Annotated in this window: 39 protein-coding genes and 1 riboswitch (1 of these 40 running past the window's edge); of the genes, 20 read left to right on the forward strand and 19 right to left on the reverse strand. The window is 67.6% G+C overall.

Annotated elements, in window-relative coordinates; all coding sequences use genetic code 11:
• Window positions 1-243: 243 nt before the first annotated feature.
• The 5 genes from NR101_RS13630 to thiC all read right to left on the reverse strand — a co-directional run bounded on the left by NR101_RS13630 (window position 244) and on the right by thiC (window position 9,389).
• Window positions 244-3,096: a TonB-dependent receptor gene (locus NR101_RS13630; RefSeq protein ID WP_256776478.1), complete on the reverse strand. Its 2,853-nt coding sequence runs from the start codon at window positions 3,094-3,096 to the stop codon at window positions 244-246.
• Window positions 3,097-3,164: 68 nt separating this feature from the next.
• The gene (locus NR101_RS13635) at window positions 3,165-4,046 is read right to left on the reverse strand and encodes a helix-turn-helix transcriptional regulator (RefSeq protein WP_256776479.1); all 882 of its coding nucleotides are present in this window, start codon (window positions 4,044-4,046) and stop codon (window positions 3,165-3,167) included.
• A 121-nt stretch (window positions 4,047-4,167) separates the two neighbouring features.
• A complete protein-coding gene (locus tag NR101_RS13640) occupies window positions 4,168-6,480 on the reverse strand; it encodes a winged helix-turn-helix domain-containing protein (RefSeq protein WP_256776480.1) in 2,313 nt (770 codons plus the stop codon).
• Between the two features lie 251 nt (window positions 6,481-6,731).
• Window positions 6,732-7,409, reverse strand: a complete 678-nt coding sequence (locus NR101_RS13645) for an ion channel (RefSeq protein WP_256776482.1) — start codon at window positions 7,407-7,409, stop codon at window positions 6,732-6,734.
• Between the two features lie 102 nt (window positions 7,410-7,511).
• The gene (gene thiC / locus NR101_RS13650; protein WP_256776483.1) at window positions 7,512-9,389 is read right to left on the reverse strand and encodes a phosphomethylpyrimidine synthase ThiC; all 1,878 of its coding nucleotides are present in this window, start codon (window positions 9,387-9,389) and stop codon (window positions 7,512-7,514) included.
• 113 nt (window positions 9,390-9,502) lie between these two features.
• A riboswitch (TPP riboswitch) is annotated at window positions 9,503-9,604 on the reverse strand.
• Between the two features lie 219 nt (window positions 9,605-9,823).
• Here thiC and NR101_RS13655 point away from each other — a divergent pair.
• On the forward strand, window positions 9,824-11,392 hold the full coding sequence (locus tag NR101_RS13655; RefSeq protein WP_256776484.1) for a BCCT family transporter: 1,569 nt from the start codon (window positions 9,824-9,826) through the stop codon (window positions 11,390-11,392).
• A gap of 248 nt (window positions 11,393-11,640) precedes the next feature.
• Here the strand turns inward: NR101_RS13655 and ggt are convergent, their stop codons facing one another.
• On the reverse strand, window positions 11,641-13,359 hold the full coding sequence (gene ggt, locus NR101_RS13660; RefSeq protein ID WP_256776487.1) for a gamma-glutamyltransferase: 1,719 nt from the start codon (window positions 13,357-13,359) through the stop codon (window positions 11,641-11,643).
• 644 nt (window positions 13,360-14,003) lie between these two features.
• Between ggt and ilvC the strand changes: the two genes are divergently transcribed.
• The 8 genes from ilvC to leuB all read left to right on the forward strand — a co-directional run bounded on the left by ilvC (window position 14,004) and on the right by leuB (window position 22,866).
• The gene (ilvC, locus tag NR101_RS13665) at window positions 14,004-14,978 is read left to right on the forward strand and encodes a ketol-acid reductoisomerase (RefSeq protein WP_256776488.1); all 975 of its coding nucleotides are present in this window, start codon (window positions 14,004-14,006) and stop codon (window positions 14,976-14,978) included.
• A 40-nt stretch (window positions 14,979-15,018) separates the two neighbouring features.
• Complete coding sequence (gene ilvG / locus NR101_RS13670) at window positions 15,019-16,752, forward strand: acetolactate synthase 2 catalytic subunit (protein WP_256776489.1); 1,734 nt, start codon at window positions 15,019-15,021, stop codon at window positions 16,750-16,752.
• Complete coding sequence (locus NR101_RS13675; RefSeq protein WP_256776490.1) at window positions 16,736-16,990, forward strand: ACT domain-containing protein; 255 nt, start codon at window positions 16,736-16,738, stop codon at window positions 16,988-16,990. The genes ilvG and NR101_RS13675 overlap by 17 nt, the downstream gene beginning before the upstream one ends.
• 132 nt (window positions 16,991-17,122) lie before the next feature.
• Window positions 17,123-18,220, forward strand: coding sequence for a threonine dehydratase (locus NR101_RS13680; RefSeq protein WP_256776491.1), 1,098 nt, complete (start codon window positions 17,123-17,125; stop codon window positions 18,218-18,220).
• Between the two features lie 2 nt (window positions 18,221-18,222).
• Window positions 18,223-19,770: a 2-isopropylmalate synthase gene (locus NR101_RS13685; RefSeq protein WP_256776492.1), complete on the forward strand. Its 1,548-nt coding sequence runs from the start codon at window positions 18,223-18,225 to the stop codon at window positions 19,768-19,770.
• A 42-nt stretch (window positions 19,771-19,812) separates the two neighbouring features.
• Window positions 19,813-21,234, forward strand: coding sequence for a 3-isopropylmalate dehydratase large subunit (gene leuC, locus NR101_RS13690; RefSeq protein WP_256776493.1), 1,422 nt, complete (start codon window positions 19,813-19,815; stop codon window positions 21,232-21,234).
• Complete coding sequence (gene leuD / locus NR101_RS13695) at window positions 21,234-21,812, forward strand: 3-isopropylmalate dehydratase small subunit (RefSeq protein WP_256776494.1); 579 nt, start codon at window positions 21,234-21,236, stop codon at window positions 21,810-21,812. The genes leuC and leuD overlap by 1 nt, the downstream gene beginning before the upstream one ends.
• Window positions 21,802-22,866, forward strand: coding sequence for a 3-isopropylmalate dehydrogenase (gene leuB / locus NR101_RS13700; protein ID WP_256776495.1), 1,065 nt, complete (start codon window positions 21,802-21,804; stop codon window positions 22,864-22,866). The genes leuD and leuB overlap by 11 nt, the downstream gene beginning before the upstream one ends.
• Before the next feature lie 207 nt (window positions 22,867-23,073).
• Here the strand turns inward: leuB and NR101_RS13705 are convergent, their stop codons facing one another.
• The gene (locus NR101_RS13705) at window positions 23,074-26,244 is read right to left on the reverse strand and encodes an efflux RND transporter permease subunit (RefSeq protein ID WP_256776496.1); all 3,171 of its coding nucleotides are present in this window, start codon (window positions 26,242-26,244) and stop codon (window positions 23,074-23,076) included.
• A 3-nt stretch (window positions 26,245-26,247) separates the two neighbouring features.
• Window positions 26,248-27,390: an efflux RND transporter periplasmic adaptor subunit gene (locus tag NR101_RS13710; protein WP_256776497.1), complete on the reverse strand. Its 1,143-nt coding sequence runs from the start codon at window positions 27,388-27,390 to the stop codon at window positions 26,248-26,250.
• 122 nt (window positions 27,391-27,512) lie between these two features.
• On the opposite strand from NR101_RS13710, the gene NR101_RS13715 reads away from it, so the two are divergent.
• From NR101_RS13715 to mgtE, 5 genes are all read left to right on the forward strand, one after another.
• The gene (locus NR101_RS13715) at window positions 27,513-28,184 is read left to right on the forward strand and encodes a TetR/AcrR family transcriptional regulator (protein WP_256776498.1); all 672 of its coding nucleotides are present in this window, start codon (window positions 27,513-27,515) and stop codon (window positions 28,182-28,184) included.
• 137 nt (window positions 28,185-28,321) lie between these two features.
• Window positions 28,322-28,969, forward strand: coding sequence for a protein-L-isoaspartate O-methyltransferase (locus NR101_RS13720; protein WP_256776499.1), 648 nt, complete (start codon window positions 28,322-28,324; stop codon window positions 28,967-28,969).
• A gap of 16 nt (window positions 28,970-28,985) precedes the next feature.
• Complete coding sequence (locus NR101_RS13725) at window positions 28,986-30,347, forward strand: TolC family outer membrane protein (protein WP_256776500.1); 1,362 nt, start codon at window positions 28,986-28,988, stop codon at window positions 30,345-30,347.
• Window positions 30,348-31,001: 654 nt separating this feature from the next.
• Window positions 31,002-31,670 carry a hypothetical protein gene (locus NR101_RS13730; RefSeq protein ID WP_256776501.1) on the forward strand — a complete coding sequence of 223 codons (669 nt, stop codon included), beginning with the start codon at window positions 31,002-31,004 and terminating at the stop codon, window positions 31,668-31,670.
• 153 nt (window positions 31,671-31,823) lie between these two features.
• Window positions 31,824-33,209, forward strand: coding sequence for a magnesium transporter (gene mgtE / locus NR101_RS13735; protein ID WP_256776502.1), 1,386 nt, complete (start codon window positions 31,824-31,826; stop codon window positions 33,207-33,209).
• A gap of 16 nt (window positions 33,210-33,225) precedes the next feature.
• Here the strand turns inward: mgtE and waaA are convergent, their stop codons facing one another.
• A complete protein-coding gene (gene waaA, locus NR101_RS13740; RefSeq protein ID WP_256776503.1) occupies window positions 33,226-34,524 on the reverse strand; it encodes a lipid IV(A) 3-deoxy-D-manno-octulosonic acid transferase in 1,299 nt (432 codons plus the stop codon).
• A gap of 86 nt (window positions 34,525-34,610) precedes the next feature.
• Between waaA and NR101_RS13745 the strand changes: the two genes are divergently transcribed.
• Window positions 34,611-35,531, forward strand: a complete 921-nt coding sequence (locus tag NR101_RS13745; protein WP_256776504.1) for an LpxL/LpxP family Kdo(2)-lipid IV(A) lauroyl/palmitoleoyl acyltransferase — start codon at window positions 34,611-34,613, stop codon at window positions 35,529-35,531.
• Between the two features lie 117 nt (window positions 35,532-35,648).
• On the opposite strand, the gene NR101_RS13750 is transcribed toward NR101_RS13745, so the two are convergent.
• The 4 genes from NR101_RS13750 to NR101_RS13765 are packed head-to-tail and all read right to left on the reverse strand — an operon-like array spanning window position 35,649 to window position 38,925.
• Window positions 35,649-36,245, reverse strand: coding sequence for a transposase (locus NR101_RS13750; protein WP_306175540.1), 597 nt, complete (start codon window positions 36,243-36,245; stop codon window positions 35,649-35,651).
• A gap of 51 nt (window positions 36,246-36,296) precedes the next feature.
• The gene (locus NR101_RS13755) at window positions 36,297-37,637 is read right to left on the reverse strand and encodes an O-antigen ligase (protein WP_256776506.1); all 1,341 of its coding nucleotides are present in this window, start codon (window positions 37,635-37,637) and stop codon (window positions 36,297-36,299) included.
• A complete protein-coding gene (locus NR101_RS13760) occupies window positions 37,600-38,712 on the reverse strand; it encodes a glycosyltransferase (RefSeq protein ID WP_256776507.1) in 1,113 nt (370 codons plus the stop codon). The genes NR101_RS13755 and NR101_RS13760 overlap by 38 nt, the downstream gene beginning before the upstream one ends.
• 15 nt (window positions 38,713-38,727) lie before the next feature.
• A complete protein-coding gene (locus tag NR101_RS13765; protein WP_256776508.1) occupies window positions 38,728-38,925 on the reverse strand; it encodes a zinc-finger domain-containing protein in 198 nt (65 codons plus the stop codon).
• Window positions 38,926-39,310: 385 nt separating this feature from the next.
• Here NR101_RS13765 and NR101_RS13770 point away from each other — a divergent pair, with 385 nt between their 5' ends.
• Together NR101_RS13770 and NR101_RS13775 are read left to right on the forward strand one after the other, a co-directional pair.
• Window positions 39,311-42,661: a GH92 family glycosyl hydrolase gene (locus NR101_RS13770; protein WP_256776510.1), complete on the forward strand. Its 3,351-nt coding sequence runs from the start codon at window positions 39,311-39,313 to the stop codon at window positions 42,659-42,661.
• Window positions 42,662-42,744: 83 nt separating this feature from the next.
• Complete coding sequence (locus NR101_RS13775) at window positions 42,745-43,398, forward strand: basic secretory family protein (protein ID WP_256776528.1); 654 nt, start codon at window positions 42,745-42,747, stop codon at window positions 43,396-43,398.
• Between the two features lie 643 nt (window positions 43,399-44,041).
• On the opposite strand, the gene NR101_RS13780 is transcribed toward NR101_RS13775, so the two are convergent.
• A complete protein-coding gene (locus NR101_RS13780; RefSeq protein WP_256776511.1) occupies window positions 44,042-46,336 on the reverse strand; it encodes an NADP-dependent malic enzyme in 2,295 nt (764 codons plus the stop codon).
• 247 nt (window positions 46,337-46,583) lie between these two features.
• A complete protein-coding gene (locus tag NR101_RS13785) occupies window positions 46,584-47,933 on the reverse strand; it encodes a dicarboxylate/amino acid:cation symporter (RefSeq protein ID WP_256776512.1) in 1,350 nt (449 codons plus the stop codon).
• 318 nt (window positions 47,934-48,251) lie between these two features.
• Between NR101_RS13785 and NR101_RS13790 the strand changes: the two genes are divergently transcribed.
• Both NR101_RS13790 and NR101_RS13795 read left to right on the forward strand, forming a co-directional pair.
• Window positions 48,252-49,418 (forward strand): porin, encoded by a 1,167-nt coding sequence (locus NR101_RS13790; RefSeq protein WP_256776513.1) that lies wholly within the window; start codon window positions 48,252-48,254, stop codon window positions 49,416-49,418.
• A 59-nt stretch (window positions 49,419-49,477) separates the two neighbouring features.
• On the forward strand, window positions 49,478-52,123 hold the full coding sequence (locus NR101_RS13795; RefSeq protein ID WP_256776514.1) for a PAS-domain containing protein: 2,646 nt from the start codon (window positions 49,478-49,480) through the stop codon (window positions 52,121-52,123).
• A gap of 256 nt (window positions 52,124-52,379) precedes the next feature.
• Here NR101_RS13795 and NR101_RS13800 read toward each other — a convergent pair whose 3' ends face one another.
• From NR101_RS13800 to NR101_RS13815, 4 genes are all read right to left on the reverse strand, one after another.
• Window positions 52,380-53,036 (reverse strand): response regulator transcription factor, encoded by a 657-nt coding sequence (locus tag NR101_RS13800; protein WP_256776515.1) that lies wholly within the window; start codon window positions 53,034-53,036, stop codon window positions 52,380-52,382.
• Window positions 53,037-53,551: 515 nt separating this feature from the next.
• Window positions 53,552-54,610 (reverse strand): ABC transporter substrate-binding protein, encoded by a 1,059-nt coding sequence (locus NR101_RS13805; RefSeq protein WP_256776516.1) that lies wholly within the window; start codon window positions 54,608-54,610, stop codon window positions 53,552-53,554.
• Window positions 54,607-56,010 (reverse strand): sensor histidine kinase, encoded by a 1,404-nt coding sequence (locus NR101_RS13810; RefSeq protein ID WP_137190309.1) that lies wholly within the window; start codon window positions 56,008-56,010, stop codon window positions 54,607-54,609. Before NR101_RS13810 ends, NR101_RS13805 begins: the two co-directional genes overlap by 4 nt.
• Entirely contained in the window at window positions 55,979-56,680 is a 702-nt protein-coding gene (locus NR101_RS13815) for a response regulator transcription factor (RefSeq protein WP_256776517.1), read from the reverse strand. The genes NR101_RS13810 and NR101_RS13815 overlap by 32 nt, the downstream gene beginning before the upstream one ends.
• 236 nt (window positions 56,681-56,916) lie before the next feature.
• Between NR101_RS13815 and NR101_RS13820 the strand changes: the two genes are divergently transcribed.
• Window positions 56,917-57,671, forward strand: the 5' portion of a protein-coding gene (locus NR101_RS13820) for a porin (protein ID WP_256776529.1). Its footprint extends 379 nt past the window's final position; 755 of the gene's 1,134 nt are visible here — the first part of the coding sequence; its start codon is at window positions 56,917-56,919; its stop codon lies off the right edge, out of view.

Below are 57,671 nucleotides of genomic sequence, written 5' to 3' on the forward strand. Positions count from 1 at the left end.
GGGACATTTGCGCCAGGGGCCTACCGGCCGCTACGGGGCCCTCACGCGCGCAACAGACCTGATCGGAGACGCCGGCCGATCCAACCGGCAACCGGACTGCCCGGCCGCACGCGTATCGCCATGCGCCCCCCACTAGGCCCGTGGAACTCGACGAGATGGTCCCTTCGATGGGAAAAGGACAAAAGAAAAGGGCGGACCTTGCGGTCCGCCCTCCCTTTTTTACTGCTACAGAGCTTCGATGGATCAGAAGCGCTGGGTGTACTTCATGTACAGGAAGCGACCGATATCGAAACCGCCGTAGTAGGCGAAGCTCGAGTTCGGCGCCGAGTACATCAGCGGACCCTTGTGGTCGAACACGTTGTTCGCGCCCAGGGCGATGGTGGCATCCCACGGCGCCTTCCAGCTGACCTGCAGGTCGTGGAAGGTGTTGGAGCCGGTCTTGCGCAGCGGCTCGGATTCGCCATTGGCCATGTGGTTGGGCGCATTGCACCAGAACTCGCCGGTGTCGATGCAGTCTTCCTTCATGCCCGAGTAGTAGCGCGCGGTGTAGTTGACACCGAAGTCGCCCATCGCCCAGTTGATGCCCACGTTGGAACGCACGCGGAACAGGCCGGCTTCGCCGACGCGACCGATCATGATGTTCTGACCGGCGGCATTCTGGCCCTGCTCGTCGTACTTGGACAGGTAGCTGGTCTGCCAATCGATCGAGAACTGACCGATGGCCAGTTCCGGCAGGCGGTACTTGATGCCCAGGTCGTAACCTTCGGTTTCCATCTTGCCGAGGTTGGCGGTGCCGTAGGTGATCGCGCTGACGTGACCGTCATCGGCACGGACCACGCCTTCGCAGCGTGCCGAGTTGCCCAGCACGTAGCAGTCGCGCAGGATGCGGTCGACGCTGTCAGCGATGATCATGTCGCTGATTTCGTACTTGTACCAATCCAGCGAGATGTCCAGGCCCTGCACCCAGCGCGGGCTCCAGACCAGACCGGCGGTCGTGCTCTTGGAGGTTTCCGGCTTCAGGTTCGGGTTTGCACCGGAGACGAACTGGTCACCGGACTGGCACGGCAGGGTGGAGCAGGCCTTGTTGCCCTGGCCCAGCTGCACGTAGTCGGCCGGAACACCTGCGGCCGAGCACGGGCCGTTGCCGGCGACGCTGCCCGGAGCGGTGGTGCCGCACGGATCGATGTACGACTCGAAGCTCGAGCTCAGGCCACCGTACAGATCGGCGATGGTCGGAGCGCGGAAGCCTTCAGCATAGGTGGCGCGGACCAGCAGCTCGTCCATCGGACGCCAGGTCAGGCCGAACTTGCTGTTGGTGGTGCCGCCGAAGTTGCTGTAGTCCGAGTAGCGGCTGGCCATGTTCAGGGTCAGCTCCTTGGCGAACGCCATGTCCGCCAGGATCGGCACGTTCAGTTCGAGGTAGACCTCGTTCAGATCGTACTCACCACGGGTCGGCTTCTGGCCCAGGCCGGTGGACTGGCCCGACTGTGCGAAGGCGTCCGGCGTGTAACTGCCTTCTTCCTTGCGGTGTTCCACGCCCATGGCAAAGCCCAGGTCACCGGCCGGCAGGGTCACGATGGAGCCCGACAGGTTGGCGGTGAAGCTGGTGGTCTTGGTGATGCCGCGGGTGGTGAAGGTCGGGAACAGGAAGTCCTGCAGCTCCTGGTCGGCCAGCGAACCCTGACCTGCGACGCCGTACGGCAGCAGCGGGTTCCACGGACGGCAGTCACCCAGGATCGGGTTGGCTGCGGTGCCGCAACGGGCAGCGCCGGCGCCGTCGATGAACGACGGGCCCAGCGCCTGACGGGCAGCGATCAGGCTCATGTCACCGCGGTTGGTCTTGATCGACTCGTTGCGGTTCCACAGCGCGCCCACGTCCCAATCGAAGCTCTTGTCAGCCACTTCGAAGAAGCCGCTGATGGTCGGTGCGAAGCGCAGGGTCTTCAGCTGGCTGTCGGTGGTGCGCGGCACCTCCCACAGGCGACGACGGAAGTCGACGTTCTGGCCAACCGGGTTGAAGGCGCTGGCCGCCGACAGCGGGGTGCTGAACGAGCTGGACTGGTACGGGTAGCCGGCGATCTGCTGGAACGTGTTGCGTTCGTTGTAGAGCAGATCGGTGTTCAGGCTGATCGAATCAGTGAAGTCGTACGTGCCGTTGATGTAGACCGACTTGCGCTCGACACCGGTCAGCAGGGTCATCTGCTGGTTGGAGTTGGCGTACTCGTCGGCGGTCAGCTCGTGGTAGTCGTTCGGGTTCTTCGGGTTGCCGCCCTGGTTCAGGGTCTGCCACACCGCGGTCTTGGAGGTGCGCGAGCAATCAAACAGCAGCGGGTTGCACCAGCTGCCGTTCTGGCTGATCGGGCTCCAGTCTTCGCTGGTGGAGTTCGGACCCAGCGAGCCGTCACGGCTGTACCAGCGGTCCTTGGCCCACACCGGATCCTGCTTGGAGTATTCGGCAGACAGGGTCACGCTGCCGCGCTCGCCCTTGGCACCCAGGGTCATCGAGTACTGCTGGCTTTCACCGTCGCCGTTGCCGTACTGGCCAACGTAGACGCTGGCTTCGCCGCCTTCCACGTTCTTGCGGGTGATCACGTTGACCACGCCGGCGATGGCGTCGGAACCGTAGATGGCCGACGCACCGTCCTTCAGGATCTCGATGCGCTCAACCGCGGACATCGGGATCTGGCTCAGATCCTGCAGGCCGGCGGTGGAGGCGCCCAGGCGCTTGCCGTTCATCAGCACCAGGGTGCGCTCTGCGCCCAGGTTGCGGATGTCGACGTAGTAGCCGCCCACGTTCTCGCCCGAAGCCAGCGACTCCGAACGCGAGATGGCCGGGGAGCCGGCCGAGGTCAGGTTGTTCAGCACGTCCGCGACGCTCGAGAAGCCCTGCTTTTCCAGGGATTCGCGGGTCATCGTCAGGATCGGCTGCTGCGTCTCCATGTTGGCGCCGCGGATGCGCGAGCCGGTAACCGAGATGCGGTCGAGGTCAGTGGTGCCGGAGGCAGCTTCCTGCGCCGAGGCAAAGCTCGGCGCCAGCGCCAGCGCAATGCCGGCGGGCAGAAGGCCCAGCCGCACTGCGGGAGTACGAAAATTCATTTATCTCTCCGAGGTACGTTAGTAGCGTGTTAAAACGCCTCGGAAAGTTACGATTGCGTTGCAGTTAATTATTTGCGCGAAGCAACCGGAGGCTTTGCCGACTTTGGCGGGAGCATTCCGACGGTCTCGCGGAAGCCTGACGCAGACTGCCCATAACGTGCCCGGAAGGCCCGTGCGAAGCTGCAACAGTTGTCAAATCCGCTTGCTGCGGCCACTTCGCCGATCATCATGTCGGTATCACGCAGCAGGTCGGCCGCGCGCTCCAGGCGCAGGCGCGCCGACAGCGATTGCGGGCTTTCCTCGTAGAGGCTCTGGAACGTCTTGGACAGGTACCAGCTGGAGAAGTTGGTCAGCTCGGCGAGTTCACCAATGCGCACCACGCGGTGGCTGTTGCCTTCCAGGTACAGGCGCGCGCGCTGCATGCGCCCGAACACCTGGCGCTTGCGCAGGCGCGAGCGGCCGGGGCAACGCTGCACTCCGGTGGCCAGCGCGCGCTGCAGTGAGGCCAGGTGCAGCAGCACCGGGCGCAACGCCTGCGCCGGCTGGCCACTGGCCAGGGCATCGCGCCACAGCCGCAGGGCCACGCGGACTTCACCGCGGCTCATGCTGCCGCGACCGGCATACAGGCTGCAGTCTTCCAGTTCGCCGAGCGCACGCAGCGCATCCGGGGTCAGGCTCAGCCCGATGCACAGGCCATCGCGGCCGGCCTGGATCATCGGGCGCGATTCCTTCTCGAAGGCGATCCACTCGCGCTGGCGCAGACGGAAACGGCCTTCCTTGGATTCCACCCACGCGCTGCCACGCAGCTGCATCCATACGGTGAAGGTGGCGCCGGCGGTCTGCAGGCTGCCGAGCCGAGCCACGCCCAGGCAGGTGGGCAGCGGGCCGTCGTCGACGATCTTGTCCAGGGAAAGCGATTGACCGCGATCGGCGAGGGAAAGCTGACGCATGACTACACCGTGTTTGCCGTAACTGGGCAACCGTTTTGCCAAATCAGGTCGACCCGGTCAGGAAAGTCCCACGAGATTCATCCGAATTCGACACGAGGCCGATACGAAGGAATCACGAAGGTCATTTCCCTTTTGTAAACAAGGCGTTGGAGATCGTGGAGAAGACAGGTGCCGGAGCCTCGGGCAGTTCCATCACGCCGATATCGGCGCCGTCGGCCACCGCAAGCGCCACATAGAGCGCGCTGCCATCGGCCTGCGCACTGAAGCCGTTGCCGGCACTGAGGCGATCGGCATCCAGGCAGTGCTCGACGCTGGGCGCGCCGACGTCGATGCGCGAAAACAGGGTGGCGCAATCGGCGCGATTGGACAGGTAGTCGACGCTGCCGTTGCGGGCGACGGCCCAGGTCCGATAGCGCCAGCGCGTCGGCCGGTCGTCGCTGAGCTGCTGGATGCTGTCGGCACTGAGCCGCGCATCGGCCGACCACAAGCCGCCGGCCGACAACCGCGTGAACAACACGCGCTGGGTGGCCGGGTCGAAGCGGGCCTGCGAGACCCCGTCGATGCTGCCGAGCACCGTCCACGGCGAGGCGCGCCGATCGAACAACAACAGTCGCATGCGTTCGTGCGGGTCGCGATCGACTACCAGCAGGTGGTCGGCATCGCCCGCATACAAAGCCTGCAGTGGCTGGGCGACGGGTACCGGCAGCGCCACCACCTGCTCGTCGCGCGGGGAAACCTCGTAGATCACCGGATTGGCCTGCGCATCGCGCCCGGACACCAGCAGATGCGTGCTGTCCGGTGACCAGTCCGCGGCCTGGCGCGTCTCCGGACGCAACCCATCGACCGGGCGCAGCGATTCGGGCCGGGTCAAGTCGGCCCACCACAATCCGTAGTTCCCGGAGCGGTCGGAGGTGAACACCAGTTGCCGGCCATCCGGGGCCAGCATCGGCTGACCGTCACGGCCGTTGGAGGCGAACAGGCGCTCGGGCTGGCCGGGCCGGCCCTCCTTGAGCGGCACGCGGAACAGACCGAACTGCGCCTTGCGGTGCACGAAGGCCAGCATTTCGCTGCTGCGCGACACCGCCGGCGACTGCGCATCGTCGATGCCCACATCGCGCAGCGTGCGGGTCGGGATATCCAGCTCGTACAGCCGCGATTCGCTGTCCACGCGGCGCCCGAACACGATGTGCCGGCTGTCGCTGCGCCAGGCCCACCCGCGGATCTCGGCCGAATCGTCGGTCAACTGCTCCGGCACGCCGCCGGCCGCCGGCAGCCGCCACAGATCACCGATCTGCGGATTGCGCACGAACACGATCCAGCGCCCGTCCGGCGAGTAGCGCGGGGCGTAGTCGAAACTGTCTTCGGCCACCTCGTAGTCCAGTGGCGTCCAGCGCCCGCTGGCGATGTCCAGGATGCGGATGCCACGGTGCGCGTAGCGCCCGGCCAGCGAGCCGAACAGCAGGCCGCGCCCGTCCGGGGTCCAGTCGAAGCTGAGCAGCTCGGTGCCATCGCAGCGGGTGACGTGGCGCACCGCGCCGCCGGTGGCACTGGCGATCAGCACTTCGCAGCCGGCATCGGGACCAAAGCGGGCGAAGGCGATGTCGCGACCGTTCGGCGACCAGTTGGGGAAGCGGTCGGAGTACCCCTGCGGCGTCTCGGCCAGCAACCGCGCCGGGGCGTTGCCGGAGGTCTGCACTTTGATGCTGCTGCCCTGGCGGGCACTGCTGTCGGCCTCATAGGCCACCTGCGAACCGTCCGGGGACAACGTGGGATAGGTTTCAAAGCCCGCCGTGGCGGTAATCAGCCGGTACGGTCGCTGCGGGCTGCCGATCACGCGGCTGCCGTCTTCCAGCACGCCGCTGGACGCGGCCGATGGTGCAGGACGTTGCAGCAGCAATGCGGTCAGCACCAGCAGCGCGATCATCATGCCAACGCCGAGCGCGAGCAGGACGTAGCGGCGCATCCGCCGCCACCGGCTGCGGACGGATCCCGTGGCGGGCGCGGCCACGTCGGCAGGCACACCCATCGCTGCGGTGTCTTCGCGTTCGGTGGACGTCACCGCCTCGGCAGCCGGCGCCTTATCGACCGCACTCACCGGCACGAGCAGGCGATAGCCGGTCTTGGCAATGGTTTCGATGTAAGGCGTGCCCGTGACATCGTCGTTGCTGAACGCCTTGCGCAGCTGTGTCACTGCCTGGGTCAGCACGTCATTGGTGGGCAGCGTGTCCGGCCATACCTCGGCGAACAGTTCATCACGGGTGACCACCGCACCCGGTGCACGCATCAGCGCCTTCAACACACCCAATGCCTTCGGCGTCAGCCGGCGCGGACGACGCGCACCGGGCACCGTGACCTCGCGGGAGGACAACGTGACGGTGCACTCGCCGATCCTGATCACATCGGCTGAAGTTGGCTCACTAAAGGGGCTGATCATTCCGGTGGTACGAGTGAATGCAGGACAACAGGAACGCAGCATCCATCGCAACCGAACACCGATCGAACGAACCGCCAGATTCCGCACATGCCATCAGCGCAAACCGCAAAAAAACTGAAGCGCGCGAATACTAGCCTATGGCGGTTAACTGCGCCTGTGCGCGTGGACAACATCAGGCCCTCTCTCGCCGACGAATTCACATAAATCGCTTCAGTATTCGCGCCTCCGGGCGCGAATTTTTTATCTGCGATTCAGTTTCGTCCACGGCGCAGCATGGTCAGTCCGACCAGCCTGGACACCACCAAAGCTACGTACATCACGCCTGCAAACTGCTCCAGCATGACCAATGCGCGTGCCTGCGGATGCACCGGCACCACATCACTCAACCCCACCCCGGACAGCAAGCTGAAGCTGAGATAAAGCAGCTCCATCCAGGTGCGCAGTTCGCTCTCGCTGGTGGCCATGAAACTGCCCGGATACCACTGCTGGCAGACCGAGAATGCGAACGCGAAGGCCCATGCCAGCAAGGTGAATGTCGCACCGGCGGCGAACAGCTCGTCGCGGGTGACTTTGTGATCCTGCAGCATGTAGGCGGTCAGGCTGCCAGCCGTGTAGAAATACAGGAGGCATTCGAGCAGCTGCGCGGTGATGGTCAAGGCGGGCTTGCCCAGCAGCGCACCGGCGATGGAGAAGACCACCGCCGGGATCGCCAGCACCAGCGCCAGCCACATCCCCAGCGGGCTGCGCCGCACCACCCACAACGACAGGCCAAGCACGGCGATGCCGAACGCGCCGAACAGCGCGCGGCTGGCACCGGCCTCGTCCATGGCCGGGTACAGCAGCACGCCCAGCAGTTGCACGGCCAGCAGCCATGCAGAAGGATGCCTGCGCGCGATGGCCAGCCATTTGGTGGTGCGTGCTATCGCCATCGTCTTCCCTCGCCCTGGCCGTGTGGCGCCGAGCTTAACGCGGAAGCCGCGCAGGCGAGATGAGCAGGCCGGGGCGCTGGCTCAGCGCCCCGGGCCGCCGCGTCATTGCGGCCGATAGACCTCCGCACCGAGGTCGCGGAACTGCACCGACTTGTCGGCCATGCCCTCCTGCAGCGCCTCCTGTTCGGACAGTCCGTGTTCGGCGGCATAGTCGCGCACGTCCTGGGTGATCTTCATCGAGCAGAAGTGCGGCCCACACATCGAGCAGAAGTGGGCCAGCTTGTGCGCGTCCTTGGGCAGCGTCTGGTCATGGAACTCCTTGGCCTTCTCCGGATCCAGGCCGAGGTGGAACTGGTCTTCCCAGCGGAACTCGAAGCGCGCCTTGCTCAGCGCGTTGTCGCGCACCTGTGCACCGGGGTGGCCTTTGGCCAGGTCCGCGGCGTGCGCGGCGATGCGGTAGGCCATGATCCCGTCACGCACGTCCTGGCGGTTGGGCAACCCCAGGTGTTCCTTCGGGGTGACATAGCAGAGCATCGCCGTGCCGTACCAGCCGATCATCGCCGCACCGATCGCGCTGGTGATGTGGTCGTAACCCGGGGCGATGTCGGTGGTCAGCGGGCCCAGCGTGTAGAACGGCGCCTCACCGCACTCGCGCAGCTGCTTGTCCATGTTCTCCTTGATCAGCTGCATCGGCACATGGCCGGGGCCTTCGATCATGGTCTGCACATCGTGCTTCCAGGCGATCTTCGTCAATTCGCCCAGCGTTTCCAGTTCACCGAACTGCGCGGCGTCGTTGGCATCGGCGATGCAGCCCGGGCGCAGGCCGTCGCCGAGCGAGAAGGTCACATCGTAGGCCTTCATGATCTCGCAGATGTCGTCGAAGTGCGTGTAGAGGAAGTTCTCCCTGTGGTGGGCCAGGCACCACTTGGCCAGGATGCTGCCGCCACGCGACACGATGCCGGTGACGCGTTTGGCGGTGAGCGGTACGTAGCGCAGCAGCACGCCGGCGTGGATGGTGAAGTAATCCACCCCTTGCTCGGCCTGTTCGATCAGGGTGTCGCGGAATATTTCCCAGGTGAGTTCCTCGGCGCGGCCATCGACCTTCTCCAGCGCCTGGTAGATCGGCACGGTGCCGATGGCGACCGGGGAGTTGCGCAGGATCCACTCGCGGGTTTCGTGGATGTGCTTGCCGGTGGACAGGTCCATCACCGTGTCACCGCCCCAGCGGATCGCCCACACCAGCTTCTCGACTTCTTCGGCAATGCCCGACGACACCGCGCTGTTGCCGATGTTGGCGTTGATCTTGGTCAGGAAGTTGCGACCGATGATCATCGGCTCGCTTTCAGGATGGTTGATGTTGTTGGGCAGCACGGCACGCCCACGGGCGATCTCGTCGCGGACGAACGCGGGGGTGATGATCGTCGGGATCGACGCGCCGAAAGATTCGCCCGGGTGCTGCTTGAGCAGTGCGGCGTCGCGGAGCGCCTCCAGGCGCTGGTTCTCGCGGAGGGCGACGAATTCCATTTCCGGGGTGATGATGCCGCGCCGAGCGTAGTGCATCTGGGTGACGTTGCCGCCGGCAACCGCGCGACGGGGCTGCAGCCGCGAAGGGAAGCGCACCGCGTCCAGCCGCACGTCGGCTTCGCGCGAACGCCCGAAGGCGGAGCTCAGGCCGGGCAGCGCTTCGGTATCGCCGCGCTCGGCGATCCAGGCCGCGCGCAGCGCCGGCAGGCCGACAGACAGATCGATGCGTGCCTGTGGGTCGGTATAGGGGCCGGAAGTGTCATACACGGTGACGGGTGCATTTTCCTCACCGCCGAACAGGGTCGGGGTGCGGGTCAGCACTATCTCGCGCATCGGCACCTGCAGGTCGCTGCGCGAGCCCTGCACGTGGATTTTGCGCGAACCGGGGATCGGACGGGTGACCGATTCGGAGAGTTGCCGGGCCTGCTGCTGCAGGGAGGAAAGCGCTGCGTTCATGACTTCGTCCTGGATCGAGTTCCGCACTGGAATAGGCGGAACGGACGAAGCGGCGGCGCACGGCAGATCGATCGCGGGCGGTCTTCGGGCGGGGCAGCCCTACGGCGCAATGCGGTTGCAGTTGCGAAGCATCCCTACGCCGGTATCAACCGGATCAGGTTCGAAGGGACTGTCTCAACCGTGGCCGTTCGGCCGCGGTACCCCCGCTTCGGGGCGAATTAGACCACAACGCGACGCAATCGGCGCAGCCGTCGGCGACACCCGGCGGGCATCGGCTTGAACGTGAACAAGGCAATGACGATCCATGGCCTAGAATGCTGCAGCGCGGTGTGACACAAACGCACGCCGCGGCGGCGCTCCGCATTGACCGGCAGCGACCGCCCTGAGTCGCCCCGGTGGCTCGCCCTGCCCCTTTCGTACGGAGAAACTCCTGCATGGTGTTTCGCATTTCCATCGCATTGATTGCCCTGCTGGTGCTGGCCGCCGGCCTTGCGCCGGGCCCCTTCAACGACATCGTCCAGAGCGGGTTGACGACCATCGTCCGCAGCACCGGCTGGCTGTACCTGCTGGTGGTGTTCATGACGCTGTCGTTCCTGCTGTATCTGGCGTTCGGTCGGCTCGGTTCGCTGCGCATCGGGGGTGAAGACGCCGAGCCGGATTTCTCCAACGCCAGCTGGATGTCGATGCTGTTCGCCGCGGGCATGGGCATCGGCCTGGTGTTCTGGGGCGCCGCCGAGCCGATCTCGCATTTCGTCAAGCCGCCCGAAGGCTTGGCGCCGCAGAGCATGGACGCCGCGCGCGCGTCGATGCGCTATGCGTTCTTCCATTGGGGCCTGCATCCGTGGGCGATCTATGCGCTGATCGGCCTGGCGATGGCGTGGTTCCAGTTCAACCGCAACGGCCGTGGACTGATCAGCGATCTGCTGCAGCCGATCATCGGTGCGCATCATCGTGGCTGGATGGGCACGGTGGTGAACGTCGCGGCGGTGGTGGCCACCGCGATCGGGGTGGCCACCACGTTGGGCTTCGGCACGATCCAGATCGCGGCGGGCCTGCACCGGGTATTCGGCATCCAGGATTCGATTCCGGTGCAGTTGACCATCATCGCGGTGGCGTTCGTGCTGTACATGGCCTCCACCACCAGCGGGGTGAATCGCGGCATCAAGTGGTTGTCCAACTTCAACCTGGGTCTGGCCGCTGTGCTGTTGGCGCTGGTGCTGGTACTGGGGCCGACCGGTTTCATCTTCGATACGTTCACCACCACGATCGGGTCGTACCTCAACTCGCTGGTGACGATGAGCCTGCGCATGTCGCCGTTCTCGGGCAGCACCTGGGTGGCGGACTGGACGATCTTCTACTGGGCGTGGTGGATTGCCTGGGCCCCGTTCGTGGGCTCGTTCATCGCGCGCGTCTCGCGTGGGCGCAGCATCCGCGAGTTCGTGCTGGGCGTGGTGATCGCGCCGAGCGTGTTGGGCTTCCTGTGGTTCTCGGTGTTTGGCGGGACGGCGTTGTGGTCGCAGATCTTCGGCCATGTGGATCTGGCGCAGGCGCTGGGCAATGGCTATGAGACGGTGCTGTTCACGATGTTCGACAGCCTGCCGATGCCGCTGGTGTTGTCGGTGATCGCGCTGGTGCTGCTGATGATCTTCTTCGTGACCTCGGCCGATTCGGCGGTACTGGTACTGGCCACGATGTCCACCGAGGAAGCCGGCGATCCGCCGCTGGCGCGGCGCATGGTGTGGGGCGTGGCGATCGCGCTGATCGCCGGGGTGCTGTTGCTGGCCGGCGGCCTGAACGCGCTGCAGGGCATGATCACGATCGCGGCATTGCCGTTTGCGTTGCTGATGTTGGCGGTGATGTGGTCGCTGTACCGGGTGCTGGACATGGAGTACGCGCTGCAGCGGCGCCGCGCGCAGCGGGCGCGACGGATGATGGATGCGTGGATCGAGCGTGAGATCGCCGCGCAGGAAGAAACGCGTGATGAGGCCGCGCGGGCGCCTTAGCCTTGTGTTGCGCGTGGGTCGGTGGTTTGGGAGAGCAGCCGAGCGTGGCTCGGCTCTACCTTGGGTGGGTCGCGAGTGTTGAAGGCGTCGTTTGCATCGGTAGTGCCGAGCCATGCTCGGCAGCAACATTCCTCAGCCATCAGCGCCCATGACAATCATCGCCGAAGCGCAGCCACGCATGGCGCGGCTCCACTTCGCAGATGATCAGCTGCGCGTTACCGGGCAGCCGAGCAACGGTCGGCTCTACCTCAATACCCCGCGGCCTGCCCGTCCTTGCGGCTTTCCGATGCGCCGTAATACACGCCGGTGTCCGGATCGCGCAGGATCGCCTGATAGCCACCGTAGGGGCCGTCGGCAAACACTACCCGGTGGCCCTTGCGCATCAGCGCGCGCACCGTCTCGTACGCGAAGCCGGTTTCCAGGTTCACCTCGCCCCCATCGCTCATCGCCGTAGCCTGGCCGGTCGGCTCGGTCGAGCCTTCGTGCTGGATGCGCGGTGCGTCGCCGGCCTCCTGCAGGTTCATCCCGAAGTCGACCATGTTCATCACGATCTGCGCGTGACCCTGCGGCTGCATTGCCCCGCCCATGACCCCGAAGCTCATCCACGGCTTGCCGTCCTTGGTGACAAAGCCCGGGATGATGGTCTGGAACGGACGCTTGCCCGGCGCATAGCCGTTGGGATGGTCCTTGCGCAGTACGAACATCTCGCCGCGATCCTGCAGGATGAAGCCCAATCCCGGGGGCGCCATGCCGCTGCCCATGCCGCGGTAGTTGGACTGGATCAGCGACACCATCATCCCGTCCGCATCGGCGACGGTCATGTAAATCGTGTCGCCTTCTTCCAGCTGCTTCGGCGTGCCCGGCTGCACCTCGTTCAAGGCCTTGTCCATCGAGATCAGCGTGCGACGCTCGGCGGCATATGCCTTGGACACCAGCTTCGCCACCGGCGCCGGCTGGAATGCCGGGTCGGTGTAGAACCGCGCGCGATCGGCGAAGGCCAGCTTTTTGGCCTCCACGAACAGATGGACATGCTCGGGTGAGCCGAAGGCGATTTTCGAGAAGTCGTAGCCTTCCAGCACGTTGAGGATCTGCAGCGCGGCGATGCCCTGGCTGTTGGGCGGCAGTTCCCACACGTCGTAGCCCCGGTAGTTGCTGCTCACCGGCTCGACCCACTCGCCGTGGTGGCTGGCCATGTCCTCATAGCTCAGGTAGCCGCCATTGGCCTTGAAGTAGCTGCCGATGGTCTGCGCGATATCGCCCTTGTAGAACGCATCGCGGCCACCGCGCGCGATCTGCTCCAGGGTGTTGGCCAGGTTCGGGTTCTTCCAGAGCTCGCCCTTGCGCGGGGCATGTCCATTGACGGTGAACTGCTCGGTGAAGCCGGGGTACCGGGACAGCTTGGGCACCGAGCGGTCCCAGTAATAGGCGATCACTTCGGCCACCGGGTGGCCCTCACGCGCGTAGCGGATCGCCGGGGCCAGGTTGTCGGCCATCGGTTTGCGGCCGAACCGCTCGTGCAGCGCGAACCAGCCATCCACCGCGCCCGGTACCGACACCGGCAGCGGGCCGGTGGCCGGGATCTCCTTCAGCCCGCGTCGCTGGAACTCGGCCAGGGTCAGCGACTTCGGCGAGCGGCCCGAGCCGTTGTAGCCGTAGAGCTTCTGGGTCTTTGGGTCCCACACGATCGCGAACAGATCGCCGCCGACGCCATTGCCGGTCGGCTCCATCAGGCCGAGCGCGGCATTGGCCGCGATCGCCGCATCCACCGCCGAGCCGCCGCCCTTCATCACATCCAGCGCGATCTGGGTGGCCAACGGCTGCGAGGTGGCGGCCATCGCGTGCGGGGCGATCACCTCCGAGCGGGTGGCGAAGGTGTGGCCGGTGATCCGGTCGGCGGCCATCGAGACAACCGGGAGAGCACACAGGACGGCAGCGGCCAGCAGGCCGCGGGCAAGACGTGAGGACACGGGGTGGTTCCTGAAGGTGGTAGCCCTGCGATAGTGGCGGCGAAATGCCCGCGACGACATCCCACAATGGTCATGGGCAGCCGCCGATCGACGCCGGATTCCGCGCAGAACCCAGCTGCAAAATAGTGAATTCGGGTTCACCGGATCGATTTCAGCGGAAACCATCCTTGCGTGGCGGGCCTCTACGCTGGATGCAGGCGAAACCGTTGGAAATCTGCGCGCAAAGGTTGACAGCCTCAAAACCGCTGTGGTTTTCTCGATCTCATGTTGCAGCGCACAGCCATCCGCGAATCCATCGAACACGCCGACACCGGCGGGGCGTCGATCCGTTCGCTTCTTGTCCTCGTACTTATTACCCAACCAACAGGTGCGGGACGGACCGGCGTGTAAGCAAGACTGCCAGGTATCCATCGAAACCCGCACCCACCCAGGTGCGGGTTTTTTCGTTTCAGAGCCCCTCGATTCCGCCTCCCCCCTTTCCGAGTTGCCTTCTGCCATGACGCGCCAGCCCGCCCCCGCCGCCACACCCACCGCCCCCACGGCGGCGTTCGGCCGTGGCGCTGCGCGCGCCACCCCTTCCCCTGACTGGCCGACGCGTCGCTGAGACCGTCGGCCTTTTTTCTTTTCGCCAAAGGACTTCCCCCATGAGCACCAACGACCTGCCCCAGATCAAGATCGCTGTTGTCGGCTACGGCAGCCAGGGCCGCGCGCACGCGCTGAATCTGCGTGAATCCGGTTTCGATGTCGTCGTCGGGCTGCGCCCGGGCGGTCCCACCGAGGTGAAGGCACAGGCCGACGGCTTCACCGTCAAGGCACCGGCCGAGGCGGTCAAGGACGCCGACCTGGTCGCCGTGCTGACCCCGGACATGGTGCAGAAGAAGCTCTACGAAGACGTGCTTGCCCCCAACATGAAACAGGGCGCGGTGCTGTTGTTCGCGCACGGGTTGAACGTGCACTTCGACATGATCACCCCGCGCGACGACCTGGACGTGGTGCTGGTCGCGCCGAAGGGTCCGGGTGCGCTGGTGCGCCGTGAGTACGAGATCGGCCGGGGCGTGCCGTGCATCTGGGCGGTCTACCAGGACAGGAGCGGCAAGGCGGCCGAGTACGCGCTGGCCTACGCCGCCGGCCTGGGCGGCGCACGCGCCAACCTGATCCAGACCACCTTCAAGGAAGAGACCGAAACCGATCTGTTCGGCGAGCAGGCGGTGCTGTGCGGTGGTGCGTCGGCGCTGGTGCAGGCCGGTTTCGAAACGCTGGTGGAAGCCGGGTACCAGCCGGAAATCGCCTACTACGAAGTGCTGCACGAACTGAAGCTGATCGTGGACCTGTTCTACGAAGGCGGCATCACCCGCATGCTGGAATTCATCTCCGAAACCGCGCAGTACGGCGACTACGTCAGCGGCCCGCGGGTGATCGATGCCGGCACCAAGGCGCGCATGAAAGACGTGCTGACCGACATCCAGAACGGCACCTTCACCAAGAACTGGGTGGCCGAGTACGAAGCGGGCCTGCCGAACTACAACAAGTTCAAGCAGGCCGACCTGGAGCATCCGATCGAAAAGGTAGGCAAGGAACTGCGCGCCAAGATGGTCTGGTTGCAAAGTCAAGCCGCGTAACCCGCGCGGCTTCCCCACCCGCTTTCGTAAAGGTCACCGCATGAACACCTCCGCACACAGCACCGCGCCCTGCAACGGCGCCCGCTGGTTGACGCAGGCCCTGGAAGCCGAGGGCGTGCATACGCTGTTCGGCTACCCCGGCGGCACCATCATGCCGTTCTACGACGCCCTGGTGGATTCGGGGCTGAAACACATCCTGGTGCGCCACGAACAGGGCGCGGCGCTGGCCGCCAATGGCTATGCCCGCGCCAGCGGCCAGGTTGGCGTCTGTGTCGCCACCTCCGGCCCGGGGGCATCCAACCTGGTTACCGGCATCGCCGATGCGATGCTCGATTCGGTGCCGATGGTCTGCATCACCGGCCAGGTCGCCACCCCACTGCTGGGCACCGACGCGTTCCAGGAACTGGACGTGTTCGGGCTGACCATGCCGATCGTCAAGCACAGCTGGCTGGTGCGCAGCGTCGATGACCTGCCGCGCGTGGTCCGCGAGGCCTTTCGCATTGCGCGCGAAGGTCGTCCCGGGCCGGTGCTGATCGACCTGCCCAAGGACGTGCAGATCGCCGATGCCTCGCACCTGCCCGTGCATGTGCCGGCAGCGGTAAATCCCCCGTCCGCGCCGCAGGACGACGCGATCGCACAGGCCATTGCGGCGATTGCCAACGCTGAAAAGCCGGTGATCTACGCCGGTGGTGGTGTTGCCCTGGGCGATGCGGTCGACGATTTCCGCGCCTTCGTCGAGGCCAGTGCCATCCCCACCGTGCTGACCCTGCGCGGCCTGGGCGCGCTGCCGCCGCAGCATGCGCACTACCTGGGCATGCTGGGCATGCACGGCACCCGCGCGGCCAACATGGCGGTGCAGGAGAGCGACCTGCTGGTGGTGATCGGCGCGCGTTTCGACGACCGCGCCACCGGCAAGTTGAACGAGTTCGCCCCGTTCGCGCGGGTCATCCACATCGATGCCGATGCGTATGAGATCTCCAAGCTGCGCAGTGCCGACATCGCCGTGCCCGGCAACGTCGGCAGCGCCCTGCGCGCCCTGACCGCCGCGGCGTCCATCCCGGCCAGCCAGGACGCGTGGCGCAAGCGCTGCGCCGGCCATCGCGAACGTTTCGCCGCGCGCTACGACGCGCCCGGCACGCACATCTACGCCCCGGCGCTGCTGAAGCGCCTGAGCGAGCTGGCCCCGCGCGATGCGATCATCGCCTGTGACGTGGGCCAGCATCAGATGTGGGTGGCCCAGCACTGCCGCTTCAACCACCCGCGCAACCACCTGACCAGCGGCGCACTGGGCACCATGGGCTTCGGCCTGCCGGCGGCGATGGGCGCGCAGTTCGCCTGCCCCGACCGCACCGTGGTGCTGGTCTCCGGCGATGGCAGTTTCATGATGAACGTGCAGGAGCTGGCAACCATCGCGCGGTGCCGCCTGCCGGTGAAGATCGTGCTGCTGGACAACAGTTCGCTGGGCATGGTGCGCCAGTGGCAGGAGCTGTTCTTCGCCGAGCGTTACAGCGAGATCGACCTGTCCGACAACCCGGATTTCGCCGCACTGGCGCAGGTGTTCGGCATTCCCGCTACCCGCATCGAGGCGCGTGATGACGTTGAAGGCGGCCTGGCCGCGCTGCTGGCCCAGCCGGGTCCGGCGCTGCTGCACGTGGCCATCGATGCACGGGCCAACGTGTGGCCGCTGGTGCCCCCCAACAATGCCAACAGCACCATGCTGGACGCCAACCCTGCCCATCAGCCCCAGGAGTTCCCCAATGCAATACCGGCTTGACCTGGTGCTGGTCCCCGCCGAGGGCGCGCTGCTGCGCGTGATCGGCATGGCCGAACGCCGCGGCTTCACGCCGCGCGCGATCGCCGGCGCGCCCAATGCCGCCGACAACGGCCGCTGGCACCTGCAGATGGTGGTGGACAGCACCCGTCCGCCGGAAACGCTGTGCCGGCAGATCGAGAAAATCTACGACTGTGTGTCGGTGCGCATCAGCGCGCTGGAACCTGGAGTATCGGCATGAACGCCCGCACCGTTGCATCGGTGCCGGTACGGAGGTGCCTTCTTGGGCGTGCAGGGCGCACGAGGTGGCACCATCAAGGGACGCCGCCGCAGCGCGCACCGCACTGCGACGATCACCCTGGCCGGGTGCGCGATGCCGGCTAGCCGTACCCCGCAGGAACCGGAGGTAGGCGACGTAAGCGTCGCCGACGTGCTGGCCGCGCAGGCGCGGCTGCGTCGCTTCCTGCCGCCCACGCCCCTGCATTACGCCGAGCGGTTCGGGGTGTGGCTGAAACTGGAAAACCTGCAGCGCACCGGTTCCTACAAGGTGCGCGGCGCACTGAACGCGCTGCTGGCCGGGCGCGAACGCGGCGATGACCGGCCGGTGATCTGTGCCTCGGCCGGCAACCACGCCCAGGGCGTGGCATGGGCCGCCTACCGGTTGAACATCCCGGCGATCACGGTGATGCCGCATGGCGCACCCGCCACCAAGATCGCCGGCGTCGCCCACTGGGGCGCCACCGTGCGCCAGCACGGCAGCAGCTACGACGAGGCCTACGCGTTCGCCCGCGCCCTGGCCGACCAGCACGGCTATCGCTTCCTGTCGGCATTCGACGATCCGGACGTGATCGCCGGGCAAGGTACCCTGGGCATCGAACTGGCCCCGCACGCACCGGACGTGGTGATCGTGCCGATCGGCGGCGGCGGCCTGGCATCGGGCGTCGCGCTGGCGCTGAAATCGCAGGGCGTGCGTATCGTCGGCGCACAGGTCGAAGGTGTCGATTCGATGGCACGCGCGATCCGCGGCGACCTGCGCGAGATTACGCCGGTGGCCACCCTGGCCGACGGCGTGAAGGTCAAGATTCCCGGCTTCCTGACCCGCAAGCTGTGCAGCGCACTGCTGGACGATGTGGTGATCGTGCGCGAAGCCGAGCTGCGCGAGACCCTGGTGCGACTGGCACTGGAAGAACACGTCATCGCCGAAGGCGCCGGCGCATTGGCCCTGGCCGCCGGTCGTCGCGTCGCCGGCAAGCGCAAGTGCGCGGTGGTGTCCGGCGGCAACATCGACGCGATGGTGCTGGCCCAGCTGCTGGCCGACATCCGCCCGCGCCCCCCGCGCAAACCCCGCCGCCGCGCCAGCGAGCGCATGCGACCACCGCTACCGACCGTGCTCGCGACCCTCCCGAATACCGCTCCGAATCCTACCTCCGCCATCCCATCCGACATTGCCGTCGAGGAGACCTCCTGGTGACCATGCCCAACTCCCCCCGAATCAGAATTTTCGACACCACCCTGCGCGACGGCGAGCAATCGCCCGGCTGCAGCATGACCCCGCCGCAGAAGCTGGTGATGGCCCGTGCGCTGGCCGAGCTGGGCGTGGACATCATCGAGACCGGCTTCCCGGCCAGCTCGCAGTCCGACCGCGAAGCGATGACGCTGATCGGCCGCGAGCTGCGCCAGACCACCCTGGCGGTGCTGTCGCGCTGCCTGGCCACCGATATCGAGACTTCGGCCAAGGCGCTGGAGGCGGCCGCCAACCCGCGCCTGCACCTGTTCCTGTCCACCAGTCCGCTGCATCGCGAACACAAACTGCGGATGAGCCGCGAGCAGGTGCTGGAATCGGTGCACAAGCACGTGAGCCTGGCACGTGGCTACGTGGATGACGTGGAATTCTCCGCCGAAGACGCCACGCGTACCGAAGAAGACTTCCTGATCGAGGTCGCCCGCGTGGCCGTGGCCGCCGGTGCCACCACCATCAACCTGCCCGATACCGTGGGCTTCACCACGCCCGAGGAAATCCGCGGCATGTTCCAGCGCGTGATCGCCGGGGTTCCCGACAGCGACCGCATCATCTTCAGCGCGCACTGCCACAACGACCTGGGCCTGGCCGTGGCCAACTCGCTGGCGGCCATCGAAGGCGGTGCGCGGCAGGTGGAGTGCACCATCAACGGCATCGGCGAGCGTGCCGGCAACTGCTCGCTGGAAGAGATCGCGATGGTGCTGAAGGTCCGCAATGCCTTCTACGAGGAAGACACCCGCATCAACACCCCGCGCATCGTCGCCACCTCGCAGCTGCTGCAGCGCCTGGTCGGCATGCCGGTCCAGCGCAACAAGGCGATCGTCGGCGCCAACGCGTTCGCGCATGAGTCGGGCATCCACCAGCACGGCATGCTGCGCCACCGCGGCACCTACGAAATCATGCGCCCCGAAGACGTGGGCTGGGAGTCCTCGCAGATGGTGCTGGGCCGCCACAGCGGCCGCGCGGCAGTCGAACAGCGCCTGCGTGCGCTGGGCTTCTGCCTGTACGAAGAAGAACTGAAGCATGTCTTTGAACAGTTCAAGGCGCTGTGCGAACAGCAGCGCGTGGTCACCGACGCCGACCTGCAGACCCTGATGCAGGGCAGCGCCACCCAGAACGGCTACCGCCTGGCCTCGATGACGATCAGCGACGTCGGCAGCCGCGCCAACGCGCTGGTGGAACTGTCCGATCCGGACGGCAACCGCGTGGCCGAAACCGCGCAGGGCGATGGCCCGGTGGATGCGCTGTTCGGCGCATTGTCGGCCGCCACCGGCGTACAGCTGATGCTGGACAGCTACCACGTGCACAGCGTGGGCATCGGCGCCGATGCGCGCGGCGAGGCCAACCTGAGCGTGCGCCACGACGGCGTGGAGTACGAAGGCACCGGTACCAGCCGCGACATCATCGAAGCCTCCGCGCTGGCCTGGCTGGACGTGGCCAACCGACTGCTGCGCCAGCGCAACGCGACGGCCGAGCAGCCCGCTGCGACCGCCGCAGCCTGAGCCCCCCCCATGACGCATCCCGAACCGCAGCAAGGCCAGTCCATGACCCCAGCTCCCCGCACGCTGTACGACAAACTGTGGGATGCCCACGTCGTCGTGCCCGAATCGGACAGCGCGCCCGCCGTGCTGTACATCGACCTGCACCTGATCCACGAAGTGACCTCGCCGCAGGCCTTCACCGAACTGCGCGAGCGCGGCCTGTCGCCGCGACGCCCGGACCGGACCAAGGCCACCATGGACCACTCCACCCCGACCCTGCCGGCCGGCGCCGACGGTAAGCTGCCGTACGCCAGCGCGGCCTCCGAAGCGCAGGTGGACATGCTCGCGCGCAACTGCGCCGCGTACGGCGTGGAACTGTTCGACCTGCAGTCGGCCAGCCGCGGCATCGTGCACGTGATCGCTCCCGAGCAGGGCTTCACCCAGCCGGGCATGACCATCGTCTGCGGCGACAGCCACACCTCCACGCATGGGGCGTTTGGCGCCCTGGCCTTCGGCATCGGCACCAGTGAAGTCGGCCACGTGTTGGCCACCCAGTGCCTGTTGCAGCGCAAGGCCAAGACGATGGCGATCACCGTCGACGGCGCCCTGCCGCTGGGCGTGGGCGCCAAGGACGTGGTGCTGCACATCATCGGCGTGATCGGCGTCAACGGCGGCACCGGCCACGTGCTGGAGTTCCGCGGCAGCGCGATCGAGGCGATGGACATGGAGCAGCGCATGACCTTGTGCAACATGTCCATCGAGGCCGGTGCGCGCGCCGGCATGGTCGCCCCCGACCAGACCACCTACGACTGGGTGGCCAACACCCCGCGCGGGCCGAAGGGCGCCGACTTCGACGCCGCTGTCGCCGCGTGGTCGCAGCTGCGCAGCGATGCCGGTGCGCGTTTCGACGTGGAAGTACACATCGAGGCGGCCGACATCCGCCCCACGCTCACCTGGGGCACCCACCCCGGCACGGCCATCGCCGTGGACCAGCCGATCCCGGCCGCCAACGATGCTGCCGCGCAGAAAGGCCTGGATTACATGCACTTCCACGCCGGGCAGACCCTGGCCGGCACGCCGGTGGACGTGGTGTTCGTCGGCTCGTGCACCAACGGCCGCCTGAGCGACATGCGTGAAGTGGCGCAGGTGCTGCAGGGCCGGCGCGTCGCCGACGGCGTGCGCATGCTGGTGGTGCCGGGCTCGGAGATCGTCAAGCGGCAGGCCGAGGCCGAAGGCATCCACGCCATCGTGCGTGCGGCGGGCGCGGAGTGGCGCGAGCCGGGCTGCTCGATGTGCATCGCCATGAACGGTGACCTGGTCGCCCCCGGGCAACTGGCGGTGAGCACCAGCAACCGCAACTTCGAAGGCCGCCAGGGCCCCGGCTCGCGCACGCTGCTGGCCTCGCCGATGACGGCGGCGTGGGCGGCGGTGAACGGCCGCGTGGCCGATCCACGTGAACTGTATGCCGCCCGGGAGGTGGCCTGATGAGCGGCTTCCGCACCCTGAGCTCCACCAGCGTTGTGCTGGCCGAGACCAACATCGACACCGACCAGATCATTCCGGCGCGGTTCCTGTCCACCACCGAACGCGCCGGGCTCGGCAAGCACGCCTTCAACGACTGGCGCTGGCAGGCCGACGGCACGCCCAATCCGGGCTTTGCCTTCAACCAGCCGCACAACGCCGGGCGCAGCATCCTGCTGGCGGGCCGCAACTTCGGCTGCGGTTCCTCGCGCGAACACGCGCCGTGGGCGCTGACCGACCTGGGCCTGCGCGCCATCGTCAGCAGCGAGATCGCCGATATCTTCCGCGGCAATTCACTGAAGAACGGCCTGCTGCCGATCGTGCTGGACGAAGCCGACGTGCATACCCTCATGCAGCGGCCGGACGACGTACTGACCATCGACGTGGCCGCGCGTGAACTGCGCACGCCCGACGGGCGCGTCTACGCCTTCCCGCTGGACGGCTTCTCGCAGACCTGCCTGCTGGAAGGCGTGGACCAATTGGGGTATCTGTTGGGCCGTACCCCTGACATCGAACGTTACGAGAGTGAACATGCACGCTGAAATTGTGGTCTTGCCCGGTGACGGGATTGGTCCGGAAGTCGCCGCAGCGGCCGTGACGGTGCTGGACGTGGTGGCCGAGCGCTTTGGCCACACCTTCGGTTTCCAGGAGCACGACATCGGGGGCATCGCCATCGACCGCCACGGCGAACCGTTGCCGGCCAGCACCCTGGACGCCTGCCGCAAGGCCGACGCGATCCTGCTCGGCGCGGTGGGCGGGCCGAAGTGGTCCGACCCCAACGCCAAGGTGCGCCCCGAACAGGGCCTGCTGGCGATCCGCAAGGCGCTCGGCCTGTACGCCAACCTGCGCCCGGTGCGTACCCACCCGGCCGCGCTGGGCGCCTCGCCGATCAAGGCCGAGCTGCTGGAAGGCGTGGACTTCGTGGTGGTGCGCGAACTGACCGGCGGCATCTACTTCGGCGAAAAGACCCGCACCGCCGACACCGCCAGCGATCTGTGCAGCTACAGCGTGGGCGAGATCGAGCGCGTGCTGCGCACCGCCTTCCGCCTGGCGCAGACCCGGCGCGGCAAGGTCACCTCGGTGGACAAGGCCAACGTGCTGGAGACCTCGCGCCTGTGGCGTGACGTGGCCGCGCGGATCGGCCGCGAGGAGTTCCCGGAGATCGCGCTGGAACACCAGCTGGTCGATTCGATGGCGATGCATCTGCTGGCCAAGCCGCGCGAGTATGACGTGATCGTCACCGAGAACATGTTCGGCGACATCCTCACCGACGAGGCCTCGATGCTGGCAGGCTCCTTGGGCCTGTTGCCGTCGGCGTCGCTGGGCGAACCCGGCGCGGTGGGCATCTACGAGCCCATCCACGGCTCGGCCCCGGACATCGCCGGCAAGGGCATCGCCAATCCCTACGCCACGATCTTCAGCGCGGCAATGCTGCTGCGGCATTCGCTGGGGTTGGAGGAAGAAGCGGCTGCGGTGGAAGCGGCCGTGCATGCGGCGCTGGATGCCGGTGTGTTCACTGCAGACCTGGCGGCCAAGGGTGCGGCGGTAAGCACCACGCAGGCCACCGACGCGATGCTGGCGCGCCTGCGCGGCTGAAGAGCAGCCACGCATGTAGAGCCGACCGTTGGTCGGCTGCGCTCCGTTCCTGGATCGGGTGCAGCCGACCAACGGTCGGCTCTACGGGATTCATCGGGGCAGCCGACCAACGGTCGGCTCTACGGGACGCATCGGGCAGCCGACCAACGGTCGGCTCTACGGGATGCATCGGGGTAGCCGACGAACGGTCGGCTACCCCGCCATTGATCACCCCTCGGCGGTCTTCCCCTCATCCGGCTTCACCCGGAACCACGCCGCGTACAGCGCCGGCAGGAACACCAGGGTCAGCACGGTGCCGACGATCAAGCCGCCCATGATCGAGATCGCCATCGAACCGTAGAACGCACTGCGCGACAGCGGGATCATCGCCAGCACCGCCGCCAGCGCGGTCAGCACGATCGGACGGAAGCGGCGTACGGTCGCATCGATGATGGCGTGCCAGCGATCATGCCCGGCGTCGATGTCCTGCTGGATCTGGTCGATCAGGATCACCGAGTTACGCATGATCATGCCGGCCAGCGCGATGGTGCCCAACAGCGCCACGAAGCCGAACGGCGCGCGGAACAGCAGCAGGAACAGGGTCGCACCGATGATGCCCAGCGGTGCGGTGACCAGCACCATCGCCGCACGCGAGAAGCTGCGCAGCTGCAGCATCAGCAGCGTGGCCACCACGATCAGGAACAGCGGCATGCCGGCCTTGATCGAGTTCTGACCGCGCGCCGAATCCTCGACGGTGCCGCCGGTCTCCAACAGGTAGCCCGACGGCAGTTGCGCGCGGATGCCATCCAGGGTGGGCAGGATCTGCTGCACCACGTCCAGCGGCTGCATGCCATCGCCGATGTCGGCGCGCACGGTCACCGTGGGCAGGCGGTTGCGGTGCCAGATGATGCCGTCTTCGAAGGCGTACTCCAGCCGCGCTACCTGCGACAGCGTCACCGACGTACCGCTGGCGGTGGGAATGGCCAGGCTGCCAAGCAGCCCAAGTTGCGCGCGCTCGTTGTCCGGCCCGCGCAGCAGCATCTCGATCTGGCGGTTGCCTTCGCGATAGGTGCTCACGCTCATGCCCGACAGCGAGCTGCTCAGGAACTGGCTGACCTGTGCGCTGCTCACGCCCAGCGCGCGTGCGCGGTCCTGGTCGATCACCAGCCGCACCACCTTGCTCGGCTCGCTCCAGTCCAGGTTGACGTTGATGACGTGCGGGTTCTCGCGGACCTTGGCCTCGACCTGGCGCGCGATGGCCTGCACCTGCGCCACGTGCTCGCCGGAGATGCGCATCTGCACCGGGTAGCCCACCGGCGGCCCGTTCTCCAGCCGGGTCACGCGCATCTGCACGTCCGGGAACTGCTTGATCACGTCCTTGATCAACCAGTCGCGCGTGGCTTCACGTGCCTTGGCATCGGCGGTGAGCACCACGAACTGCGAGAAGTTGGTGGCCGGCAGCTGCTGGTCCAACGGCAGGTAGAAGCGCGGCGAGCCGGTGCCGACGTAGGCCACGTAATTGCTGATGCCCTCGCGGCCCTTCAGCAGCGTCTCCAGCTTGCTGGCCTGGGCCTGGGTGGCCGCCAGCGACGCGCCTTCGGCCAGTTCGATGTCCACCATCAGTTCGGGCCGGGTCGAATCGGGGAAGAACTGCTGCGGCACGAAGCGGAAGATCACCAGCGAGAACACGAACAGCGCCGCGGTCGCGCCGATCACCCACCAGCGATGGCGCAGGCAGGTATCCAGGAAGCCACGGAAACGGGTGTAGAACGGGCGCTGGTAGGGATCGTGGTCGTGCGCATGTTCCTTCGGCGCGATCCAGCGCGCGAACGCCGGATGACGGTCGGCCCACTGCAGGCGCGTGGCGCGCCAGCGCCCGGCCAGGCTGGTCGGCTTGGGCAGCTGCGGGTTGAACAGATCCGGCAGCATCTTGTCGCCCAGGTACGGGATGAACAGCACTGCGGCGATCCAGGACACCACCAGCGCGATGGTCACCACCTGGAACAGCGAGCGGGTGTACTCACCGGTACTGGAGGCGGCCGTGGCGATGGGCAGGAAGCCGGCGGCGGTGATCAGCGTCCCGGTCAGCATCGGGAAGGCAGTGGATTCCCAGGCGAAACTGGCCGCGCGCAGGCGGTCGTAACCCTGTTCCATCTTGGTGGCCATCATCTCCACCGCGATGATTGCATCGTCCACCAGCAGGCCCAGCGCCAGTACCAGCGCGCCGAGCGAAATCTTGTGCAGGCCGATGCCGAAGTAATGCATGACGAAGAACGTCATCGCCAGCACCAGCGGAATGGTCACGCCCACCACCAGTCCGGTGCGCAGGCCCAACGAGAAGAAGCTGACCAGCAGCACGATCACCACCGCCTCGGTCAGCACCTGCACGAACTCACCCACCGACTCCTCCACCGCGTGCGGCTGGTCGGACACCTTGCGCAGCTGCATGCCGGCCGGCAGAGTCTTCTGCAGGCGTTCGAACTCGGCATCCAGGGTGGCGCCGAGCTTGAGGATGTCACCGCCATCCTTCATCGCCACGGCCAGGCCAATGGCGTCCTCGCCCATGAACCGCATCTTCGGCGAGGCCGGGTCGGCGAAACCGCGCTTGACCTCGGCGATGTCGCCCAGGTGCACGGTGCGCTCGCCGGCCTGGATCGGGAACTTGCGGATGTCCTCGACCGAATCGAACTGGCCGGTGACGCGCAGCTGCACGCGGTCGCTCGGGGTTTCGAAGAAGCTGGTGGCGGTCACCGCGTTCTGGTCGGCGAGTGCCTGCTGCACCTGCTGCAGCGACACGCCCAGCGTGGCCAGCTTGGTGTTGGACAGCTCGATCCAGACCTTTTCGTCCTGCAGCCCGACCAGATCGATCTTGCCCACGTCGGGCACGCGCTGCAGTTCCAGCTGGATGCGGTCGGCGTAGTCACGCATCACCGCGTAATCGAAGCCCTTGCCGGTCAACGCGTAGATATTGCCGAAGGTGTCGCCGAACTCATCGTTGTAGAACGGCCCGACGATCTCACGCGGCAGCGTGGCGCGGATGTCGCCCACGCGCTTGCGTACCTGGTACCACAGGTCCGGGATCTGCTTGGAGCGCAGGCTGTCGCGCGCCATGAAGATCACCTGCGATTCGCCCGGGCGCGAGTAGGAGCGGATGAACTCGTACTCGCCGGTGTTCATCAGCGCTTTTTCGATCGGCTCGGTGACCTGGCGCGAGACCTGCTCGGCAGTGGCACCGGGCCACATCGTGCGCACCACCATCGCCTTGAAGGTGAACGGCGGATCCTCGGACTGGCCCAGGTGCTTGTAGGACCACGCGCCGATGACCGCGAAGGCAAGCATCGCAAACAGCACCAGCGGCCGGTTGCCCAGCGCCCATTCGGAGAGATTGAAGCGGCGCACGGATCAGTGCCCCTTGCCGACGGCGGCCGGCGCAGTCGCCGGCGTTACGGCGGGAGCGAGCACCGGACGGTTCTGCCGATCCACCGGCGTCACCACCTGGCCGTCGCGCAGCAGATGCCCGCCGGCGGCGACCACCCAGTCGCCAGCGGTCACCCCGGACAACACCGGCACGGCCTCGGCGCCGTAGGCACCGACCGTCACCGGGGTGGCCTTGAGCGCACCGTTGGCCGGGTTCACCACCCACACGCTGGCCTTGCCATCGGCGCCACGCAACACCGCCGCCAGCGGCAGCTGCAAAGTGCCGCTGCGCCCGGCCGCGGCGAACACGCGCGCACTCTGGCCCAGTTCCACCTCGCCCACCGCTTCGGGCGCCAAGCTGACGCGGGTGGCATAGGTACGCGCCTGCGCATCGGCGGCGGGGGCGATCTCGCGGATCGTGCCCGGCAGCAGCTGGCCCGGCCGGTTCCACAGCTCGATCTGCACCGGCTGGCCCACCTGGTAATCGCGGATGTTGCTTTCCGGCAGCGCGATCAGCACCTCGCGGCCACCATCGGCGGCCAGGGTGAACACGGTCTGCCCGGCGCTGACCACCTGCCCGGCCTCGGCCTGGCGGCTGGCGATCACGCCATCGGCCGGCGCGCGCAGCTGCGCATACTCGGCCTGGTTGCGGGCCACGGCCAGGTTGGCGCGGGCGGCGTTGGCCTGGCCCTGGGCGGCCTTGAACGCAGCGGTCTGCTGGTCCAGCGCCGAGCGACTCACCAGTTGGCCTTCGGCGAGCGTGGCGTAGCGCTTCTGGTCGTCACGGGCACGCACCAGATCGGCTTCGGCCGCGGCCAGCTGCGCCTGCGAGGCGGCGGCCTGGGAGGCGTAGTCGGCGGCGTCCAGTTCGGCCAGCAGCTGGCCCTTGGTCACGCGCTGGCCGGCATCGACGTGGCGCTTGACCATATTGCCGCCCACGCGGAACGACAGCGGGCTTTCCTGGCGGGCGTGCACCTCACCCGGATAGGCGGCCGCTTCCTGCCCGGTCACAGTGCCCGGATGCACCACCAGCACCGGGATCGCCGCCGCCGGCTCGGCGTCCTGCTTGCCACACGCCGCCAGCATCACCAGCAGCGCAGCGCCGCCCACCCATCGCATGTTTTTCATGAGGTACAGGACCTGAAAAGAAATCCGGAAGAACGCACGGGCAACATACTGTTGCAGCACGGCCAATAGTGAACCAGCCGGTATAGTATAAATATCGAACCGATTGGTCTAGTATTGTTTGGATGACTGATTCGACCTCTTCCGTTGCGCCCGCCAAGCCGGCCGCCAAGGCTTCCGGGCCGGGCCGTCCGAAGGACCTGGGCAAGCGCGCCGCGATCCTGGAGGCGGCCAAGTCGCTGTTCGTGGAGCAGGGCTACAACGGCGTCAGCATGGACAGCATCGCCGCACAGGCGGGTGTGTCGAAGCTGACCGTTTACAGCCATTTTGGCGACAAAGAGACCCTTTTCACCGAAGCTGTGAAGTCCACCTGTGTCGCCATGCTGCCCGATGCGCTGTTCGTCACCGACGCCGAAGGGCCGTTGCGCGACCAGCTGCAGGGCATCAGCCACGCGTTCTTCAGCATGATCACCTCGGCCGAGGCGGTCGCCGTGCAGCGGGTGATGATGGCCCCGGAAACCGACGACCGCCTGCGCGAGATGTTCTGGGTAGCCGGTCCGCAGCGCACCACCGATGCCCTGGCCGAGTTCCTGCGTGCCCGGGTGGCCCGTGGCGAGCTGGAGATCGAGGACTGCCAGACCGCCGCGCTGCAGCTGATGACGCTGCTCAAAGGCGAGCTGCATACGCATATGATGTGCGGGCTGCGACCGACCCCGGCCGACTGCGATGCGAACGCCCACGTGAGCGCCAGCGTCGACTTCTTCCTGAGGGCGTACGCGCCGCGCCCACCGGCGTGACATCAAGATGAATGGACCGGAGGTCGCGGTGACTTCCGGCACTGCGACCCCGGCGCGACGGCAGCGATGCTCTCAGCGCGCCGCCGGCTCCCGGCACCGGTAAAATGGCCGGCCCACTGCGCTGGAACTAGAACCTCATGACGATCGATTACTCCCACGCCCGCGAACTGATGGTCGAACAACAGATCCGTCCCTGGGACGTGCTGGAGATCCGCGTGCTCGATGTACTGGCACGCCTGCCGCGCGAGGCGTTCGTCGCTGAATCGCACAAGGCCCTGGCCTACGCCGACATCGAACTGCCGCTGGGCTTCGGGCAGAAGATGATGAAGCCGGTCATCGAAGGCCGCACCCTGCAGGCGCTGGATCTGCAGCCGGGCGAGGAAGTGCTGGAAATCGGCACCGGCAGCGGCTACCTGAGCGCCTGCATGGGCGAGCTGGCCCGCGAAGTGCTGAGTTTGGAAATCCAGCCGGAACTGGCTGCCGGCGCGCGTGCGCGCCTGGATGCCGCCGGCCTGGGCAACAACGTGCGGATCGAAACCGCCGATGCACTGCACTGGGAAACCGAGCGCCGCTTCGACGCGATCTGCGTGACCGCTGCCGTGGACACCATTCCGTCACGTTTCACCCAGTGGCTGCGTCCCGGTGGCCGTCTGTTCGTGATCCGCGGCCAGTCGCCGGTCATGGAAGCGGTGCTGGTCAAGGCCGACGGCACCAACGAGTCGCTGTTTGAAACCGATATCGACTACCTGCGCGGTGCCGCTCCGGCGCCCCAGTTCCAACTCTGAGTCCAAGGAAGCCGCAATGATCCGCCGATCCCTCGCTATTGCGCTGGCCGCCGCCCTGCTGCCGATGACCGCCTCCGCCGCCGACCTGCTGCAGGTCTACGAAATGGCGCGCAATGGCGATCCGCAGCTGTCCGCCGCCGAATCGACCCGTCTGTACGACAAGGAAGGCGCCGTGCAGGCGCGTGCCGCGTTGCTGCCGCAGCTCAATGGTGAGGCGTCGCTCAACCGCACCCGCACCAACCCGAACCACGACCTGAGTTCCAGCTCGATCACCACCAAGAGCCGCAACTACACGGTCAACGGCAGCCAGACGCTGTTCAACTTCACCCAGTTCGCCAACCTGCGTTCGCAGCGCGATCTGAGCAAGGCGGCGGACTTCACCCTGGATTCGGCCAACGACGACCTGATCGTGCGCACCTCGGCGGCGTACTTCAACGTGCTGGTGGCGATCGAATCGCTGACCGCCGCGCAGACCAACGAAGCGGCGGCCAAGAAGCAGTTCGACTTCGCCGACAAGCGCCTGGAAGTGGGCCTGGCCCCGATCACCGACGTGCACGAAGCGCGCGCCCAGTACGACCAGGCCCGCGCGAACACCATCGTCGCGCAGAACACCCTGGCCGATGCCTACCAGGCACTGACCGAACTGACTGGCCAGCCGGTGGCCGACCTGCGCGCCCTGCCGGTCGACTTCCGCCCGGAACTGCCGGCCAAGTACGCCAGTATCGACCAGCTGGTCAACGAAGCGGTTGCCCAGAACCCGGCGCTGAAGGCGCAGGAATTGAAGGTCAGCGCCGCTGAAACCGGCGTGTCGGCCGCGCGCGGCGGTCACTACCCGACCCTGTCGCTCGGCGCTACCGCCGGCAAGTCGGCCAGCTGGGGCGATGTGGTCGGCGCCGGTGACAGCTTCAGCCCGGACCGCCGCAGCAACAGCGTCGGCCTGACCCTGAGCGTGCCGATCTTCTCCGGCGGCGCCACCCAGTCCGGCGTGCGCCAGGCCCTGGCCCAGCGCGACATCGCCCAGGACGGCTACGAGCAGCAGAAGCGCGCCCTGGACCGCAACACCCGCAATGCCTACCAGACCCTGGTCGCCGGCATCAGCGAAGTGGAAGCCCGTCGCCTGGCGGTGGTCTCGGCACAGAGCGCCTACGACGCTTCGCAGGTCGGTCTGGAAGTGGGTACCCGCACCGTGCTGGATGTCATCCAGAACCAGCGCATCCTGTTCTCGGCGCAGCTGGACTACGCCAACGCGCGCTACACCTTCCTGCAGAACCGCCTGCAGCTGGGCCAGGCCGTGGGCACGCTGGACATCGCCGAACTGCAGGACATCAACCGCCTGCTGACCCAGGCTGCGGCGACGCCAAGCACCCAGGTCAACTGAGTCCGGCAGCCTCGCTGGAACGAAAAAACCACCCGCACGCGGGTGGTTTTTTTTTGCGCGCCCCTCGTCGGCAGGGCCTCGCGCGCGCCGCCCGCCCCACCCCGCGTGCACCCTTCTGCGCGCCATCCCCATCGCAACGCGGGTCTTCCTGCGCGCCTCTCCGGGGGTAGAGCCACCCCATGGGTGGCTGCACACGCCGCCCGATCGAAGACAGCCACGCATGGCGTGGCTCTACCGGGTTGGCAACATTTTCCCGCGCTGCGTCGGTCGTTCGCGACATTGCGCCGTGTCTGCGCGCGCGTTCGATGTCCCCGACAGATACACGCGTCCACGGTTTCAGGGCAGGCGCGGGCATACGGTTTCTATACGTTGGTATTTCGCCGCAAAAACCGCTTGACCACGCCATCTGCGCTGTCTACCTTGCGCCCCGCACCACCTCTTCCCTCCCCCAGAGACCCCCTCCTTGGACAGTCATAGTCGATCGCGCTGCTGTTCCTGAGCCGACGGATCCACTGACCCCAAGGTCGGTTCCGTCCGCACAGGACGGGGCCTTCCGGCGCATGCCACATGCGCCTGCCCCGCTTCATCCGCATCGCTGTTCCACCGACCCCGACGAGGGTGCCGCTGGCGTTTCCGTTCGCCTGGAGATTGCCCATGCACGCTTTCCGCGTACTCGCCCCGCTGCTGTTGAGCGTGGTCCTGCTTCCGTTCAACACCCGCGCCGCCGCCAGCCTGCTGGTCGACGATGCCGGCATCACCGATGCCGGGCACTGCCAGTTGGAAAGCTGGGTGCGACACACCGATGCCGGCCAGGAATGGACCACCGTGCCTGCCTGCACGTTGGCCAACATCGAATGGTCGCTCGGGCTGACGCGGGCACCCGGCGATGCCCGCCGCCAGTACGCGTTCGGTGCCAAGCGCGTCCTGGTCGAGGGTGCGGCGCGACACTGGGGTCTGGCACTCGGCGCCAGCGTCGGTGGCAACACGCAGCGTCCGCGCGCCGATGACTGGGCGCTCAACGTACCGCTGACGATTGCACCGGGTGTGCAGGACCGCGTGCAGGTGCACCTCAACCTGGGCTGGGCGGCACAGGGCGCCGCACGCGGTCGCACCGACGGCATCGGCATGGAAATCGGACTGACGCGCGACTGGTCGCTGCTGGCCGAGACCGCACACGATGCTGCCCGCGAGCGCGGCAGCCAACTGGGTCTGCGACGCGTGCTGTGGCCCGGCGCCAGCCTCGACCTGCTCGCCGGACGCATGCATCACCCACGCGACGGCCGCTGGATCACGCTCGGCTTCAACCTCGCGGCACTGCCCTGAGCGTCGCGCGCCCGCTTCGCCACATCCCCCCGTACCGCGCTCTTCAACACCCCCTGCGGCTGCTCGCCGCAGCCACGCACCGCGATCGATCCCCCGCCCATGTGCCTGCCTGGACCGTGGCGGTCACCCCCTTTCTACCGACTGGAGCCCCCCATGAACCGCGACGACCTCGTGTTCTCCCTCCGTACCCTGTCCCGTTCCTGCGATGCGGCCGGGTTCGCCGGCATCACCGCCACCACGCACGCCTCGGATCTGGTGGATGCGCTCGGCATGCTCGACACCGATGCGTGCCTGGGTCTGCTGATGCTGCTCGACCCACCGGCACGCGCCGGCCTGTTCGCACACGTTGCGATGCCCACCCAGGACCTGCTGCTGGCTGCGATGTCACCGGCGGCCAAGGTGCAGCTGTTCGAGCACATGCCGTCCGATGATCGCGCCGACCTCTTCAACCGTCTCGGCGACGATGCCAGGCAGGCTTTGCTGCCTGCATTGACCAGGGTCGAGCGCGACGACATCCTGAAGATGGCCGCCTATCCGGAAGATACCGTCGGTTCGGCGACCACCTCGGACTACGCCTGGGTAGCGCCACAGATGACGGTCGCCGAGGCGATGGCGCACCTGCGCGCCACCGCGCTGGACAAGGAAACCGTCAACATCGTCTTCGTGCTGGACGACACCTTGCGGCTGCGTGGCAGCGTCTCGCTGCGCGATCTGGTGCTGGCCGATGCGGACACCTTGATCAGCACGATCATGCACGCCGATCCGGTGTTCGCCCAGGCGCACTGGCCGCGCCTGCAGGCCGCCGAACTGATCCGCCGCTACGACCTGCTGGCGCTGCCGGTAATCCACGACGGCGGGCGCATGATCGGCATCGTCACCGTCGATGATGCGATGGACATCGAGAAAGAGCAGGACGCCTCGCAGCTGGCGCGCTTCGGCGGCACGGTGAGTGCGCATGGCACCGACCTGGACGTGCGCAACACGCCGCTGAAGCAGATGTTCCGCGTCCGCGTGTTCTGGCTGGCGATCCTGACCTGCTTCGGCATCGCCACCAGTACCTTCGTGGCTGCGCAGGAAGAACTGTTGACCCAGGTCATCGTGCTGGCCGCCTTCATCGCCCCGATCGTGGACATGGGCGGCAACACCGGCAGCCAGTCGGCCACGCTGGTGATCCGCAGCATGGCACTGGGCGATCTGAAACTGAGCTGGGCCGATGTGTGGTTCGTGATCAAACGCGAACTGCCGGTGGCGGCCGCGCTGGGTGTCACCATCGCGTTGCTTGAAGCGATCCTGGCGTACTTCAGCAAGGGCGTGGGCATGGATGTGCTGCTGGTGGTGGGCTCCAGCATGCTGGTGTGCACCGCGCTCGGCGGCGTCATCGGCGCGCTGCTGCCCTTCGCCGCACGTCGCATCGGCACCGACCCGGCCACGCTGTCCTCGCCGATGATCACCTCGATCATGGACCTGATCGGAGTGCTCATCTACTTCGGCTTCGCTTACCTGTTCCTGGGGGATCTGCTGGCTGCAGGGGCGGCGTGAACCGGCGATCGGCCGTTCATTCCACCGCCGGCGGCAGGTGCGGGGCGATCAGGGCCACGGTGCGTTCCAGCGCGCCGCGGCCATTGCTCACCAGCATGCAGCCGGCGCGCGCCATGTCTTCGCGCGCCTGCGGATCGCGCAGCAGGCTCAGCAGTGCATCGCCCACGCCCTGCGCATCCTCGGCGATCACCACCGCGCCGGCTTCGCGCATGCGCCGGGAGATCTCGGCGAAGTTGTGCAGGTGCGGCCCGGTGACTGCCGCGGTGCCCATCGCCGCCGGCTCCAGCAGGTTGTGCCCGCCGATGGCCTGCAGGCTGCCACCGACGAAGGCGACCTGCGCGCAGCCGTAGAAGGACATCAGCTCACCCAGCGTATCGATCACGAACACATCGGTGTCGGCCTGCGGCCACTGCTGCTGGCGACGCGTGGCGACCTTCCAGCCCTGTTCGCGGGCCAGCGCTTCCACGCGGAGGAAACGCTCGGGGTGGCGTGGCGCCCACAATAGCAGCAGACCCGGCAGCGCCTCGCGCAGGCGCCGGTGCAGATCGAGGGTGGCCTGCTCTTCGCCTTCGTGGGTGCTGGCGGCGATCCACACCGGGCGGTCGGCCGGCACCAGCCGATGGAACTGCGCCACGAAGTCCTGCACATTGGGCGCGGCGATATCGAACTTGAGGTTGCCCAGCGCCTGCACCTGTTCGGGCAACGCGCCCAGGTGGATGAAGCGTTCGGCATCGTCCTGCGACTGTGCGGCCACGCAGGTCACCGTGCGCAGTGCGCGGCCGATCAACGCGCTCAGCAGCCGATAGCCACGCAGCGAACGTGCCGACAAACGCGCATTGAGGATGTACACGGGAATGCCCCGGTCGCGGCACCCGAACAGCAGGTTCGGCCACAACTCGGTTTCCAGGATGAGCGCCAGGCTCGGCTTGAAGTGGCCGAGGAAGCGGCCGACGCTGCCCGGTACGTCATAGGGCAGGTAGACATGGTCCAGCGCATCGCCCCACAACGCGCGCACGCGCTCGGAGCCGGTCGGGGTGATGGTGGTGATGACCCAGCGGATGTCCGGGCGCAGCGTGCGCAGCGCGTTGACCAGCGGCGCCGCCGCGTTGACCTCGCCCACCGACACCGCATGCAGCCACACCCGCGGCTGCCCGCTGGGATGCGGATAGGAGGCGTAGCGCTCGTCCCAGCGGCGGAAGTACTCACGCACCCGGAACCCGCGCCAGACCAGGTGGTACACGGTGATCGGCAGCAACAGGTACAGCACGGCCGAGTACAGGCCGCGCAGGATCCATTCGACAGGGCTTTTGCGCATGCGCAGAGGATACGGGAGCGGCGCGGGGAAGGCATCCCGTGCCGCCGTGATGGGCCTGCCGGGATGCATCCATTAGAATCGAGGGCATGTCAGATAACGCTTCCACCGCTACCCGCCCGTCCCTGCGCGATCCGCGCAACTGGCCGATGTTCGCCGTCATGTTCGCGGCCTTCGGCATCGCCCGGCTGCCGTGGATGCTGCAGCGCGCATTGGGCCGCGGCGTGGGCACCGTCGCCTACCGCCTGGCCGGCAGCCGCCGGCGCGCGGCCGAGGTCAACCTGCGGCTGTGCTTCCCGGAAAAGGACGAGGCCTGGCGCCAGCGCCTGCTGCGCGACAGCTTCGACGCGCTGGGCGTGGGCATCTTCGAGTTCGCCCGTGCCTGGTGGGGCAGCATCGACAGCATCCGCCCGCACGTGCAGGTTGAGGGCCTGGAACACCTGCAGCGCATGCAGGCCGAAGGCCGCGGCGTGCTGCTGGTCTCGGGCCACTTCATGACCCTGGAGATGTGCGGGCGTCTGCTGTGCGACCACGTCGACCTGTCGGGCATGTACCGCAAGCACCGCAACCCGGTGTACGAGTGGGCGGTGAAGTTCGGCCGGCTGCGCTATGCCAAGGCGATGTACGCCAACGAGGACATCCGCGCCACCGTGCGCCACCTCAAGAAGGGTGGTTTCCTGTGGTATGCGCCGGACCAGGACATGCGCGGCAAGGACACCGTATTCGTGCCGTTCTTCGGCCATACCGCCGCCACCATCACCGCCACCCATCAGCTGGCGCGGATGACCGGCTGCGCGGTGGTGCCGTATTTCCACCGTCGCGAAGGCGGCAGGTATTTCCTGAAGATCGGCGCGCCGCTGGAGAACTTCCCCAGCGAAGATGTGGAAGCCGACACCGCCCGCGTCAACCAGGCCATCGAAGCGATGGTGCGCGAAGCCCCAGACCAGTACCTGTGGATCCACCGCCGCTTCAAGCGCCAGCCGGGCGGCCGCAGCGATTATTACCGGTAACCCGGACGCCTCCGGCAGAGCCACCCCACGGGTGCCTGCGCAAGGCCCCAGGTAGAGCCACCCCATGGGTGGCTGCGCGTGACACGGGATCGGAGATCAGCCACCCATGGGGTGACTCTACCCCTGCACCGCCCAGCGCGACCAAGCGTAGGGATAGTCACCCAGCGCTTCGGCCAGGCCCGCGCGGAGCGGATTGGCAAGGATGTAGAGCGCCTGCCTGCGCAGGGATTCCTCGGTCCTTACGGCGTGATCGAAGTACCCGTGCTGCCAGACCTTTCCCTTTCGCCCCAGGCGTTGATTCAACAACCGGCTGCTGCGTGATTTGAACATCACCATGCAACTGGCCAGCGTGCCTCGTCGCAGCTGGATCAACCAATGCAGGTGGTCCGGCATGATCACCCAGGCCAGCGTGCGGGTGATCCCGCACCGTTCCATATAGCGCAGCGAGTCGATGATCACCTCGGCATTTGCGGCATCCTCAAACCACCTGCACCGGTTGTGCGTTGTAGTGGTAAGCGCGTAGCAGTAGCCAGGATGCGAGTAGCGACCGCGCTGGAGGCGTGGACTGGACATCGCATGAGGGTGCGTCGGGCCAGGCGTGGCGGCTATAGGTGGATGGCTGCGCCTTTCGTCAGCATGTTCCGATGCACGGTCTGCGAACAGCCACCCATGGGGTGGCTCTACCGGCGGTGTGCTGCGGTAGAGCCACCCCATGGGGGGCTGCACGCGATGCCGGATCGAAGCACAGCCACGCAGGGCGTGGCGCTACCCCGCGTCTTTGGCCAGCAGGCTGCCCGCATACAACGCGGCCAGCAGCAGGGTCAGTCCACCCCAGAAAGTGGAATAGAACGCCAAGTGGGTGTTGAGCGGGAACACGGTCACCGCCAGCGCCAGCATCGCCGGGCGTGCGCGTTCGCGCGCCGCCAGCGGGGCGAAGCGCCAGGCGCGCCACGCCTGGGCGACGGCGGCCAGCCACAGCAGCAGGCCAAGCACGCCGGTTTCGGCGAGGATTTCCAGCACGATCTGGTGCGCGTGCAGCGCCGGGCCGTCGCCCCACACTTCCTGCGCCTGCGGCGCCGGATTGCAGGCCGGATAGGCGTCGCGGAAGCCGCGCGCGCCCACACCGTTGATCGGGTGTGCGCTGATCATGCAGCCGGCCGCGTCCCATATCTGCGCGCGCCCGGACAGCGCCTGGTTGACACCGTCACCGTCGCCCTCCCACGCCATCGCCGTGCGTGCCACGCGCTCGCGAACCTGCGCAGAGCCAAACCCGACCGCAACGGCAGCAACCAGACCGACAGCGAGGCAGACCATCAACGCACGTGCGCCGAGCAGGCGCCACCCGGAGTACACCACCACCAGCGCATAGGTCAGCCACGCTGCGCGCGAGCCGGCCAGCACCAGCACCACGCCCACTGCCGCGGTGGCCAGGCCCCAGCCCCACAGCCCGCCACGCCGCGCCGCAGCGAACAGCAGGAACGGCGAGAGACTGGCCAGCACCTGGCCGAACTTGAGGTTGCACGGGCCGAGCACGCCGCTGAGCCGGTCGGCCGCCGCCACTTCCTGCGCGCTGCACAGGCCATGGTCGCTGACCACCCACTTGAGCTGGTCCATCGACCAGAACAACGGGCTGGTACCGAACGCCGCCTGCGCCAGTGCGTCCAGTGTCCATATCGCGGCGATCAGCGCGATGCCGCCAAGCGTCAGTCCACGCCGCTGCGGCGTGGCCACGGCGATCGCCACCAGCCACATGAAGGGCAGATAGCGCAGCCCGGCGGCGGTCTTGCGCCATGCGGTGGCCGGGTCGATGGCATCGAAGGCGGAAAATGCCTGTGGCAGCCAGTAGCCCAGGAACAGGATGCTGGTCAGCGCCCACGCCGGTGCGCTCAACAGGCGCTGTTTGCCCTGCATGCGCAGCTGCACCATGCGCACGGCCGCATACAGGGCTCCCAACACCAGCACGGTCTCGGCGATGCCCGGCAATGGCCACAGCGCCACGAAGGCGAGCACCCACCACGGCGCCCAACGGCCCGCACGGGAGCCGGGTGAGTCAGGCGCGAGGGCCGGTTCAGCCGGCGAGCGAGGTGTAGAGCTGGAGCGTGTCACGCTGCATCGCCTGCAAAGTGAAAGGAATCCGCGTGGGCAGGCTGGGCGGTTGCCGCAGCAGCTGCTGCGCGCGCGCCAGCAGGGCGGCACTGTCGTGCAAGGCTACCGCACCGGACGGTTGCAGTTGCGTCAACAACTCACCGACGCCGCCGTGGTTCCAGCCCAGCACCGGGCGGCCCACCGACAGCGCTTCGAGCACGGTGCGGCCAAAGGCTTCGGCCTTGTCCGACACCTGCAGCACCAGATCGCTGGCCGCATACGCCTGGGCAATGCGCGTGGTGGGCGCGGTCATCAGCACTGCATCGGCAATGCCGAGCGTGCGCGCCTGCGCCTCCAACTCGGCCACGTACGCCTCACGGCCAGGCTCGCGGGTGCCGGGCATCCACAGCCTGGCCGGCACGCCCGCCGCATGCAGGCCGGCGACCACCTGCAACGCATGCCGGTGGCCCTTCAGGCGGGTTCCGCGACCAGGCAACAGCAGCAGTGGCGCATCGGTGCCCAGCAGTGGGTGCTGTTCGGCCACGGCCAAGCGCGCGCGGCGGTCGTTGCGTGCCGCGCGTGGGAACTGGGCCACGTCCACGCCGCGCGGAATCACCTGCAGGCGCTCGGCCGGTACGCTTGGATAGTGGGTCTGGACGAACTCGCGCACGCTGTTGGACACGCAGATGACGCGCTCACCGCTGGTCATCACCGCGCTGTAGCGGCCCGGCGAGTTCAGCCCGTGCACGGTGGTGACCCAGTGCGGGCGCTGCCCCGGCGGCAGGTTGCGCAGCGCGTACAGGCCCAGCCAGGCCGGCAGCCGCGAGCGCGCATGCACGATGTCCGCGCCGACCTCGGCGAACAGCCGGCGCAGGCTCAGCACGTGGCTCAGGGTGAGCAGTGATTTGCGGCCGATGTCCAGGGTGAGGTGTTCGGCGCCGCTGGCCAGCAGCGGTTCGACCAACCGCCCACCGGCAGACACGACGATGGCCCGGTGGCCGGCGGCAACCAGGACGGAGGCGATTTCAAGGGTGGAGCGTTCAACCCCGCCGGAGTGCAGCGCCGGCAGCAGCTGCACCACGGTCAGTCGGCGCACGGACGCAGCCGTGGCTCAGTCGGCCAGCACGAACACGGCGCCGCAGTACGGGCACTTGGCCTCGCAGTTGGGCTCGTCTTCGATCGGCAGGTACACGCGCGGGTGGGAGTTCCACAGCGCCATTTCCGGAGTCGGGCAGCTCAGCGGCAGGTCGACGCGGTGCACGGTGTAGCGCTTCTCGGCGTTGGCGGGCGCAGTGGCGGTATGGCTCATGGCGTGGACACACAAAGGAATTGCGAAGGTGTCGATTCTAGCACCCGGCGCTGCGGCATCGCCGCTGCGGCCGACGGCGGCATGCCGGGGCGATGCGTATTGCCGGGAGACAACACCGTTCTTTTTAAATCGATCCAAACACACTGTCAACCACGTCAGGATCGGGTGGTTTTTCAGTGTTTGGATCGAACTAAATAGTACTTGCCAGCGTCCCCATGCCTGTTGCAGCATCGGACCGGTTCGATTCCTGCCCCGATCGCATGGCCCGTCCCCCGCCGGACCTGCATCGCCCTCCTGTCCGCCGCTGGCGGCCGGGGTGATGCGGTCTGCCGTGGTCGCCGATGCGGGCTCTGCCTGCCGCCTGCCCTACCCGGGAGTTCCCTGCATGTCCCTGCCCGCTCCGCGCCCCGCCCGCCACGCCCTGCTGCCGCTTGCCCTCGCCATGGCCTGCGCCTCACTCGCCCTGCCCGCGTTCGGCCAGGGCCTGCAGACCTCCTTCGAGCCGGGCCAGCCGACCCCCTCGGTCGGCAAGCAGGCGCTGCAGGTCGAGATCGGCAACGGTCCGCGCGCGCCGTATGCGGCCAAGGCCGGCGTCGGCTACACCGGCCTGCGCGCGCTGCACTACGCCAGCACCGGCGGCCCCCTGCAGCGGCGCCTGTTCGATACCGACGTGCGCATCGAGGCCGACACCGCGCTGAGCTGGCTGGTACTGCCGGAGATCGTCGGCAAGGACACCGTGGCGTCCACCTACGTCTCGCTGGACCTGGTGCTGGACGACGGCAGCCGGGTCTCGGCCAGCGACGCGCGCGACCAGCACGGCGTGGCGCTGGGCGCGACCGCGCAGGGCGATTCGAAAACGCTGTACCCCCAGCAGTGGGCCCGCAAATCGGTGCGCCTGGGCGACGTCGCCGCGCTGCGTGGGCGCCGCGTGGTGGGCGTCGAACTGCAGGTGGCCAGCGCCGCCGGCGCGCCGGTGTCGGGCTGGATCGACGACGTGCGCCTGGACGCGCAGGCGCGCAGCGCGCCGCAGCGGCCGTCGGACTGGGTACTGACCACGCGCGGCACGCAGGCCAACGGCACGTTCTCGCGCGGCAACAACTTCCCGGCCACGGCGGTGCCGCACGGGTTCAACTTCTGGACCCCGGTCACCGATGCCGGCGCGCTGACCTGGCTGTACCGCTGGAACGAACAGAACGATGCCAGCAACCGTCCGCGCCTGCAGGCGCTGGCGCTCAGCCACCAGCCCAGCCCGTGGATGGGCGACCGCCAGACCTTCCAGGTGATGCCCTCGGCCAGCCGTGGCGTGCCCGAGGCCGACCGCGGCAAGCGTGCGCTGGCCTTCTCGCACGACAATGAGCGTGCGCGTCCCTACCGTTACGACGTGCGCTTCGACAATGGCATCGCTGCGGCGATCGCCCCGACCGACCACGCCGCGTTGTTCCGCTTCGAGTTCCCGGAAAAAGGCGACGCCAACCTGCTGTTCGACAACGTCGATGCGCGCGGCGGGCTGACCCTGGACGCGGCCACGCAGACCTTGTCCGGCTACACCGATACCCGCAGCGGCCTGTCCAACGGCGCCACCCGCATGTACGTGGTGGCCAGCTTCGACAAACCCTGGCGCAGCAGCGGGCAGATCGACACCGGCCGTGCCACCGGCTACATCAAGTTCGATGCCGGCAGCGACCGCCGGGTGAACATGCGCATCGCCACGTCGCTGATCTCCCTCGAGCAGGCGCGCCACAACCTGGCACTGGAACTGGCCGCCACCGACGACCTGGAGCGCGTGGCCGCACGCGCGCAGGACGCCTGGGATGCGCGCCTGGTGCCGTTCGACATCGGCGATGCCAGCGACGACCAGAAGACCACGCTGTATTCCAGCCTGTACCGGTTGTATCTGTACCCCAACTCCGGCCATGAAAACGCCGGCACCGCAGCCGCCCCCGACTGGCGCTACGCCAGCCAGGCCAGTGCCGCCGACGACAACAGCGACGGCAGCGCCACGCGCAGCTTCGCCCCGATCCGCGACGGCAAGGTGTACGTCAACAACGGCTTCTGGGATACCTTCCGCACTACCTGGCCGGCGTATGCGTTGTTCACCAAAGACGATGCCGGCGCGCTGGTGCAGGGCTTCCTGGAGCAGTACCGCGCCGGTGGCTGGGTCGCGCGCTGGTCCTCGCCGGGCTATGCCGACCTGATGGTGGGCACCAGTTCGGATGTGGCCTTCGCCGACGCATGGCTGAAGGGCATCGGCGGCTTCGATCCAGAGGAGGCCTATGCGGCGGCGTTGAAGAACGCCACCGTGGTGCCGCCGGACCGCCACGTAGGGCGCAAGGGCATGGACCGTTCCACCTTCCGCGGCTACGCCAGCGCCGAGGTGCATGAAGGGATGTCGTGGACGATGGAGGGGGCGCTCAACGACTTCGGCATCGCCAACATGGCCCAGGCGCTGGCCAAACGCGCAACCACGGCCGCCGCGCGCGAGCGCTATACCACCGAGGCCGACTACTTCAGCCACCGTGCGGGCACCTACGCCACGCTGTTCGATCCGACAGCCGGCTTCTTCCAGGGCCGCACTGCCGACGGCCAATGGCGGCTGGCCGCCAAGGACTACGACCCGCGCGTGTGGGGCCATGACTACACCGAATCCAACGGGTGGACGTTCGCCTTTACTGCCGCGCACGACGGCGAAGGCCTGGCCGGGCTGTACGGCGGCCGCGACAAACTTGCGGCCAAGCTGGACGAATTCTTCGCCACCCCGGAAACCGCCGACCCGGCGTTCGCCGGCTCCTATGGCGGCACCATCCATGAGATGACCGAAGCGCGCGATGTGCGCATGGGCATGTACGCGCACAGCAACCAGCCGGCGCACCACATCCCGTGGATGTACCTGTATGCCGGGCAGCCATGGAAGACCCAGCACCACGTGCGCGAGATCCTGTCGCGGCTGTACGTGGGCAGCGAGATCGGCCAGGGCTACCCCGGCGATGAGGACAACGGCGAAACGTCGGCGTGGTACGTGCTGGCCTCGCTGGGTCTGTATCCGCTGCGCATGGGCTCGCCCGAGTACGCGATCGGCTCGCCGGCGTTCCGCCATGCCCGGGTCGAACTGCAGGGCGGCGCGGTGCTGACCGTCAATGCGCCGGACAACTCGCGCGAGAACGTGTACGTGCAGTCGTTGAAAATCAACGGCAAGCCGTGGAGCAAGACCTGGGTGCCGCACGAGGTGATCGCCAAGGGCGCCACGCTGGACTTCGTGATGGGGCCCAAGCCCTCCCCGTGGGGCAGCGGCCCGGACGATGCGCCGCGCTCGCTCACCGCGCGCGGCCAGCGCCCTGCCCTGCTGCATGACCTGCTCGGCAGCGGTCCGCGTGCGCAGGGTGCCGATGGACGGGCGCTGCAGGCGCTGGTCGATGACGATGCCGGCACCGTGGTGCCGCTGGGTGCCGGCACGGTGTCATTCACCGGGGTCAGCGACGGCGTGCCATCGATGTACACGCTGACCAGTGGCAACGCCCCGATCCGCGGCGGCGAGTGGACGCTGGAAGCACGCCGCAGCGGCGGCCGCTGGACCGTGCTGGACCAGCGCCGTGGCGAGGACTTCGCCTGGGCGCAGCAGACCCGTCCGTTCGGCATCGCCACGCCGGGCCGTTACGCCGAGTACCGGTTGCGCATCGCCGGGCCTGGGCGGATGCAGCTGGCCGAGGTGGAATTGCTGGCGCCGGTTGGGGAACGTTGAGGATGGGCGCGATGGCGTTCTGCAGGTCGATGGCCGATGGGGTCATGGGGAGCCGGCCAGCGGCCGGCACTACCGGGGTGCTGATGCTGGCGTTGGTGGCGTTCGATGCCGCGGCGTTCGAGGGCAGCCAGCAGCGCGAGGGGGTGACGCTGACCTACCGCGATCCGGGCGATGCGCTGGAGGCGACGCTGCGCGGCCGGATCATCGAGACGTTCTTCGCGGCCTATCTGCGCGAACGCGCCGATTTCCATCCGGGCGCACCGGCGCAGGCGCGCATCGTGATCGACCCGGGGTACGACGGCGTCGCCTTTGTCGGCGAAGGCGACGGGGCCGCCACCATCACCATCAACCCGGGCTGGTTGGCCACACATCCAGACGACGTGGACCTGGTCACCCATGAGGCGATGCACATCGTGCAGGGCTACCCCGAGTACGCCAACGAACGCGTGCCCGGCTGGCTGGTGGAAGGCATCGCCGATTACGCGCGCGACCGCTATGGTCGGCACAACGCGGCGGCCGGCTGGGCGCTGCCGACGGCGGTGAAGGACGGGCAGCATTTCGATACCGGTTACCGGGTCACCGGTGCGTTTCTGAAGTGGAGCGAGGACCAGCATCCCGGGCTGGTAAAGGCGCTGGATGCGGCGTTGCGCGAGGGGCGCTATGCGCCGGCCTTGTGGACGCAGCGCACCGGGATGGCGTTGCCGGCGCTTTGGGCGGCATACGTGAAGGCGCGTTGATGTGGTGCTGGGCACCTATCGTAGAGGGGTGCTTGTCTTGCCGATCGCGCATTTGGAGGAGCCGGCCAGCGGCCGGCACTACCGGGGCTCAGTGCCGGCGGCGGCCAGCGGGCGGCACTGATGGGACTCAGCGCGCGCCGACCAGGCCGGCGTACAGCGCGAAAAGCTGCTGGAAATAGCGTTTCGTCGTTCGACTGCGCATGGGACTACTCCGGGCTGGCCATTGGGGGTCTGGTCGGGCCCAGGGCGGCGGGAGCCGGTGGCCCTCCGCCGCGGCCGGGCCGCGTGGGGGTATTGGGCCTTGCGGAGGTTGCAGGGCGGTGACGGCCGGGCTACGGGACTATTGATCGGCAACGTCGCCGTCGGGGTAGCCATCGGCATATCGATCGGCGACGTAGCCATCGGCGTAGATTCACGCCATGGGTGGATACCGCGCGCAGCGCGGTCCAGGTGTCCAGGCCCGCAGCATCCACGCGTGGGGGTTCTGGCCGGCGTTGAACGCACGCCGAAGCCGCCTTATGGCGTGCAGGGTGCCGGGCTTAGTGCATCCACGCATGGCGTGGCGCTACCTGTTTCGCCGCGCGAAACCAAAACGCGCCCCGAAGGGCGCGCTTTGGAATCTGGGAGCCCAAAGAGCGGCGCGTTACGCCCCGTTCTTTTCGGCCTCCAGCTGCTTGCGGATCTGCGCATCGACTGCGGCGATCGCGGTCATGTTGAGCACGCGGCGCGAGGTGGCGCTGGTGGTCAGGATGTGCACCGGCTTGGCCACGCCCATCAGAATCGGGCCGATCGCCACGCCATCGGTGAACACGCGCACCAGGTTGTAGGCGATGTTGGCCGCTTCCAGGTTGGGCAGCACGAACAGGTTGGCGCGGCCCTTCAGCGTGCTGTTGGGCAGCAACTTCTGGCGCAGCGCTTCGTCCCATGCGGTGTCGCCCTGCATTTCGCCGTCCACGTTCAAGCGCGGGTTGCGCTTGAGCAGCAGGCCACGCACGGCGCGCATCTTCAACGCGTCCTTGGAATCGTGGCTGCCGAAGTTGGAGTGCGACAGCAACGCCACCTTCGGCTCGATCCCGAACAGCTTCATGCGGTAGGCCGCCTGCAGCGTCGCTTCGCAGATCTGCTCGGCGGTCGGGTCTTCCTGCACGTGGGTGTCCACGAAGAAGAACACGCCGTGCTGGTTGATCACGCCGGTCATGGCCGAGGTGGAGGTCACCTTGGATTCCAGCGGCAGCACGCTGCGCACATAACCCAGTTTCTTGTGGAAGCGCCCGACCACGCCGGTGAGCATCGCATCGGCTTCGCCACGGGCCACCATCACCGCCGCGATCAGTGTCGGGCGCGAGCGCATCAGGTTCTTGGCCGCAGCCACGGTCACGCCGCGACGGCCGGTGAGGTTGTGGTAGTACTGCCAGTACTCGTTGAAACGCGGGTCGTCGTTGATGTTGGTGATGCCGAAATCGACCTCGGCCTTCATCCGCAGACCCAAGCGCTCGATGCGCGATTCGATCACGTCCGGGCGGCCGATCAGAATCGGGAACGCCAGGCCTTCGTCGACCACGTTCTGCACCGCGCGCAGCACCACTTCTTCTTCGCCTTCGGCATACACCACGCGCTGCTTGTCGGCGCGCGCACGGTCGTAGACCGGCTTCATCATCAGGCTGGTGCGGTAGACGAACTGGGCCAGCTTCTCGCGGTAGGCGCCCATGTCGGCGACCGGACGGGTAGCTACGCCCGAATCCATCGCAGCCTGCGCCACGGCGGCCGACAGTTCCACCAGCAGGCGGCGGTCGAACGGACGCGGGATCAGGTAATCGCGGCCGAAGCTCGGGGTTTCATCGCCATAGGCCGAGCCCAGGTCGCTGGCCTCGCGGCGCGCCATCGCGGCAATGGCGTGCACGCAGGCGATCTTCATTTCTTCGTTGATCGCCGTGGCGCCCACGTCCAGCGCCCCGCGGAACAGGTACGGGAAGCACAGCACGTTGTTGATCTGGTTCGGGTAGTCCGAACGACCGGTGCCGATGAGCGCATCCGGACGTACCGAACGGGCCACTTCCGGCATGATTTCCGGGGTCGGGTTGGCCAGGGCGAAGATCACCGGATCCTTGGCCATGGTCTTGACCATGTCCGCCGTGAGGATGCCCGGGGCCGACAGGCCGAGGAAGATATCCGCGCCGTCGACGATCTCGGCCAGCGTGCGCTTGTCGGTGTCGCGTGCGTAACGCGCCTTTTCCGGGTCCAGGTCGGTGCGGCCGGTGTGGATCACGCCGTCGCGATCGAAGGCCAGGATGTTCTCCGGCTTCAGGCCCAGCGAAACCAGCATGTTGACGCAGGAGATGCCCGCCGCGCCCATGCCGGTGGTGGCCAGCTTGATGTCTTCGATCTTCTTGCCGGTCACGACCATGGCGTTGAGCACGGCCGCACCGACGATGATCGCGGTGCCGTGCTGGTCGTCATGGAACACCGGGATGTTCATCCGCTCGCGCAGCTTGCGCTCGACGATGAAGCATTCCGGCGCCTTGATGTCTTCCAGGTTGATGCCGCCGAAGGTCGGCTCCAGCGAGGCGATGATGTCGACCAGCTTGTCCGGGTCGTTCTCGTCGATCTCGATGTCGAACACATCGATGCCGGCGAACTTCTGGAACAGCACGCCCTTGCCTTCCATCACCGGCTTGCCGGCCAGCGGGCCGATGTTGCCCAGGCCCAGCACGGCGGTGCCGTTGGAAATGACGGCGACGAGGTTGCCGCGCGCGGTCAGCTCGCTGGCCTGCTGCGGGTCGGCCATGATCGCTTCGCAGGCGTGTGCCACGCCCGGCGAATAGGCCAACGACAGATCGCGCTGGGTCAACATCGGCTTGGTCGCGGTGACCTTGATCTTGCCGGGCGGCGAGAGCCGATGATAGTCGAGGGCTGCCTGTTTGAAATCTTCGTTGGACATCGCTTTCTGCAGATGAATGGGCGAGAGGAACAGGGGATCATACCCCCGTTGGCGTGGATGGACCTGTCGCTACGCTGTCGCGGCCATGCTGCAACTGCACATATTTCCGGCCGTTCGGCAGCGTATGCAGGCAGCGTGGCGCACGCCGATGACAGATCGCATCACTGCTGTGGTAGCGATAAAAAAGCAGGGCCCGCCATCCAGGGGGAGTGGGCAGGCCCTGCAACACACACAAACGCAAGCGGGTTCAGTGCGCCGACGCGGTCAGCGGCGACGGCAGGTCGTCGGTGGTCAATGTCGGCAGTTCGGCCTCGCGGCCATCCAGCGCCATCGCCAGGCGATCGCGGTCCAACGCGCCTTCCCAGCGCGACACCACCACGGTGGCCACGGCATTGCCGATGAAGTTGGTCAGCGAGCGACATTCGCTCATGAAGCGGTCCACGCCGAGGATCAGCGCCATGCCGGCCACCGGCACTTCCGGCACCACCGCCAGGGTGGCGGCCAGGGTGATGAAACCGGCACCGGTGACGCCGGCGGCGCCCTTGGAGCTGAGCATCGCCACCAGCAGCAGCGCGATCTGGTGGCCCAGGGTCAGCTCGGTGTTGGTGGCCTGGGCGATGAACAGCGCGGCCAGGGTCATGTAGATGTTGGTGCCATCCAGGTTGAACGAGTAGCCGGTCGGGACCACCAGGCCCACCACCGACTTGGCGCAACCGGCGCGCTCCATCTTCTCCATCAGCGAGGGCAGCGCCGATTCGGACGAGGAGGTGCCCAGCACCAGCAGCAGCTCGGCCTTGAGGTAGCGGGCCAGCTTGAACACCGAGAACCCGCACAGGCGGCAGACCACGCCCAGGATGACGGCCACGAACAGGAACGCGGTCAGGTAGAACGAGCCGACCAGCCAGGCCAGGTTGATCAGCGACCCCACCCCGTATTTGCCGATGGTGAAGGCGATGGCACCGAAGGCGCCGATCGGGGCGGCCTTCATCAGGATGTGCACCAGGCGGAACACCGGGGCGGTCAGCGCCTCCAGGAAGGTCAGCACCGGGCGGCCCTTCGCACCGGTCAGGGCCAGCGCAATGCCGAACAGCACCGCCACGAACAGCACCTGCAGGATGTTGCCGTCTACGAAGGCGCTGACCAGGGTGGCCGGAATGATGTCCATCGCAAAGCCGGTCAGGGTCAGCTCGTGGGATTTCTCCACGTAGCTGTGGACCGCGGTCTGGTCCAGGTCGGCCGGGTTGATGTTCATGCCGGCACCGGGCTGCACCACGTGCGCCACGATCATGCCCACGATCAGGGCCAGGGTGGAGAAGAACAGGAAGTAGGCCATCGACTTGGCGAACACCCGGCCCACGGTGCGCAGGTGGGTCATGCCGGCGATACCGGTGACGATGGTGAGGAAGATCACCGGGGCGATGATCATCTTCACCAGCTTGATGAAGGCATCACCGAGCGGCTTGAGCGATTCGGCGAAGGCCGGCTCGAAGTGGCCGAGGACGGCGCCCAGGACGATCGCCACGACCACCTGGAAATACAGCTGGCGGTAGAAGGGCAGCGGCTTGGCCGGCAGCGCGGCGGCGGTGGGTACGTGCATGGCGGACTCCGGGAAAGCGGTGTTGTTGCGTCCGGCCCGCACGGCAGCAGCAGGCCAGTTCCAAGGAAACCCCGTCGCGGCGCCGGAACAGGCAGGGCGGCGGGGGATGGACGCATTTGTACGCGCGAGTCACCGCCACGCAGATAACCTATTGGTACTAGCCCCCCGGTTCAGGCAGCGATGGGTGCCTACACTGCCCCCATCCCGCCCTCCCCCACGGCGGCTGGTGACCGCGCGCAGCCCTGAAGGGCAACAGTTTCCGGCGCTGCGGCCGTTGTTGTCCTGTCCGCTTCAATGAACCCAGAGAGCTGCTCCTCCATGCGCCCGACCCCGACCCTGCTGGCCCTGTGCCTGGCTGCCACCCCCGCCCTGGCCTCGGCGGCCGATTTCGACAACTGGCCGACCAAGGTCGCCTTCAGCGATGGCACCGAACTGGCCGCCACCGCCAACATCGCCTACGACTACAACGACTTTTCCTCGGCCAGCGGCATCGAAGACGATGACGCGGTGCGCCGCAAGGAATTCGGCGCCACCCTGAAGAAGAAGGGGGTGTACGACGCGATGGTGTACTACGACTTCCAGGCCGACACCTGGCTGGACGTGTTCGTGCGCGTTGAAAGCAAGGCCTTCTTCGGCAGCGACATCGGCCGCTTCCGCTTCGGCTACATGAAGACCCCGGTCGGCCTGGACGCCAACACTTCCTCGCGCGCCGGCAGCTTCCTGGAAACCGCGCTGCCCGTGCAGGCCTTCTACGCAGGTCGCCGCACCGGCGCCGAATGGGTGCTGGAACGCCCGCAGTACCTGCTGCAGGCCGGCGCCTACGGCGGCAAGGACCTCCAGGGCGACAACCCCGGCACCACCCAGGCCGTGCGAGCAGTGTGGACCCCGGTCAAGGCCGCCGGCGACGTGCTGCACCTGGGCCTGGCCTACTCGCAGGAAAACCCGCGCGGCTACCGCGATGGCCGCGACGTGCACCATGAAGCCAGCGCGCGCCTGCGCGCTCGTCCGGAAGCCGGCCTGACCGACATCCGCCTGGTCGACTCCGGCGCACTGGCCACTGCCGACCAGATCCGCCGCACCGGCCTGGAAGGCATCTGGATCCGTGGCCCGTTCTCGCTGCAGGCCGAAGCCCTGCAGACCACCGTCACCCGCCAAGGCAAGCCGGACTACACCGGCGACGGTCAGTACGCCATGGCCAGTTGGGTGCTCACCGGGGAATCGCGTCCGTACAACGCCGGCGCGGTGGCCAACATCAAGCCGGCCCATGACTACGGCGCGGTGGAACTGGTGGCCCGTTACAGCCGCCTGGACCTGGACGACGCCGATGTTTTCGGTGGCCGCCAGCACGACTGGACCTTGGGCGCCAACTGGTACCTCACCAGCCACTTCAAGTTCCAGGCCAACTACGTGAAGGCCGACGCCAGCCGTCGCGGCGTGCATACCCAGCCGGAGATCTTCGAACTGCGCGCGCAGATGCACTTCTGATCAGGCCCATCGCGGCGGGCGTGTACATCGCGCCCGCCGCACGACCGTAGACTGCCGCCATGTACTGGCTCGGCCGCCATCGCACCCTGCTGTTGACCCTGCTGCTGATGATCGGCGGCACGCTGCTGTGCGCGGCCGCCGCCGGGCACTATGCCTGGCGGCGTGCGCTGGCCGCCGAAAGTGCCCAGGTGCAACGCCAGCTGGAGCTGTACGGTCAGGGACTGCAACAACGCATCGACCGCTTCGGCACCTTGCCGCAGGTGCTGGCACTGGACCCGGACCTGCGCCGCGCGCTGCTGCAGGTGCCCGATGCCGCCGCGCGGCAGCGGCTCAACCTCAAGCTGCAGCGCGCCAACCAGGTGACCCGCGCCTCCACCCTGACCCTGGTCGGCCACGACGGCGTGGCCGTGGCCGCCAGCAACTGGGACCAACCCAGCAGCAACGTCGGCGAGGACTACAGCTACCGTCCCTATTACCGGCAGGCACTGGCCACCGGCCGCGGCCGTTTCTACGGCATCGGCATGACCACCGGCGTGCCCGGGTATTTCCTGTCTCAGGCGATCGAAGAAGACGGCCGCCGCATGGGCGTGGTGGTGATCAAGATCGAACTGTCGGCATTGGAACAGGAATGGTTGCCCAGCCCGGACGTGGTGCTGGCCAGCGATGAGCATGACGTGGTGTTCCTGGCCAACCGCGATGTTTGGCGCTACCGCCTGCTGCGCCAGCTGGGGCCGGGCGAGCGCCGCGAGATGCTGGAAGCGCGGCAGTACGCCGACCGCTCGCTGCAACCGCTGCGGGTCCGCACCGAAGATGTGCTTGAGAACGGCGGGCGCATGGTGCGCCTGCTCGATCCGGCGCTGCCCGGACGCATGCTCTGGCAAAGCCTGGCCCTGCCCGAGGAACACTGGAACCTGCACCTGCTGCACGATGCCGGCGCGGCCACCAGCGCCGGGCGCAGCGCGGCCATCGGCGGCGGCGCGGCATGGCTGGCGCTGGGCTTCCTGGTGCTGTTCGTGCAGCAGCGGCGGCGGCTGGACGCGCACCGCCAGCGCAGCCGACGCGAGCTGGAAAGCGTGCTGGCCCAGCATGCCGAGGAGCTGCGCACCGCGCAGGATGGCGTGCTGCAGGCCGCCCAGCAGGCCGACAGCGGGCTCAGCCGCAGCCTGGCGCACCTGCCGCAGGGCGTGGTGGTGATCGACAACGAACAGAACCTGGTGGCATGGAATGCGCGCTACCTGGAGCTGTTCAAGTTCCCCGCCGGCCTGATCCGCGAGGGGCGTCCCATCGAGGAGATCTTCCGCTACAACGCGCGCCGTGGGTTGCTGGGGCCAGGGCCGATCGACGAGGCCATCGAGCGCCGCTTGAACCACCTGCGCAGCGGCCGCCCGCACATGCGCGAGAGCGAGAAAGACGACGGCACCGTGCTGGAGATTCGCGGCAATCCGCTGCCCGATGGCGGCTTTGTCACCAGCTACGCCGATATCACCGCCTACAAGAACACCGCGCGTGAACTGCGCTCGCTGGCCGATGCGCTGGAACACCGCGTGGCCGAGCGCACCCGCGACCTGGACGAGGCGCGCCGCGAGGCCGAGCGGGCCAACCGCTACAAGAGCCGCTTCGTGGCCTCGGCGGTGCACGACCTGTTGCAGCCGCTGAACGCCGCGCGCATGTTCGTGTCGGTGCTGCGCGGCAAGCTGGCCGGCGATGCACGCGCGTTGAGCGAACACGTGGATGCGGCGCTGGCCGCGCAGGATGCGATTCTGACCAGCCTGCTGGATATTTCACGGCTGGAATCGGGCGCGCTGCAGACCCACGTGCGCGCGTTCGCGCTATCGCCGCTGCTGGAGACACTGGCACGTGAGTTCGGCATCGCCGCCGACAGTCGCGGGCTGCAGCTGCGTTGGGTGGATACGCGGGCGGTGGTGGTCAGCGATGAGGCATTGCTGCGCCGGATCCTGCAGAACTTCCTGTCCAATGCGCTGCGTTATACCCCGCGCGGGCGCGTGTTGCTGGGCTGCCGACGCGTGGGCGACCAGTTGCGCATCGAGGTGCACGACCAGGGCCCGGGCATTCCGGAGAGCCTGCAGGGCGAGATTTTCGAGGAGTTCCGCCGGCTGGATGACGGTGTCGAACAGGAACGCGGTGCCGGTCTCGGCCTGGCCATCGTCGAACGCATCGGCCGCCTGCTCGGACATGCCATCGGCCTGCGCTCCACGCTGGGACGCGGCAGCGTGTTCACGGTGAGCGTGCCGCTCGGCGACGCGGCGGCCATTCCGGCGCCGACGCCGGTGCCGGCCGTAGCGGCTGACGCCGGCGATGACAGCCCGCTGCGACATTGCCGGGTCTGGAGCATCGATGACGACCCGCGCGTATGCGCCGCCACCCGCGCGCTGCTGGAGCGCTGGGGCTGCGCGGTGGAGCTGGCCGACGGCCCGCAGGCCGCCCTGGAAATCGCCTCGGCGCTCAACGTGCCGCAGTTGCTGCTGCTGGATGTGCGCATGGGCCAGTGGCACGGCCCGGATCTGTATGAGCAGTTGTGTGGACTGTGGCAGGCGCGGCCACCGGTGATCCTGGTGACCGCCGAGCGCGATGATGTGTTGAAGGCGCAGGCGGCGGAGAACGGGTGGGGGTTCCTGTCCAAGCCGGTGCGGCCGCCGGCGTTGCGCGCGTTGATGACGCAGTTGCTGGTACGGCATCGGGGATGATCGGTGATTCAGAAGCAGCCGAGCATGGCTCGGCTCTACCGGGTTGGTTGGGGGGCCGCCGAGCGTGGCTCGGCTCTGCCGGGTGGATTGGGAGCAGCCGAGCATGGCTCGGCTCTGCCGGGTGGGTTGGGGAGCAGCCGAGCATGGCTCGGCTCTACCGGGTGGGTTGGGGGGCCAGGGTGCCACGCTCTGGTAGAGCCGAGCCATGCTCGGCTGACACCCTCCGGAGGTGACGATGTGTCCCCGCCCCGCGGCCTCAGCCGTCCAGCCCCGCGCCGGCATCGCCTTCCGGCTCCAGCGCCTTCACCAGTACCGCGGCCTGCGTGCGGCTGTGGCATTCCAGCTTTTTCAGGATCGCGGTGACATGCACCTTCACCGTGTTCTCGGCCAGGCCCAGCTCGTAGGCGATTTGCTTGTTGAGCAGGCCGTCGGCCAGGCACAGCAGCACGCGGAACTGCTGCGGGGTGAGCTGGGCCAAGCGTGCGGCGAGCAGCGCGTCGGACTCGGAGCGCTCTGGCGCCATGGCCGGGAACCACACCCCGCCATCGAGCACCGCCGCCACCGCCTGGCCGATGGTCTCGGCCGGCGCGGACTTGGGGATGAAGCCGGCTGCGCCGAACTGCTGCGCGCGGCGGATGACGCGCGGATGGTCGTTGGAGGAGACGATGACCACCGGGATGTCCGGGTGCGCGCCGCGTACGTGCAGCAGCGAGGAGAACCCGCGGGCACCGGGCATGGTCAGGTCCAGCAGCACCAGCTCGATCTCCGGGTGCTGGTCCAGCGCGGCTTCCAGTGTGGAGGCGCTGGCCACTTCGAGCACCTGCGCCTGTGGCAGCGACTGGCGCAGCGAGTGCACCACCGCCGCGCGCAGCAACGGGTGGTCGTCGGCAATCAGGACGGTGAGTTCGCTCATGCGGTCCATTGTAATGCGGTTGCCGGGCAGAGCCCGGCGCTACACGGGTGGATCGTTGCAATGCGGTTGACGGCCAGCGGCCGTCACTACCGGGGCGGTTCGTTGCAATGAGGTTGACGGCCAGCGGCCGTCATTACCGGGTGGATCGTTGCAATGCGGTTGACGGCCAGCGGCCGTCACTACAGAGGTGAATCGTTGCAGTGCGGTTGACGGCCAGCGGCCGTCATTACCGGGGTGGATCGTTGTGTTGAGGTTGAGGGCCAGCGGCCGTCATTACCGGGTTGGATCGTTGCAATGCGGTTGACGGCCAGCGGCCGTCACTACCGGTGTGGATCGTTGCAATGAGGTTGACGGCCAGCGGCCGTCACTACCGGGGTGGATCGTTGCAATGCGGTTGACGGCCAGCGGCCGTCACTACCGGGGTGGATCGTTGCAATGAGGTTGACGGCCAGCGGCCGTCACTACCGGGGTGGATCGTTGTTACGCGGGTGAAGGTTGACGGCCGGTGGCCGTCGTTACCGGTCGTCGCGCTGCCGCATGCTGCCGCGCCAGGCTTCGAGGAACTGGCGGCGCTTGAGGCCGTCCAGGTACACGAGCAGGCCCGGGCCCAGCTGGATGGGGCGGTAGCTGCGCGCGGGCGAGCGGCCACGTTGCTGGCCCTGTGCGGGCAGGATCGGCATCAGGCGGGCTTCGCGCGAGAGGACCTGCTGGCCGCGGGGTGACAGCAGGTAGTCGAGGAAACGCCGCGCCTCGTCCGGATGCGGGCTGCTGCGAGGAATCACCGCGGTGCGCAGCACCACCAGCGTGTAGTCCTCCGGTTCCACGATGCCCAGCGGTGCACCGGCCTCGATCCGCGCCTGCGCGTAGGAGCCCAGCACGTTATAGACCAGCGACAGCTTGCCGCTGCTGACCTGGTCGAGCAGCACGCCGGTGCGTTCTTCCAGGTGCACGCCGTTGTCGCCCAGCGCGCCCAGCAGCGCGCCGGCAATGCTGCCGCGCTGGCCGTCCTGGGTGGCCAGCAGGTAGCCCACGCTGCTGCGCTCCACGTCGTAGGTGCCCACCCTGCCCTGCAGCGGCGCGTCCGGGGCGCGCAGCAGTTCCAGAAGTTGCCGGCGCGTGTGCGGTACCCGTGAGGCTGGCAGGGTGCGGGTGTTGTAGACGATGGCCACCGGCTCGTAGCTGATCCCGAACGCTTCGTGCCGCCATTGCGCCCACGCCGGCAGGGCGTCGGTCTGCACCGAGCGGTGCGGCAGCGCATGGCCGTCGTTGACCAGTTTTGTCTGTAGGTCCATGCCGCTGCTGATCAGCATGTCCGGCGCCTGCGGACCGCCGCGGTCGCGCAGGTAGCGCGCGTAGATGTCCTGGGTGATGACATCCTCGTAGAGGATCTCGGTGCCCGGGTGCAGGCGCTGGTAGTCGGCGATCACCGTGGCGAACACTTCGATGTCGGTCGAGCCATGGATGCGCAGCTGCGCCACCGCCGGCCCCTTTGCCGGGAAGCGCTGCACATCGCCCGGTGCCGCCAGCGCCGGGCCTGCCACCAACAACAACAGCACCAGCCACGCGCACTTCATGCATGCATCCTCGGCAGGCGGATGGTGGCCACCAGGCCCCCTCCCACGCGGTTGCTCAGGTCGATCTGGCCCCCATGGCTGTCCACCACGCGCTTGACGATCGCCAGGCCCAGCCCGGCGCCGCCGGCTGCGGCCCCTTCGCCGCGCGCGAAACGCTCGAACACGCGCTCGGCATCGGCCGCGGCAATGCCCGGGCCGTGGTCGGCGATGGTCAGCACCCAGTGCTGCGCCTCTTCGGTCAGCGCCACCTGCAGCGTGCCGTCGCCGCCGTATTTGAGGGCGTTGTCGATGAGATTCTTGATGGCCTCGCGCAGCAGCAGCGCGTCGCCGTGTATCCAGGCTGCCTGTGCGCTCACCGCCAGCTGCACGCGTGGGGCCGGCAGTGCCTGCGGCAGTGCTTCGTGCAACGCCTGGTGCACGGTTTCGGTCAGGTCCACCGGGGCGAAGCGCTGCAGGTTGGCACGGTGGATCACGCTGGCGTCGCTGAGCAGCTGGTTGAGCAGGCGGCTCATGTGGGTGGCGTTGCGTTCGATGGCGTGCAGGCTGCGCCGCATGTCCTCGGGGTCTTCCTCGTCCAGTGCCAGCTGCGCCTGCGCGCGCAGCGCGGCCAGCGGCGTGCGCATCTGGTGCGCCGCCTCGGCCATGAACGCGCGCAGGGTTTCATTGCTGCCCTGCAGGCGGCCCATGAAGTGGTTCAGCGCGCCCACCATCTTGTCCATCTCGCGCGGCACGCTGGCATCGAGCGGCTTCAGGTCGGACGGTTCACGCCGCGCCAGCTCGCGCTCCATCCGCACCAGCGGGCGTAGCGCGCGGTGCACGCCCAGACCCACCAGGGCCAGCGACAGCAGCGACAACACGGCGATGGCCAGCAACGCACGGGTCACCATGTCCTGCGCCAGCGCTTCGCGCGCGCGCCGGGTCTGGCCCACCTGCACCCGCACTTCGCCCTGCGCCGACGGCGAGGACACCCGCCGCGACACCACCACGAAGCGCACCTGCTCGCCGCTGTAGAGCGCATCAAACAGCTGTGGGCGGTCGCTGGGCGCGTGCGGCGGCAGCGGCAGGTCCGCATACCCGGTCACCGTCTGGTCGCGTGCGTCGGACACGCGGTAGAACACGCGATCTTCCGGCGCCATGGCCAGCAGGTCCAGCGCGGCATACGGCAGATCGACCTGCCATTGCGCCTCCACCAGCGCCACCGAATCGATGATCGACAGCGCCGAGGACACCAGCAGGTGGTCGTAGGAGCGGTTGGCGGCACGTTGTCCGTAGGCGCGCGCGCCGAACAGCAACGCCACCGCGAACAGCGCCAGGAACGCGCCCAGGTACAGCCACAGCGTGTGCCGGATCGACCCGGAGGTGCGCGGGTCAGTCGTCATCGCCGCCCGCACTGCCGGCATCCTCGCCCAGCGCTTCTAGCAGATAACCACTACCGCGCACGGTGACGATCCGCAGGGGCGCGTCGGCGAGCTTGCGGCGCAGGCGACCGACGTACAGTTCGATCGCATTCGGACCGGCTTCGTCATCGAAGCCGAACAGGCCGTTGCCGATCTCGTCCTTGCCCACCACCTGGCCCAGTCGCCCCATCAGAATTTCCAGGAGGCGGTACTCGCGGTTGGGCAGCTCGATCGGCTGGCCGTCCAGGCTGACCCGGTGCGAGGCATTGTCGAACTGGAACGTGCCGATCTGCACCACTTCGCTGGCCTGGCCACGGGTACGCCGCAGCAGCACCCGGCAGCGTGCTTCGAACTCGCGGAAGTCGAACGGTTTGCCCAGGTAATCATCGGCGCCGACATCCAGCGCCTGCACGCGGTCTTCGATGCCATCGCGCGCGGTCAGCATCAGCACCGGGGTGCTGTCGCCGCGCTCGCGCATGCCGGCCAGCACGCGCAGGCCGTCCAGCTTGGGCAGGCCGATATCCAGCACCACCAGGTCGAAGCTCTGGTAGCGCAGCACGCTGGCCGCGGCCAGCCCGTCGCGCTGCCAGTCCACCGCGTGGCCACTGCGGCGCATGCGGCGGACGATGGCATCGGCCAGGTCCGGGTTGTCTTCCACCAGCAGCAGGCGCATCGGTCGGGAAATCTCTCAGGAGCACGAATCCTAGCGCGAGCGGCCACTCCCGTGGGCTTCGCTGCAACGCACAAACCCCTGACAGGTGGATGACAGCTTCCCGGCTCTAGGCTGCGCCATCGCATCGCACCCCGTGCCGATGCCATTGGCGACACACCTGCACGAACGAGTACCTGGGAGGGTCCGTGGAACTGAACGCACTGCGCTGGCGCACGCCGGCCGCCTGTACCCTGCTGATGCTGGCCGCACCGCTCTGGGCCGCCGAAGCCAGCGAGGAAGACCGCCCGGTCACCGCCACGCTCGGCGGTCGCCTGCATCTGGATTTCGCCGATTTCGACAATGACGGCCGTGGCACCCCGAACAAGGACGACACGGAGATCCGCCGCGCCTGGGTGGACGTGTCGGGCAAGTTCTTCGTGGTCGACTACAAGCTGGAAGCCGATTTTTCGGGCGACCGGGTCGAGGCCAAGGACGTGTTCGTCAGCCGCAGCTTCGGCGACGCAGGCAAGCTCACCGTCGGCCAGTTCAAGCAGTTCTTCTCGCTCGATGACCGCACCAGTTCCAACTACGGTACCTTCCTGGAGCGCGGCAACGCCGGCACCACGCTGGCGCCGTTGTACCGCCTCGGCGCCTCCTGGCAGGCCGCCCGTGGCGACATGACCTGGGCCGCCAGCGCTTACAGCCTGGAAAGCATCGACGCGTGGCAAGTGAAGGGCCGTGCCGCCGGTGGCCGCGCGACCTGGGCGCCGGGCGCCACCGCCGGCGATGTGCTGCACCTGGGCCTGTCGCTGGCCCACGAGCGCTATGACACTCCCGGCGCCAACGGTGTGCCCGGGCTGAAGATCCGCCCGCGCCCGGCTGGCCACCTCTCCGACAACAGCCGGCTGACCCTGGTCGATTTCTCGGCCGGGCGCGACACCGACGTCAACAAGTGGTCGCTGGAATATGCGCAGGTGCGCGGCCCGCTGTCCTGGCAGGGCGAGTTCAGCGG

The organism is Stenotrophomonas sp. Ste86 (assembly GCF_024519465.1).
Lineage (GTDB): Bacteria > Pseudomonadota > Gammaproteobacteria > Xanthomonadales > Xanthomonadaceae > Stenotrophomonas.

Excerpts from the sequence above, each read along its gene's own strand:
- NR101_RS13630 (WP_256776478.1), bottom strand. The coding sequence starts at position 3,096 with ATGAATTTTCGTACTCCCGCAGTGCGGCTGGGCCTTCTGCCCGCCGGC.
- NR101_RS13635 (WP_256776479.1), bottom strand. The coding sequence starts at position 4,046 with ATGCGTCAGCTTTCCCTCGCCGATCGCGGTCAATCGCTTTCCCTGGAC.
- NR101_RS13640 (WP_256776480.1), bottom strand. The coding sequence starts at position 6,480 with ATGATCAGCCCCTTTAGTGAGCCAACTTCAGCCGATGTGATCAGGATC.
- NR101_RS13645 (WP_256776482.1), bottom strand. The coding sequence starts at position 7,409 with ATGGCGATAGCACGCACCACCAAATGGCTGGCCATCGCGCGCAGGCAT.
- thiC (WP_256776483.1), bottom strand. The coding sequence starts at position 9,389 with ATGAACGCAGCGCTTTCCTCCCTGCAGCAGCAGGCCCGGCAACTCTCC.
- NR101_RS13655 (WP_256776484.1), top strand. The coding sequence starts at position 9,824 with ATGGTGTTTCGCATTTCCATCGCATTGATTGCCCTGCTGGTGCTGGCC.
- ilvC (WP_256776488.1), top strand. The coding sequence starts at position 14,004 with ATGAGCACCAACGACCTGCCCCAGATCAAGATCGCTGTTGTCGGCTAC.
- ilvG (WP_256776489.1), top strand. The coding sequence starts at position 15,019 with ATGAACACCTCCGCACACAGCACCGCGCCCTGCAACGGCGCCCGCTGG.
- NR101_RS13675 (WP_256776490.1), top strand. The coding sequence starts at position 16,736 with ATGCAATACCGGCTTGACCTGGTGCTGGTCCCCGCCGAGGGCGCGCTG.
- NR101_RS13680 (WP_256776491.1), top strand. The coding sequence starts at position 17,123 with ATGCCGGCTAGCCGTACCCCGCAGGAACCGGAGGTAGGCGACGTAAGC.
- NR101_RS13685 (WP_256776492.1), top strand. The coding sequence starts at position 18,223 with ATGCCCAACTCCCCCCGAATCAGAATTTTCGACACCACCCTGCGCGAC.
- leuC (WP_256776493.1), top strand. The coding sequence starts at position 19,813 with ATGACCCCAGCTCCCCGCACGCTGTACGACAAACTGTGGGATGCCCAC.
- leuD (WP_256776494.1), top strand. The coding sequence starts at position 21,234 with ATGAGCGGCTTCCGCACCCTGAGCTCCACCAGCGTTGTGCTGGCCGAG.
- leuB (WP_256776495.1), top strand. The coding sequence starts at position 21,802 with ATGCACGCTGAAATTGTGGTCTTGCCCGGTGACGGGATTGGTCCGGAA.
- NR101_RS13710 (WP_256776497.1), bottom strand. The coding sequence starts at position 27,390 with ATGAAAAACATGCGATGGGTGGGCGGCGCTGCGCTGCTGGTGATGCTG.
- NR101_RS13715 (WP_256776498.1), top strand. The coding sequence starts at position 27,513 with ATGACTGATTCGACCTCTTCCGTTGCGCCCGCCAAGCCGGCCGCCAAG.
- NR101_RS13720 (WP_256776499.1), top strand. The coding sequence starts at position 28,322 with ATGACGATCGATTACTCCCACGCCCGCGAACTGATGGTCGAACAACAG.
- NR101_RS13725 (WP_256776500.1), top strand. The coding sequence starts at position 28,986 with ATGATCCGCCGATCCCTCGCTATTGCGCTGGCCGCCGCCCTGCTGCCG.
- NR101_RS13730 (WP_256776501.1), top strand. The coding sequence starts at position 31,002 with ATGCACGCTTTCCGCGTACTCGCCCCGCTGCTGTTGAGCGTGGTCCTG.
- mgtE (WP_256776502.1), top strand. The coding sequence starts at position 31,824 with ATGAACCGCGACGACCTCGTGTTCTCCCTCCGTACCCTGTCCCGTTCC.
- waaA (WP_256776503.1), bottom strand. The coding sequence starts at position 34,524 with ATGCGCAAAAGCCCTGTCGAATGGATCCTGCGCGGCCTGTACTCGGCC.
- NR101_RS13745 (WP_256776504.1), top strand. The coding sequence starts at position 34,611 with ATGTCAGATAACGCTTCCACCGCTACCCGCCCGTCCCTGCGCGATCCG.
- NR101_RS13750 (WP_306175540.1), bottom strand. The coding sequence starts at position 36,245 with ATGGGGTGGCTCTACCGCAGCACACCGCCGGTAGAGCCACCCCATGGG.
- NR101_RS13765 (WP_256776508.1), bottom strand. The coding sequence starts at position 38,925 with ATGAGCCATACCGCCACTGCGCCCGCCAACGCCGAGAAGCGCTACACC.
- NR101_RS13770 (WP_256776510.1), top strand. The coding sequence starts at position 39,311 with ATGTCCCTGCCCGCTCCGCGCCCCGCCCGCCACGCCCTGCTGCCGCTT.
- NR101_RS13775 (WP_256776528.1), top strand. The coding sequence starts at position 42,745 with ATGCTGGCGTTGGTGGCGTTCGATGCCGCGGCGTTCGAGGGCAGCCAG.
- NR101_RS13780 (WP_256776511.1), bottom strand. The coding sequence starts at position 46,336 with ATGTCCAACGAAGATTTCAAACAGGCAGCCCTCGACTATCATCGGCTC.
- NR101_RS13785 (WP_256776512.1), bottom strand. The coding sequence starts at position 47,933 with ATGCACGTACCCACCGCCGCCGCGCTGCCGGCCAAGCCGCTGCCCTTC.
- NR101_RS13790 (WP_256776513.1), top strand. The coding sequence starts at position 48,252 with ATGCGCCCGACCCCGACCCTGCTGGCCCTGTGCCTGGCTGCCACCCCC.
- NR101_RS13795 (WP_256776514.1), top strand. The coding sequence starts at position 49,478 with ATGTACTGGCTCGGCCGCCATCGCACCCTGCTGTTGACCCTGCTGCTG.
- NR101_RS13800 (WP_256776515.1), bottom strand. The coding sequence starts at position 53,036 with ATGAGCGAACTCACCGTCCTGATTGCCGACGACCACCCGTTGCTGCGC.
- NR101_RS13805 (WP_256776516.1), bottom strand. The coding sequence starts at position 54,610 with ATGAAGTGCGCGTGGCTGGTGCTGTTGTTGTTGGTGGCAGGCCCGGCG.
- NR101_RS13810 (WP_137190309.1), bottom strand. The coding sequence starts at position 56,010 with ATGCCGGCAGTGCGGGCGGCGATGACGACTGACCCGCGCACCTCCGGG.
- NR101_RS13815 (WP_256776517.1), bottom strand. The coding sequence starts at position 56,680 with ATGCGCCTGCTGCTGGTGGAAGACAACCCGGACCTGGCCGATGCCATC.